Annotated in this window: 61 protein-coding genes (1 of these 61 cut by a window edge); 35 read left to right on the forward strand and 26 right to left on the reverse strand. The window is 61.7% G+C overall.

The window, feature by feature from the left end:
• The 13 genes from P9L99_13305 to P9L99_13365 form a co-directional block, all read right to left on the reverse strand.
• Positions 1-762, reverse strand: a 762-nt coding sequence (locus tag P9L99_13305) for a hypothetical protein (protein ID MDP8224335.1), incomplete at its 3' end; no start/stop codon positions are given.
• A gap of 13 nt (positions 763-775) precedes the next feature.
• Positions 776-1,522 (reverse strand): hypothetical protein, encoded by a 747-nt coding sequence (locus P9L99_13310; GenBank protein ID MDP8224336.1) that lies wholly within the window; start codon positions 1,520-1,522, stop codon positions 776-778.
• Positions 1,515-2,729, reverse strand: coding sequence for a phage protease (locus P9L99_13315; GenBank protein ID MDP8224337.1), 1,215 nt, complete (start codon positions 2,727-2,729; stop codon positions 1,515-1,517). Before P9L99_13315 ends, P9L99_13310 begins: the two co-directional genes overlap by 8 nt.
• Positions 2,726-5,125 carry a DUF935 family protein gene (locus tag P9L99_13320; GenBank protein MDP8224338.1) on the reverse strand — a complete coding sequence of 800 codons (2,400 nt, stop codon included), beginning with the start codon at positions 5,123-5,125 and terminating at the stop codon, positions 2,726-2,728. Before P9L99_13320 ends, P9L99_13315 begins: the two co-directional genes overlap by 4 nt.
• On the reverse strand, positions 5,113-6,600 hold the full coding sequence (locus P9L99_13325; protein MDP8224339.1) for a terminase family protein: 1,488 nt from the start codon (positions 6,598-6,600) through the stop codon (positions 5,113-5,115). The genes P9L99_13320 and P9L99_13325 overlap by 13 nt, the downstream gene beginning before the upstream one ends.
• Positions 6,597-7,235 carry a DUF3486 family protein gene (locus P9L99_13330; protein MDP8224340.1) on the reverse strand — a complete coding sequence of 213 codons (639 nt, stop codon included), beginning with the start codon at positions 7,233-7,235 and terminating at the stop codon, positions 6,597-6,599. Before P9L99_13330 ends, P9L99_13325 begins: the two co-directional genes overlap by 4 nt.
• Positions 7,235-7,546: a hypothetical protein gene (locus P9L99_13335; GenBank protein MDP8224341.1), complete on the reverse strand. Its 312-nt coding sequence runs from the start codon at positions 7,544-7,546 to the stop codon at positions 7,235-7,237. Before P9L99_13335 ends, P9L99_13330 begins: the two co-directional genes overlap by 1 nt.
• Entirely contained in the window at positions 7,546-7,923 is a 378-nt protein-coding gene (locus P9L99_13340; GenBank protein ID MDP8224342.1) for a hypothetical protein, read from the reverse strand. The genes P9L99_13335 and P9L99_13340 overlap by 1 nt, the downstream gene beginning before the upstream one ends.
• Positions 7,923-8,192 (reverse strand): hypothetical protein, encoded by a 270-nt coding sequence (locus tag P9L99_13345; GenBank protein ID MDP8224343.1) that lies wholly within the window; start codon positions 8,190-8,192, stop codon positions 7,923-7,925. Before P9L99_13345 ends, P9L99_13340 begins: the two co-directional genes overlap by 1 nt.
• Positions 8,189-8,482, reverse strand: a complete 294-nt coding sequence (locus P9L99_13350; GenBank protein MDP8224344.1) for a hypothetical protein — start codon at positions 8,480-8,482, stop codon at positions 8,189-8,191. The genes P9L99_13345 and P9L99_13350 overlap by 4 nt, the downstream gene beginning before the upstream one ends.
• 286 nt (positions 8,483-8,768) lie before the next feature.
• Entirely contained in the window at positions 8,769-9,302 is a 534-nt protein-coding gene (locus P9L99_13355; protein ID MDP8224345.1) for a hypothetical protein, read from the reverse strand.
• A gap of 14 nt (positions 9,303-9,316) precedes the next feature.
• Positions 9,317-9,652, reverse strand: a complete 336-nt coding sequence (locus P9L99_13360; protein ID MDP8224346.1) for an SHOCT domain-containing protein — start codon at positions 9,650-9,652, stop codon at positions 9,317-9,319.
• Between the two features lie 12 nt (positions 9,653-9,664).
• Positions 9,665-10,198, reverse strand: a complete 534-nt coding sequence (locus P9L99_13365) for a S24 family peptidase (protein ID MDP8224347.1) — start codon at positions 10,196-10,198, stop codon at positions 9,665-9,667.
• Positions 10,199-10,621: 423 nt separating this feature from the next.
• On the opposite strand from P9L99_13365, the gene P9L99_13370 reads away from it, so the two are divergent.
• The 14 genes from P9L99_13370 to P9L99_13435 all read left to right on the forward strand — a co-directional run bounded on the left by P9L99_13370 (position 10,622) and on the right by P9L99_13435 (position 19,645).
• Positions 10,622-11,065, forward strand: a complete 444-nt coding sequence (locus P9L99_13370; GenBank protein MDP8224348.1) for a hypothetical protein — start codon at positions 10,622-10,624, stop codon at positions 11,063-11,065.
• On the forward strand, positions 11,065-11,325 hold the full coding sequence (locus P9L99_13375) for a hypothetical protein (GenBank protein MDP8224349.1): 261 nt from the start codon (positions 11,065-11,067) through the stop codon (positions 11,323-11,325). The genes P9L99_13370 and P9L99_13375 overlap by 1 nt, the downstream gene beginning before the upstream one ends.
• 46 nt (positions 11,326-11,371) lie before the next feature.
• On the forward strand, positions 11,372-13,540 hold the full coding sequence (locus P9L99_13380; protein MDP8224350.1) for a transposase: 2,169 nt from the start codon (positions 11,372-11,374) through the stop codon (positions 13,538-13,540).
• Positions 13,527-14,525 carry an ATP-binding protein gene (locus tag P9L99_13385; protein MDP8224351.1) on the forward strand — a complete coding sequence of 333 codons (999 nt, stop codon included), beginning with the start codon at positions 13,527-13,529 and terminating at the stop codon, positions 14,523-14,525. The genes P9L99_13380 and P9L99_13385 overlap by 14 nt, the downstream gene beginning before the upstream one ends.
• The gene (locus P9L99_13390; protein MDP8224352.1) at positions 14,525-14,734 is read left to right on the forward strand and encodes a hypothetical protein; all 210 of its coding nucleotides are present in this window, start codon (positions 14,525-14,527) and stop codon (positions 14,732-14,734) included. Before P9L99_13385 ends, P9L99_13390 begins: the two co-directional genes overlap by 1 nt.
• A 145-nt stretch (positions 14,735-14,879) precedes the next feature.
• Entirely contained in the window at positions 14,880-15,107 is a 228-nt protein-coding gene (locus tag P9L99_13395; GenBank protein MDP8224353.1) for a hypothetical protein, read from the forward strand.
• The gene (locus P9L99_13400; GenBank protein ID MDP8224354.1) at positions 15,094-15,627 is read left to right on the forward strand and encodes a host-nuclease inhibitor Gam family protein; all 534 of its coding nucleotides are present in this window, start codon (positions 15,094-15,096) and stop codon (positions 15,625-15,627) included. Before P9L99_13395 ends, P9L99_13400 begins: the two co-directional genes overlap by 14 nt.
• A gap of 15 nt (positions 15,628-15,642) precedes the next feature.
• Complete coding sequence (locus P9L99_13405) at positions 15,643-15,993, forward strand: hypothetical protein (GenBank protein ID MDP8224355.1); 351 nt, start codon at positions 15,643-15,645, stop codon at positions 15,991-15,993.
• Between the two features lie 135 nt (positions 15,994-16,128).
• Positions 16,129-16,512, forward strand: a complete 384-nt coding sequence (locus P9L99_13410; protein MDP8224356.1) for a hypothetical protein — start codon at positions 16,129-16,131, stop codon at positions 16,510-16,512.
• Entirely contained in the window at positions 16,509-17,201 is a 693-nt protein-coding gene (locus tag P9L99_13415) for a DUF2786 domain-containing protein (protein MDP8224357.1), read from the forward strand. Before P9L99_13410 ends, P9L99_13415 begins: the two co-directional genes overlap by 4 nt.
• A gap of 212 nt (positions 17,202-17,413) precedes the next feature.
• Positions 17,414-18,070, forward strand: a complete 657-nt coding sequence (locus P9L99_13420) for a hypothetical protein (protein MDP8224358.1) — start codon at positions 17,414-17,416, stop codon at positions 18,068-18,070.
• Positions 18,067-18,756 carry a hypothetical protein gene (locus P9L99_13425; GenBank protein ID MDP8224359.1) on the forward strand — a complete coding sequence of 230 codons (690 nt, stop codon included), beginning with the start codon at positions 18,067-18,069 and terminating at the stop codon, positions 18,754-18,756. Before P9L99_13420 ends, P9L99_13425 begins: the two co-directional genes overlap by 4 nt.
• The gene (locus P9L99_13430) at positions 18,753-19,037 is read left to right on the forward strand and encodes a helix-turn-helix domain-containing protein (protein MDP8224360.1); all 285 of its coding nucleotides are present in this window, start codon (positions 18,753-18,755) and stop codon (positions 19,035-19,037) included. Before P9L99_13425 ends, P9L99_13430 begins: the two co-directional genes overlap by 4 nt.
• Positions 19,038-19,111: 74 nt before the next feature.
• On the forward strand, positions 19,112-19,645 hold the full coding sequence (locus P9L99_13435) for a hypothetical protein (protein MDP8224361.1): 534 nt from the start codon (positions 19,112-19,114) through the stop codon (positions 19,643-19,645).
• 548 nt (positions 19,646-20,193) lie between these two features.
• On the opposite strand, the gene P9L99_13440 is transcribed toward P9L99_13435, so the two are convergent.
• From P9L99_13440 to P9L99_13465, 6 genes are all read right to left on the reverse strand, one after another.
• Positions 20,194-21,513, reverse strand: coding sequence for a hypothetical protein (locus tag P9L99_13440; GenBank protein ID MDP8224362.1), 1,320 nt, complete (start codon positions 21,511-21,513; stop codon positions 20,194-20,196).
• A 107-nt stretch (positions 21,514-21,620) separates the two neighbouring features.
• Complete coding sequence (locus P9L99_13445) at positions 21,621-22,661, reverse strand: GntG family PLP-dependent aldolase (GenBank protein MDP8224363.1); 1,041 nt, start codon at positions 22,659-22,661, stop codon at positions 21,621-21,623.
• 16 nt (positions 22,662-22,677) lie between these two features.
• Entirely contained in the window at positions 22,678-24,237 is a 1,560-nt protein-coding gene (locus P9L99_13450; protein MDP8224364.1) for a sigma 54-interacting transcriptional regulator, read from the reverse strand.
• 114 nt (positions 24,238-24,351) lie between these two features.
• Positions 24,352-25,101 (reverse strand): CPBP family intramembrane metalloprotease, encoded by a 750-nt coding sequence (locus P9L99_13455; GenBank protein MDP8224365.1) that lies wholly within the window; start codon positions 25,099-25,101, stop codon positions 24,352-24,354.
• Positions 25,098-26,405, reverse strand: coding sequence for a C25 family cysteine peptidase (locus P9L99_13460; GenBank protein ID MDP8224366.1), 1,308 nt, complete (start codon positions 26,403-26,405; stop codon positions 25,098-25,100). Before P9L99_13460 ends, P9L99_13455 begins: the two co-directional genes overlap by 4 nt.
• Positions 26,392-26,853 carry a hypothetical protein gene (locus P9L99_13465; protein ID MDP8224367.1) on the reverse strand — a complete coding sequence of 154 codons (462 nt, stop codon included), beginning with the start codon at positions 26,851-26,853 and terminating at the stop codon, positions 26,392-26,394. The genes P9L99_13460 and P9L99_13465 overlap by 14 nt, the downstream gene beginning before the upstream one ends.
• A gap of 211 nt (positions 26,854-27,064) precedes the next feature.
• Between P9L99_13465 and P9L99_13470 the strand changes: the two genes are divergently transcribed.
• The 8 genes from P9L99_13470 (at position 27,065) to P9L99_13505 (ending at position 34,449) form a co-directional block, all read left to right on the forward strand.
• The gene (locus P9L99_13470; GenBank protein ID MDP8224368.1) at positions 27,065-28,009 is read left to right on the forward strand and encodes an ATP-binding cassette domain-containing protein; all 945 of its coding nucleotides are present in this window, start codon (positions 27,065-27,067) and stop codon (positions 28,007-28,009) included.
• Positions 28,002-28,769: an ABC transporter permease subunit gene (locus P9L99_13475; GenBank protein ID MDP8224369.1), complete on the forward strand. Its 768-nt coding sequence runs from the start codon at positions 28,002-28,004 to the stop codon at positions 28,767-28,769. Before P9L99_13470 ends, P9L99_13475 begins: the two co-directional genes overlap by 8 nt.
• 3 nt (positions 28,770-28,772) lie before the next feature.
• Positions 28,773-30,395, forward strand: coding sequence for a Gldg family protein (locus P9L99_13480; protein MDP8224370.1), 1,623 nt, complete (start codon positions 28,773-28,775; stop codon positions 30,393-30,395).
• Positions 30,392-31,924: a DUF4340 domain-containing protein gene (locus P9L99_13485; GenBank protein ID MDP8224371.1), complete on the forward strand. Its 1,533-nt coding sequence runs from the start codon at positions 30,392-30,394 to the stop codon at positions 31,922-31,924. Before P9L99_13480 ends, P9L99_13485 begins: the two co-directional genes overlap by 4 nt.
• A gap of 81 nt (positions 31,925-32,005) precedes the next feature.
• Positions 32,006-32,233 (forward strand): DNA-directed RNA polymerase subunit omega, encoded by a 228-nt coding sequence (rpoZ, locus tag P9L99_13490; GenBank protein MDP8224372.1) that lies wholly within the window; start codon positions 32,006-32,008, stop codon positions 32,231-32,233.
• Between the two features lie 18 nt (positions 32,234-32,251).
• Entirely contained in the window at positions 32,252-32,458 is a 207-nt protein-coding gene (locus P9L99_13495) for a hypothetical protein (GenBank protein MDP8224373.1), read from the forward strand.
• A gap of 44 nt (positions 32,459-32,502) precedes the next feature.
• Positions 32,503-33,627: a molecular chaperone DnaJ gene (gene dnaJ, locus P9L99_13500; protein ID MDP8224374.1), complete on the forward strand. Its 1,125-nt coding sequence runs from the start codon at positions 32,503-32,505 to the stop codon at positions 33,625-33,627.
• A gap of 150 nt (positions 33,628-33,777) precedes the next feature.
• Positions 33,778-34,449, forward strand: coding sequence for a flagellar brake protein (locus P9L99_13505; protein MDP8224375.1), 672 nt, complete (start codon positions 33,778-33,780; stop codon positions 34,447-34,449).
• Positions 34,450-34,470: 21 nt separating this feature from the next.
• Here the strand turns inward: P9L99_13505 and P9L99_13510 are convergent, their stop codons facing one another.
• From P9L99_13510 to P9L99_13530, 5 genes are all read right to left on the reverse strand, one after another.
• Positions 34,471-35,859 carry a metallophosphoesterase family protein gene (locus P9L99_13510; protein ID MDP8224376.1) on the reverse strand — a complete coding sequence of 463 codons (1,389 nt, stop codon included), beginning with the start codon at positions 35,857-35,859 and terminating at the stop codon, positions 34,471-34,473.
• 61 nt (positions 35,860-35,920) lie between these two features.
• The gene (locus P9L99_13515) at positions 35,921-36,745 is read right to left on the reverse strand and encodes a hypothetical protein (protein MDP8224377.1); all 825 of its coding nucleotides are present in this window, start codon (positions 36,743-36,745) and stop codon (positions 35,921-35,923) included.
• Between the two features lie 48 nt (positions 36,746-36,793).
• Positions 36,794-37,579 (reverse strand): phosphatase PAP2 family protein, encoded by a 786-nt coding sequence (locus P9L99_13520; GenBank protein ID MDP8224378.1) that lies wholly within the window; start codon positions 37,577-37,579, stop codon positions 36,794-36,796.
• Complete coding sequence (locus P9L99_13525) at positions 37,576-37,860, reverse strand: hypothetical protein (protein MDP8224379.1); 285 nt, start codon at positions 37,858-37,860, stop codon at positions 37,576-37,578. The genes P9L99_13520 and P9L99_13525 overlap by 4 nt, the downstream gene beginning before the upstream one ends.
• A gap of 88 nt (positions 37,861-37,948) precedes the next feature.
• The gene (locus P9L99_13530) at positions 37,949-40,627 is read right to left on the reverse strand and encodes a DnaJ domain-containing protein (protein ID MDP8224380.1); all 2,679 of its coding nucleotides are present in this window, start codon (positions 40,625-40,627) and stop codon (positions 37,949-37,951) included.
• Positions 40,628-40,764: 137 nt separating this feature from the next.
• Here P9L99_13530 and P9L99_13535 point away from each other — a divergent pair, with 137 nt between their 5' ends.
• Complete coding sequence (locus P9L99_13535; GenBank protein ID MDP8224381.1) at positions 40,765-41,397, forward strand: tetratricopeptide repeat protein; 633 nt, start codon at positions 40,765-40,767, stop codon at positions 41,395-41,397.
• Here P9L99_13535 and P9L99_13540 read toward each other — a convergent pair.
• A complete protein-coding gene (locus P9L99_13540; protein MDP8224382.1) occupies positions 41,394-42,362 on the reverse strand; it encodes a hypothetical protein in 969 nt (322 codons plus the stop codon). The genes P9L99_13535 and P9L99_13540 overlap by 4 nt on opposite strands.
• A gap of 256 nt (positions 42,363-42,618) precedes the next feature.
• On the opposite strand from P9L99_13540, the gene P9L99_13545 reads away from it, so the two are divergent.
• From P9L99_13545 to P9L99_13600, 12 genes are all read left to right on the forward strand, one after another.
• Entirely contained in the window at positions 42,619-43,248 is a 630-nt protein-coding gene (locus tag P9L99_13545) for a pyroglutamyl-peptidase I (GenBank protein ID MDP8224383.1), read from the forward strand.
• Positions 43,245-43,790 carry a methylated-DNA--[protein]-cysteine S-methyltransferase gene (locus P9L99_13550; protein ID MDP8224384.1) on the forward strand — a complete coding sequence of 182 codons (546 nt, stop codon included), beginning with the start codon at positions 43,245-43,247 and terminating at the stop codon, positions 43,788-43,790. The genes P9L99_13545 and P9L99_13550 overlap by 4 nt, the downstream gene beginning before the upstream one ends.
• A 40-nt stretch (positions 43,791-43,830) precedes the next feature.
• A complete protein-coding gene (locus P9L99_13555) occupies positions 43,831-44,673 on the forward strand; it encodes a sugar phosphate isomerase/epimerase family protein (GenBank protein MDP8224385.1) in 843 nt (280 codons plus the stop codon).
• On the forward strand, positions 44,670-45,737 hold the full coding sequence (locus P9L99_13560; protein MDP8224386.1) for a phosphotransferase: 1,068 nt from the start codon (positions 44,670-44,672) through the stop codon (positions 45,735-45,737). Before P9L99_13555 ends, P9L99_13560 begins: the two co-directional genes overlap by 4 nt.
• Positions 45,734-46,729 carry an NDP-sugar synthase gene (locus P9L99_13565; GenBank protein ID MDP8224387.1) on the forward strand — a complete coding sequence of 332 codons (996 nt, stop codon included), beginning with the start codon at positions 45,734-45,736 and terminating at the stop codon, positions 46,727-46,729. The genes P9L99_13560 and P9L99_13565 overlap by 4 nt, the downstream gene beginning before the upstream one ends.
• Positions 46,730-46,812: 83 nt before the next feature.
• On the forward strand, positions 46,813-47,700 hold the full coding sequence (locus tag P9L99_13570; protein ID MDP8224388.1) for an SGNH/GDSL hydrolase family protein: 888 nt from the start codon (positions 46,813-46,815) through the stop codon (positions 47,698-47,700).
• A gap of 76 nt (positions 47,701-47,776) precedes the next feature.
• Positions 47,777-48,343 carry a hypothetical protein gene (locus P9L99_13575; GenBank protein ID MDP8224389.1) on the forward strand — a complete coding sequence of 189 codons (567 nt, stop codon included), beginning with the start codon at positions 47,777-47,779 and terminating at the stop codon, positions 48,341-48,343.
• 3 nt (positions 48,344-48,346) lie between these two features.
• A complete protein-coding gene (locus P9L99_13580; protein MDP8224390.1) occupies positions 48,347-49,132 on the forward strand; it encodes an ABC transporter permease in 786 nt (261 codons plus the stop codon).
• A gap of 9 nt (positions 49,133-49,141) precedes the next feature.
• Complete coding sequence (locus P9L99_13585) at positions 49,142-49,894, forward strand: ATP-binding cassette domain-containing protein (protein MDP8224391.1); 753 nt, start codon at positions 49,142-49,144, stop codon at positions 49,892-49,894.
• An 8-nt stretch (positions 49,895-49,902) separates the two neighbouring features.
• A complete protein-coding gene (locus P9L99_13590) occupies positions 49,903-51,045 on the forward strand; it encodes an MlaD family protein (GenBank protein MDP8224392.1) in 1,143 nt (380 codons plus the stop codon).
• Entirely contained in the window at positions 51,032-52,750 is a 1,719-nt protein-coding gene (locus tag P9L99_13595; protein ID MDP8224393.1) for a hypothetical protein, read from the forward strand. Before P9L99_13590 ends, P9L99_13595 begins: the two co-directional genes overlap by 14 nt.
• A 612-nt stretch (positions 52,751-53,362) precedes the next feature.
• Positions 53,363-55,150 carry a PKD domain-containing protein gene (locus tag P9L99_13600; GenBank protein ID MDP8224394.1) on the forward strand — a complete coding sequence of 596 codons (1,788 nt, stop codon included), beginning with the start codon at positions 53,363-53,365 and terminating at the stop codon, positions 55,148-55,150.
• Between the two features lie 36 nt (positions 55,151-55,186).
• Here P9L99_13600 and gspE read toward each other — a convergent pair whose 3' ends face one another.
• Positions 55,187-56,497 carry the 3' portion of a type II secretion system ATPase GspE gene (gspE, locus tag P9L99_13605; protein ID MDP8224395.1) on the reverse strand. The gene runs 396 nt beyond the window's last position, so 1,311 of the gene's 1,707 nt are visible here — the last part of the coding sequence; its start codon lies off the right edge, out of view — the gene reads right to left on this strand; the stop codon is at positions 55,187-55,189.

Consider the following 56,497-nt stretch of genomic DNA (forward strand, 5'->3'; position numbering starts at 1 on the left):
CAGCGTGTCATCGGCGACGATCGCGCCGCCGTCGGAATAGATCACGCCGTCGATCTCAACGAGCCCTTCGATGTAGGCGTCCTCGCCGTCAATGGTCTGGCCCGGCGTGCCGTTGCCGACGGTCAAGTTGCCGACCAGGACATTGAATTCGCTGGTTGCGCTGGCCGCCGTGCATTCCAAGTTGTCGTCGGTAACTTCGTCATAGACACAAGACCAGTCCGACCCCGCGCCAAGCGCCAACGCCACGTCGTCGCCGACGATTGCGCCGCCGTCGGAATAGATCACGCCGTCGATCTCGACGAGGCCCTCGATGTAGGCGTCCTCGCCGTCGATCGTTTGATCGGCGGTCCCATTACCAACGGTCAGGTTGCCGACGAGAATGTTGAACTCGCCGGTCGCGGCTGCGGCCGTGCATTCCAAGTTGTCGTCGCCCGCCTCATCGTAGAGGCAGCTCCAATCGGGGCCCGCGCCCCAGACCAGGGCCGTGTCGTCGGCGAGCGTAAACCCGCCATCGAAAGCAAGCGCGCCGTCGAATTCGACGACGTCCTCAAAGATGGTCGAGCCAGTAATTCGCAACTGGTCGGTCCCATCCTCATCAAACTCCAGGCTGGCATCGCTGCCGGTGCCGAAATACAGTTTGTAGTCGTCCGTTAATTGCAGATTGCCGAGAATGATCTCGAGCGTATCCGTCTGCTGCACGCCGGCGTATGACGCCGCCGCGACGAGCAGAACGGCCAAAACGATCAGAATTTTGCGTGTCATCGTTTCCCCTCCCTTAGCCGATCGCCCGGAAGAGCTCGCGCCAATTGCTCGTCCCGCCGATGTATGCGATCATGTCGGCGCTACCGAGTTCGGCCGAGATCCCGCCTTGATGATTCGTGTTGATGTCATGCGCAACGGTGACCTTGTTTGCGTCACTCGTGCCGATGACGAAGATGATTCGCCCCAAATCCGGGGCGGGAAAATCGGCCGTGAGCGTTACGTCGCCGTCGCCGATCACCGGGAAATGGGCCAAGCCCGGTTTGAAAACCAAGGCCGTCGCCGCTGCGAGTGTCTGCACCGCCGCGCCGAGGTTTTTGTCGCGCAGGTTTTGCAACCCGAGTGAGCGCCCGGCGAGAACCCAGCAGCCCCCGGCGTCGACGCTCATCAGCTCGCCGATCTCCGGCCCGTCTTCCGGGTTGATCGATGCGGTGTGGTTGTCGCTGGCAAAGACCTTTTGTCCGATGTAGGCGGCCGTCGGCGGCGTGCCCGCATCCAGGTCGAGATAGACTTGTTTGTCGAATTCGTACCGTGCGGATTTAGCGGCCGCGTCGCCCGCGCTGTTGTCGTAATCGCTGCCCGCGGGCGGCGCAACGACTACGCCGACGCAGGCGGCGGCGTTGGCCGAGGCCGGGTCGTGGTAGCCGTTGGAATCGATCAAACACAGCAGGCCCATGTACGCCGTGGTGGCGGCAGCGATTCCTACCGCTGACACGTTCGCCTCGCGGCGCTTCGTGTTACGTTCCGCGCTGAGATCAGCCATTTTCGTACTCCTTCTCTTGTTTCCGAACGTCGTCCGGATCGAGCCCCATCTGCTCGCAGCACTGGGTGAACGCCGCGTCGTCGGCGAAGCCGCCGGCGCCATCCGGGCGTTCACCGTTTTCGGCAATGCCCGCCGCGAGCGGACCGGTCGGCACGAGGCCGCCGATTACCGCGCGGGCTTTGTCGCGCATGGTTTCGTTGTCGCTAAAAAGCAGCGCGCCGAAATCGTCTTTCGCTTTCGGTGAGATGCGCCCGTCGGCGCAGGCGGCGGCGAGTAGTTTCTCGTCGTCGATCTGCTGCCGCACCTGTTTGGCAATCGCCGAGGTGTCGACGCTTGCGGCGGATTCGGACGCCGCGCGCATCTGCATGATTTTGCCGCTCGCGTCTTCCACGCTCAGGGCGGATTCGCCCAGCGCTTTGGCGACCTCTTCGGGGACCTGCGGCGCAAGCTTGGCCGTCAACGCCTGGATGGCGTCGGCCATTTTCACCTCGTCGCCCTCGAGGCCCGCCGCTTTGGCGAGTTCGGGCGGCGCGAGGGCTGCCTTTTTATCGGCGGCCTCGATCTTTTTCGATTCGGCTTCGAAGGCCGCAGCGATCACGTCGTCGCCGGCGTTGTCGGCCAGCGTGACGCCACGCGCCTTCAGCCACTTTTTCATTTTGTCCAGCATCGCATTGCTCCTTTCGCTGCTGGTGTTGCCTGCTCCGACGTCGCCGGCTTGCGTGTCGGAGAAAAACGCCTTGATTCCATCGAGACGGGGATGGTTCGTCACCGCGGCATCGAATACCTCCGGCCCGGCTTCCCCCGTTTTTTTGTGTGGTTTTTTGAACGCGACCGTGGGCGAGAGGTAGCGGTATTTGCCGGCGGCCAAGTCCGCCGCGCCCGCCGCCGTCCATAGCTCGACGTGGCCCCAGATGCCGTCGTCGCGCAGTTCGAAGCGGTCCAGGTAGCACTCGATCGTGTCGTCGTAATCCGGGTTGTTGCGCGCCAGGTGCGAACAGTGTTCGCGATCGACGGCGAGGCGGGTTTCGTACTCGCTTAATCGAGCGAGGATTTGGCCGACGATCTCCGGCGTAAAGTTTATTTTTTCACGCGTCGGCGCGTAATGCCACTCGCCGTAGGGCACCAAATGCAGCCAGGTAGGCAGCGCGCCGTCGTGGATTTTCGGCAGCTCAATTACGCGCGAGACGAATTCGAATGTCGCGGTCATGCGTCACCTCCGGGCAACCCTTGCCAGGCGCGGTTTTCAAAAGTGGCTGAGATCGACGGCATCGGCACCAACGCGGCGTCGGTGATCGAGCCGGCCGGAGGACGGCGGCGGCTGCGCGCGACGCAGCGGCAGCCCCAGTCGAGGGGAGGCGCCAACACCTTCCACGCCGGCGAGTCGGCGGGCAGGCATACGTTCTTCAACGCCGCGTGACTCGGTCGCGCGTCGCGCCGCGGCACGAGCTGCAGCCACGGCAGAAAGCGCATCACGCCCGGCGAGGTTTGCGTCGCGAAGCGCCCGGCGCCATACGCCGTCGAGGCGTTCTGCCGGAAGATCGTGCGCAGGTGGTGCGGGTTCGGCGCGGTCAACCCCGCGTCGGTGAACGCCTGGCGGATCCGCTTTTTCGTTTCCGCTTCGCTTAAGCCGTCCTGCAACGCCTCGCCGATCGCGTCGCGCGACGCGGCCAGCACCCGCTCGTTTTCCAGGCGCGCAATCGAGAACGCGCTGCGCCGCGCCGTGGCGGAAAGCTCTGCAAACTTCGAGGCGGAGACCGCCGTCGTTTTCTGCCAGTACGCGACCGCCGCTTTCGGCGTGACTTTTTTCCAGTCTGACTTGATCGCTCCGTCCGGCAATTCGAGCGAGACATAGTGGAACTTTCGCGGCTCCGCGAAGTGGCTGCGGGCGCCGCCACCGCATAGCGAGTCGATCATCTGCCCGGCGAGGAACGAGGCGGCCGGGAACTCGTCGCCGGCGTCGGAATCTTCGAGGCCCTCCAGCCACACGTGCTGCGCCGCTTGCAGGCTGAAGGCAATAATCGGCCGCGCCAGCGCGTCGGCGAAATCGTCTTCGAAGTCGTCGGCGAGGTCGCCGAGTAATTCGATTGCGCCGGTCGCCCCGTGCTTCGCGACGAGGGCGCCGATTGCGGCGGCGCGGCGGTCGTAAACGGCCGCTAACTCGCCAATAAACGGCGTTTCAAAGGCCTTGCGCTGCGCGTCTTCTTCGGCCCGCAGGCCCTCGACAAACGTGTCGGCAAACTGCCGGCGGTCGGCCGCTTCGGCATCGAAGCCGTCGTCATCATCGTCGTCATCCGGCGCTTGGCCTTTCGGCGGCGGCGGCGGCGCGGCCTTCGGCGCGGCGGTCGCGGGGCCGACAACATCGTCGCCGTCTTCCGGTTTGCCCCGCCCATATTCTTCGTAAAGCTCTTCGGTCCGCAGGGTCATGCCGAGGCCGACGAGCTTCTCGTCGACCGCCAGCCGTGCCGCCATCTCGCGCACGTTGCGGTTGACAAACGCGAACTTCGGATAACCCTGCCGCGGGCCGTGCAGAAACCCGACGAGACGCTGGATCCACGCCGAGAGCGCGCCGGCCAGGCCCCGCGCGTGGCTGCGCGCCTTCTCGTTAAGCTGGTCGTCGTGTACGTCGCCGAGGCTGCGGGCGCCCCTGTCCCCCGCCTCCTGCGTCAGTGTGCCGCCGAGGAATAACTGGTCGAGGTAGGTGTCGATCCGTTTGATCATCCGCTCGTAGGCGTCGGTGCTGCCCTTGGCGACTTCCTTGAAGTCGATCGCCATGCCTTGCGGAATGACGGCGCCGGCATCCGTCGCGATGTCGATCACCGCGCGCACCAAAGTGGCAAACTCTTCGCTGTTCTCGTCGACCTCGGGCGGGTATGAGCCGAGCCGGAACGGTTGCCCGTAGGTCTCGAGAAACCCGACCCAGTCTTTCAGCGAATAGGATTTGATCAGCGCCAGCCACAGCACGGTCCACAGCAGGCCGCCCGTGATCACGGAGCCCTTATGCCGCCGCTCCCACGTGATCAGCTTGCCCGCCGGTACCGATAGCCAGTTGCTGTTTTCGTCGCGATATTCCCACTCGCCCGTGCGCGATGCGTCGGGCCGCAACGCCCACTGCTCGATGCCGCGGCAACCCGTCACCACGAGTTCGTTGCCGACCATCTCCGCCGTCGGCTCGACGGCCGCGAATCCGCTGAGAATCGCGTCGGCCAGTTCGCTCAGCAGGTCATCCTCGAGGTTCGGGATGTTGTCAAAAAGTTTCTCAATCTCTTCGGCGTCGGCCTCGCCATTCGGATCGTGCTCGCTCGGTACGATTTGCCAGTCCATGCCGGCGATGCGCTCAAGGAGTTTGTCGAAGTTGGCGTGTACGCGGCCGTCGATGAGCCAGTAATGCTCGGCGGCGGCGATCAGCTTGCCGTACGCTTCCCACGCGCTCTCGCCTTTGCCGAGCGCCTCGGCCATCGTCGCGCCGAGATCCGCCGGCTCCATGTCGAACGCGTCGCTGATGCGGTCGCGCGATTGCACGGTGACGACCCGCCGGGCGGCGTGCCGCGGCGTCAACCCCTCCAGAGGCTTACCGCGCGAGTCGAATAGCTTCACCGCGCCCATAGCCCCGCCAATCTGCCGCCGCCGCGTTTACGAGGCCCTGGGGGCGTTTGCGCGGCCGCGTCGACTTCGTTTGTCTCTTTTGTCCGGCCGCGGAAAAACCCGCCAAGCGGCCGCGTCGCGACGGTCGTGTAGGCAATTTTGATCGCCGGCAGCAATGCTGCGCGGCTGGCCAAGGCCGCCGCCCAGAACGCGTCGGCGTGGCCCGTCTCGTCCGTCCGCCCGGCGTCAAAGCGGAAGTGCCCGCCGGTGCCCGGCATACGTTTGATGGAGTGAAACGAGGCGCGCACCATGCGGTCGGCCGGCAGCATGAACGCGCGGTCTTCGAGCGATCGCTTCAGGCGCACGGCCAGGTCCTCTTTCTCGGCAACCGTGAACGTAACCGGGATGATCTTTGCGCCGAACTTCCGCTGCAGGTTCTCGGCCAGCATCATGCCCAGGCCCGTCTCGTCGATCGCCATGCGGCCGACGCGGCGGGCGGTCTCGCCGCAAATAATCTCCTGCTCGGCGAAGGGCGTGTTTTTGAGCACCGTGATTTGCCGCGTGGCCAACCGCCCGTCGCCGGTTTTCTCGACAACCCAAATCACGGTCTGGTCGTGGCGCCGCCCGACGTCGACGCCGGCGAACGAATCGGCGGAGATATCCGCCAGCGGCGTGTCCGTCGTGGCCTGGTCGCTTTCGGCGTGATTGAGCAGTTCGTGGGGGATAAACGCCGTGCCCTCGTCGAGGAACACGCATTCGAATTCCTGCGAGAACATCTCGTCATCGGCCATCGCGTCGCGCAGCGCCTCGATGTCGGGCTGCAAGTGGATCCCGCGCGCCGCAACCTCGTAAATGTCGACGCGGTGCTTGCTATACCCGCTGCCGCGATCGCTCCACATTTCGTAGGCCGGCCCGCCCTTGCCGTAGGGCGTGAAAACGGCGCGGATTTTGTAGCCGCGGGTGATGACCGGCACGAGTGCCGCTTTGATCTCCCGCGCGTGGCGGTGGATGGCAAACTCGTCCAGAAACACGTTGCCCGACAGGCCGCGGGCCGTGTCGGCGTTCGCCGGCAGGCCGATGATTTTCGACCCGTTACGAAAGCGGATCGTGCGAATCGTCACCTTCGCGGCGATCGACTCGCAGTAAACCTCTTCTTCTTCGAAAGGCCGCCCGTCGAACTGTTCGATCGCGGCGTCGAAGGCCTCCACGTGCATCGCGCATTTTTCGATCAGCTCGTCCGATTGCCGCTGCCCACGCGACAGGTCGATCCACACCGTCCCCGGCGTCTCCGCGCACTCCGCAACCTGGTCGTAGGTTTCGGCAAACGAATAGCCGCTTTGGCGGCACTTGAGCGCCATCTTAAAACGGCTCTTGTCGCTTACCCAGTCGACTTGCCACGGATCCAGAATCGGCGGGTTCGCCGCGTCAAACTCCGGGCGGTACCAGTCCGACGGGCCGGGAATATAAAACGGGTCTCGGCGCGGCGCGAGGATCATGCCGCCTCCGTCTTTTGGCCGTAGATTTGGCGGATCTTCGAAACCGCCCGGCGCAGCGAGTCGGCGTCGTCGGGGCGGGCGCCCGCCAGCGCTTGTTCGGCGGCCAGGCGCTTCCGCTCTTCTTCGCTGCGCTGCTTCGCCAGTTCGCGCTCGAGCCGTTCTTGTTCGAAGCGGTGTTTCTCCAATTGCGCTTCGAGTTCCCGCTCGCGAATGGCCAGCCGATGCCGCTGGTTTTGCACGCGCATCAGCGCGGCTTTGGCGTGCAATAGTTGCGACGGGTCGACGCTGGACGCGGCCTGTTCGTTGGCCATAAACGCCCCGTCGAGGACGTTCAGGATCACCTGCTCCATCGCTTCGGCGCTGTTGGCCTTCGCCGCTTTGGCGACCTGTCGGGCGAGCCTCATGGAGAAGTTCGTGCGGCGCTCGGCCTCTTCCAATTCGCGCTTGACGACGGCGTTGTAATACCGGCTGAGCGTGCCGGTGCTGAGGCGGTATCGGCCCTCGCTTTCCTTGTAGAGCCAATCCATTATTTGCTCGTACGTGTACCGCGGCTTCGGGCTGCGCAGCATCGCGCGCACCTTGGCGCGAAACTTTTCAGGCAGGTTGTCGATCGAACTGTTCCGTCTCCGAGCCACTACATCACCCACACGTCCGGATCGGTCGTCTCGCCGGTCACGAGCTTGTATCCCCACGTTGTTATGTTGTGCTGGAAAACCTCACGGCCGGCTGGGCCCGCGCCCGCGATCGGTTTGGATTCGAGGTACCTTTTTTCGCGAAGGAAATTGATCTCGCGCACGAGTTCGTCGTCGGGCGGCAGGCACTGCACCGTGTGCAGGAAGCGCTTCAACGATGACTCCGGCAGCCAGCGAGGGTCTACATTGAAAAGCGCGCGCAGGATGTAACCGCGCAGGGTCCGGCGATCGTCTGGCGTGAGCATGTTGAGCATCATTGCCCTCCGGTTGATTGCGTGAGCAGCCGGTCGAGTTTTTCACTCACCGCGCCAATCAAATCGGTGTGGTTGCGCAGTTCGCGCAGGTCGATTTCTATTGCACCGATGTGCTGTGCCTGCAGCGCAGCGCGTTGGTCGACCTGGCTGATCGCCAGTTCCAATGTTTCCAAACCGCTCGCCAGCGTGTAGCGTTGATCGGCCTGATCGTTAACCAGGCGCGCCAACGCCTCGGCCGTTGTTTCCTGCGCCGTGGCCATACGATTCCCGATGCGTTCGCCGATCTTGACCACGCGATACGCGATGATCATGGCGGCCAAACCCAGCACGGCGGTGACGCCCAAATCGGCAAACGGCTCGAGCCACGCCCACGGCATCAGTCCGCTCCGCCGGGGTCGCCGTCATCGAACACGGGATCGGGCGTGTGGCCGCGGTCGGGTTCGTTTTCGGCGTCGGGATAAAAAACGGTGTCGTCATCGGCGAACGTGTCGTCGCCGGCGATCAGACCGACCAGCGTCGGCACGATTGCCTCAAAAGGCAGCGGCACGCCGGCCAGCTTGGCTGCGATGACCACGACGAGCGCGGCGGCAAACCACACGCGCTTGCGTCGGTACCACGGACGCCGGTGCGCCTGGCCGGGCTTCACGCCTTTTTCTCCGACAGAAACGCGGCCAAGCCGATCAGCAATTGGCCGAGGCCTTCGAGCAGGTCATCGACGCCGTGCTCCGGATCGGCGACGATTTCGCCGATGCCGGCGAGCGCGTCGGCGATGCCGACTAAGAGCGCCTTGAGCTTCGGGTCGTCCAGGCCGAAGCCGATCACCTTGATCAGCCCGGCAAGTTTCACGAGCAAGTCTTTCGCCTCTTCCGGCGTCAACCGGCCGTCGGCGAAAACACTGATCGCGGTCTGGATCATGTCGATAAGTTTTTGCAGCATGGTTCTTGCTCCGCTGGAAAATACGGCGGGGACGGCCCCCTGTGAGCCGCCCCCGCCTCCGTCCCGCAACAACTCAAACAGGAGGTCAGGAGTGTTTAGTGAAGCATGGTTTACGGAGGGCGTGTGTCGCCATTGTCGCCATTGTCGCCATTGTCGCCATTGGCGTCACTCTCTTTGCAGGCCTATGATTCTAAAGGGAAAGGGGGGCGCAAAATCGGGCGGGAATTGTAAATAATCGTGTTTTTATTGTGGTCGGCCCCGCTTTTTCCGCGACGCGGAACCGCGTTCAATCAATCGTGCGGCACCAGTAGTCGGCCTCGTCCGGCACGCATTCCAGCACGTCTTCGCGAGTGATCGACGCCTCGTAGCAGCCGGCCGCCGCTTGATACCGGTCGCCGGAACATTCGTACCAATCGGCCTTCCAGTCGTCGCAGCCCAGATCGCGGCCGCAGCTTTCGATCCCGTAGTGGTGGGCGGCGTGCTGCCCAAACGAGCAGGCGTAGTATTCGGCGATGATGGACCATTCCGCCTCAGCGTCCGGCGCTTCCCCGCACGCGTCGCGAACGGCGTCATGCTGGTACCAGTGGTTCTCGTACTCGCATTCTATCCACACCGCGCCGCAACTCGGCGGCGTCGTATCGTCGTCGCCGGCGGTATCGTCGTCGGCGGCGGTATCGTCGTCGTCGTTGTCATCGTTGTCGTCGTCGTCGTCATCGTTGCCGCTTGCCGCGTCGTCGTCGTCATCATCGCCCGCCGCGCCGCACGCGAACACGATCGCGAGAATCGCCAGTAGGGCGAAGAGGTATAGCGTCGCTTTCATTTTTTCACCCCTTCTTATAGGCCAAGCAACTGTCGTTTCTTGGCCTCGTAATCCTCGACGGTAATAAGGTCGTCGTCCAGCAGTTGCTTGATGTCGGCCAGCTCTTGTTTGGCCACGCCCGCTGGTGGGGTCTTGGCCGGCGCCGTGCGCGCGGCCAACTGCTTGCTGCGTTTGGATAGGTAGAGTGGAAAGCAGACGATCCACAAAAACAGGCACGACAACACCCAGGCCACCGCTCCGTTGTTGCCGGAATACGGCTTGTCGGTCACGGTAATCTTATTTGCTTTCGCGTCGAATCCAACCCAAATCGTCGTGCCGAAAACGATGACCGCAATTAAATAACCAATCATTGCACCCTCTCGTCAGTTTGCTTTGCTCCACCACCATACGACCTTTCCGACGATTGCGTCAACTATTTCCTCGTCGCTAAAAACAAACAGTTCCGACGAGGCGGCGTTGTCGGGCCGGCCGATCCATTCGCGGCGATCAGTCAGCACGAGGCGTTTGATCGTCACGCCGCCGTCGTGTCGCAGCGCTACGATTTTGTCGCGCAGTTTTTGCGGCAGGCGCTGGCGCATATCGATGGCGACGAGGCCGCCGTCCTGAATCGTCGGCGTCATCGAGTCGCCGCGCACGCGAACGCACACGGTCGACTCCGGATGCGGGCACCATTCCGAATTGTAAATCGACGGGACCCAGTCTTCCACTTCCGCCTCGCACACCTCGGCGGGCGTGCCCGCTGCCGCCTCGCCGCTGATCACCGGCAGCGGATAAAACGTGGTCGGGTCCAGCCGCTCGCCGCGCGTACGCGTAGGGGTGACGAGCTTTATTTCGGGCAACGCGACAGGCGTTTTTAATTCTTCCGGAGCCCGTAACATCATTTGGCGCTTGAACATCGGGCCGATTCCGCGCTGCAGCCATTCAATGCTGATCCCCCATAAGTACTCCAACGCCAAGAGTAAATGCCACGACGGCCGCGCACCACCGCGCTCCAACTTTGATATGTGTGCATGGCTGACGTCTAACTCTTCCGCCATTTTGGATTGAGAAAGTTCTAGCAATTCGCGCGCTTGCCTCAATCGGCTACCGTCTTGTAACTCAGTTGTTTTTTCTCTTGACATATGTAACTCACTTACATATCATTGTTCTCGTTACGATGTACGAGGCCATAATGAATCATTCTACGATGCATTACAATCAAACAGGCTCGGCGGTTCGTGACTGGCATTCTCGATGCCGCGGTTATTTTTTTGTTTTCTCGGCCACGCCGAATCCGATGACGACACGGACACTTTACCGCCCCCCCCAGGCGTGGCGCAATGTCTAAATCGCGGAAAACCCCGACAACCCGCGATAGCGCCTTCCAACTCAATCTCGACTTCGCCCCCGAACGCGGCGCGCTGGCCGACGCCCTCGACGACGCCGCGACCGAAGTTTCGCGGATGGTCCGCCGCGGGCCGTTTTCGCCCGACCAGATCGTCGACCAGCTCCTGTATTTGGTCGGCCGCAAAATCACAAAGACGACCTGGAGCGCCTGGACCGCCGCCACCAACGCCAACCGGATGCCGGCCGACGTGATGGTCGCGGTGTGCACGATCCATAACAATTTTTCCCCGCTCGACACCCTGTTGGCGCCCGCCGGCCGCTCCGTCGCAACGGTGCAAGACCGCGCCGCGGCGGAAATCGGCCGCATCCAAATCGAGCGCGGCGAGCTCGCCCAACGCGAGGCGGCCGCGCGCCGCCTTTTAAAAGGAGGTAAGTGATGAGTGAGACACGAACGAACAAGCGGGAAGTCCGGAAGCTGACGCTGCCCCGTCAGCATCGGGAAATGTTGCTTCAACAGTTCGAGAGAGGTCTCGATTTTACTCCGCCCGAAATCGCCTGTCTTTTAGGTCACATTTTGGCAACCGATGAATACGTCGACGCGCTGATCCTAATTTCTGCTGAGCAGGTTGAACGTGCCAAAAAGCTCAGCGACGAACTCGTGATCTTGCGCGCGCGCCTTGCCGCTGTGGCGGGTTAACGATGGCCCTCGTCACACACAGCGACATCATCGTGGGGTCGATGCTATGACCACGCGCCGCGAGCAGCCCGCCTGTACGGAAAAGTCACAAGCAACGTGTGATGGCCTTCGTACAGCAACACGTGCGGGCGGGCTGCTCACGGCACGCGAATCCGATCTCACCTGGCTCGCCATCGCCGACGCGGCCCCGCTGCTCGGCTGCTCGCGCCGGCACCTCTACCGGCGACTCGCCGAGTTCACCACGCGCGAAATGCCCCGCGGCAACGGTAGCGCGGTTTGCCAGGTCGCCCTCGAATCGCTGCCGGCCGACGCGCAGGCGCGGTACTACCAAATCGAAACCGTCGCGCCACTCACCAGCGTCGAGCAAGATCCCCGCGTCCGCGACATCGAAGCGCGGGCCGCTACGCCCGAATGGGCGAGGGGAAAGGCCGACGAGAAGCTGGCCGCGATCGCCGCCGTCCGGGAATTCCGCGCCGAGCACACTGGGCTCGGCAAAATTGTGGCAATCAAAAAATTCTGCAGCGGCCAGCCGTACCACTGGCAAACCCTCAATCGTTGGCTCGCCGCCTACGCGGCCCACGGCTACCAAGGGATCGTGGACGGCTACGGCAACCGCGCCGGCGACAGCCTGCTGACCGCGGCGGATCGCAAGGTGCTGCACGAGGTTTACGTCCTGGCCGGCGGCAGCAAGGCGCACGCATTTGAACGCCTGGCTAAATTGTGCCGGCGTGACGGGCGCGAGGTTCCCAGCACGTCAACCGTCAACCGCGTGCTCGGCCATTTCGACGTGGCGCGGGCGCGGGCGTATCACGCCGGGCCCGATTCTTTCAACGCCGATTACGAGCCGCATTCGCGCCTCGATTACGAATCGCTGCGACCACTCGACTGGTCGTCGGGTGACCACCATCGCATCGATTGCTTCGTTCGCGTGGTTCGAAAGCGGGATCCGCAAACCGGGCGGCCGGTCAAGTGGGCGCTGGTGCGGCCGTGGTTGACGGCGTTTCTCGATGACAAATCGAAGCGGTTCATCGGCTGGCACATCGTGGCCGACCAGGCGCCGAATCACCTCACGATTCACCAGGCGTTTTATACGATGGTCACCGAATGCGGCGTGCCCCGGCGGGTCAAATTCGACAACGGCAAAGACTTTCTGCACCGGCACTTTATTGGCGGCACCGATCACCAAAAGTTCCGGCGCAAGCGCCGCGGCGTAAAGGGCGACGTCTCCGAATTGCCCGGCGTGATGGTCACCCTCGGCGTGAAGTTCACGGCGGTGCGGAAATACCACGGCGCTTCAAAGCGAATTGAACGCGCCTTTAAGGAAGTGGTCGGCGACTGGGCGAAAAAGTGGCCGACGTATTGCGGGAAAGATGCGGCGTCGGTTCCGGAGAAGTCGGAGCGGGCGCGCAAGCAGGCGATGCGGGAACTGGTCGAAACGGGAACGACCCGCCTAGTGCCGACCCTCGACGAGCTCGTCGTCGACTTCGCCGACTGGGTCGACTTCACGTATCACCAAACGCCGCAGCATGGCCACGGCATGAACGGCCGCACGCCGATGCAGGTTTGGAACGACGAGGTTCACGATAAGCCGGTCACGAAGCTAACCGCCACGCAGGTGCACTACTTGCTGATGAAGCGGAAGCGCGCGGTCGCCCGCGACGGCATCGAATTTCACGAGGCGAATTACTGGGCCGACGAAATCGCCGGCGACGTGCGGCGCGAGGTCATCATCGCGTGGGACCCGGCGGATCTGTCGAAGCTCTACGTCAGCCACGTTGACGGAACGCCGCTTTGCATCGCCCGTCGCGACAAGCGCAGTTCGCAGTTCCGCGACGACGGCCAGCACCGCGAAATGCGCCGGCGGCGCAAGCTCGTGAAATCGAAGGCGCGGGAACTCGAGGGCGCGCGGCGCAGCCTGGCCGAGCAAGAGATCGCGCTGCGCGAACACCGCGACGACGCAAGGGTCGAGGATCCGGACGAACCGGAAAGCCCGCGGCAAATCAAGCCTCTGTTCGGCGCTGCCGCCGATGCAATTTCTTTTTTCGAAACGTATGAACAACGCGCGGCCGTCCCTGATGTACCGGCCTCGCCGCCGCCTGCCAACCTAGTTGGCGACGCGTTCAAATCCGTCCGCAAACCCGCGCTCGCGCCGGAACCGCACCTGGTGTGGGACGACTTCTACCACCCAAAGGAGGAAGACGATGACAACGAATAACGTCGTCGCAATGACCCAAAGCGATGTTGTGGAGGCCGCCCAACAACGGGCGCGCGAATGGCTCGAGGACGATTCGAAGCGCAGCCAGGGCGACCTGGCTACGGGGACCGGCCGCAGCCGCGCCTGCATCAGCCGGTGGATCGTTGCCAAATATGACGGCGACAATGCCGCCGTCTCGCAGGACGTCCTGCAGTTCATCGATCGCCACACGCGCGAATCACAGGCGAGCGTTGTTTTGAAGCCGGTCGATACGCCGACGTTCAAGGCGACGACGGTTGCGCTGGAAATGGCCATGTATGGAAAGCGCCTCGGCGTCATTTTTGGCGAGCCGGGTTGCGGCAAGACCTTCGCCGCCGAACAGTTCGTGAAGCGCGATCCGAAAGGCTGCCTGCTCGTCATGTGCCGGTATGGGCTCGGCACACCGAAAGGCTTTCTCGCCGAACTCATCCGAATTCTCGAAGGCCGCGACGAAGAAATCTACCGGCAGCCGTCGCGCATGGCGCGGCAGGTCATCGCGCACTTTACGCGGCGACCGCGCTTTCTGATTGTGAACGACGGCCAGATTCTTCGGTTCCCTGTCTTCGAACTTTTGACGGCCCTGATCGAGCAATGCCACATCGGCGTCGCTGTCATCGGCCACACGGTGATGAAAGACAACATCACGGCGGGGAAGCGGTTTGATTCGGAAACCTTCGACCGGGTTGCCGACTTTGCCTCGTTCACCCGCGTGTCACACCGCGGCGTCCCGCGCGTGATCGAACAGGTTGACATCGACGAGATTCGCGGCGTGGTACGGCAGATCCTGCCGCGCGCGACGAAAGACGCGATCAAGTTCTTTGCCGACACCACCGTGTTTCCGTCGATGCGAAGTGTGGTCAACACCGCCGTGGATGCCCGCGGCCTGTTGGCCCGCAAAAAAGGGCAGTCGTGCGACGCGGCCTTTATCGCCCAGGTTTTGCGCCTGCGACGGCCGGAGGGTTTCTGATGGACGCCTGCGCGACGTGCCTTAACTGGAACGACCCGGACGGCGCCTGCGGCGTTTGCGTCGAGAACCGGTCGCCGCACGCCGGCCGCGTCACGCGCTGGTACCAAACCTGCAACCGCTACCTGCGCGACGAACCGCCGCCCCCGCGCGTGCTCGCCGAGCTGCTCAAAGACGAGGAGGAGTTGTCATGCGCTTTTCAACCCTCTTGACCGCAACCGCGGCGGCCGGAATCTTCGCCGACATCTGCCTTATGCTTAGCCGCGCGCCGCTCTCCCCGTTGTGGTCCTGGCTCGGCTTCGCACACATCGCGTTCTGTTTCACCATCATTGCGTTCGGCGCGACGGGGAAACGCGCATGAACGTACCGATCGAAGACATCATCCGTTCCATCGCTCTGTTGAAAATGTCTGCGGAAAAAGCGGCGAGCCGGCCGTTGCGGATGGCGTGCCTGCTGCATGCCGACAAACTCCGCGAGCTCATCACATCAGAACTTCGCCCGGACCTAACCGCCCACGCGATCTCGCAACGACAAGCGGCGCTCGTAAGCCAAATCAAACAGGAGGAATATCATGCCCCGCAATGAACCCGTCGACCTGCCGGCGGACCCCAAAGACTGGACCGAGGCGCACCTCGACGAGGCCCTGCGCCGAATCACCTATTACGAGATCGCGAACGCGCGGGACAGGTTAAAATACGATGACCGCATGGCGAAAGCGAAGGCCGACTATGACCTGGTCGCCAAAGACCGGCGGGCCGCGATCAAATTGCTCATCGCAGATTTGAAGAAGGCCGCGACGCGGCTGCGCAAAAACTGGCGCGGTAAAACCCTGCAAATTGCGTGGGGGCGGCTCTGGTTCCACTTAAAACCGCGCAAGTTGCGCTTGGCCAGGGGCTGCTCGACCGAAGAGGCGATCCTCGCCCTCGAGGAGCTGGGCGTGGAAAACGCCGTGCGTGTGGAAAAATCCGTCAACCTCGAGGTCCTCGAGCGCTGCCAGGCGGACGTAATCAAAGCCGCCGGCTTCGAGTGGACCAAGCCCCGCGAGCAATTCGAGTACAAAACGAAACTTACTCTCGACGTCGAACAGGCGGGCGGGAAACCATAGAAAGGAGATCGAGTAATGCCGTTATTACGTCCCGACAACGCCACGATGGAGGCCATCCTGCAGCGCGCGATCCAAGAGCAAGACGCCGACCTCGGAATCAATTTGTTGAATCAAGAGCTCGACCGGCTCGAGCGCCGCGCCCGCGTCATGGTCGGCAAAAAGGGGCCGTTCACCTACGGGAACGGCAACAAGATCAAGGTGACGATCGAAATCGACGCGTCGCCCGCGGCCGCCTCCAAGTTGGCGTACATGGACGACGACGTCTGCTTTTTCGGCGTCAACACCGACATTGAAGAGCACCTCGACGCCCAACACGAGTTGGGGGGCGAGCCCGGCAAAGAGGGCGCGAAGTCGCTCGGCGCTTGACCGACTCTTCACGGTGCGGCCCGTACGCGGACCGCGCCGTGAGCGGTCGGCCACGGAAAACAACAACGTGGTCGAGATTTGGCGTTCAACACCCACAGCGCAACTGTTGGTCGGCCGCTCAACAAGGAGGCGATCGTGCCCGAGCGTAACAGTCAAATCGCAATGACCCTGACCACGACCTACGCGGCCGAGGAATCTGCTGTGTTTGCACACGTGCGCCAGCGTAGGGGCAGAGATCACGCGATCACGCGCGCGGCCCTAGTTACCGCAACCGGACTAAACGACAGAGCTGTCCGCGCCGCGATCGCCTCCTTGATTCAAATCCACGGTTGTCCGATCGGCAGTTCGCCGCGCGGCGGCTACTACTGGATTGTCGCGCCGGACGAATTACAGGCCGAAGCGGCAAAGCTGGTTCACTACGGCACGGCAATTTTTCGCCGCCTGCGAGCACTCGTCGGCAGTCGCCGCGCCCGCGAACTGCTCGGCCAGACCGGCCTGTTTGGGAATCGCCATCGATGAATCGTGAACAAGTCATGGATCGCGTGAAGAAGCTGCTCGCCTTGGGCAAATCGTGTGAGCCGTACGAGGCCGCCCTGGCGATGGAGAAGGCGCGCGCGTTGATGCGTCGTCACGAAATCGAGGACGGCGACCTAAATGACGACGGCGTGGTTCGCGAGGACATGACCGATTCTTTCGGCCGCCTGCCACAGTGGTTGATGATCCTGTCCAGCGCAATCGCCCAGCACTATGACTGCCGCGCCATTCACTACCGACAACAAGCGTCGGGGAAAACGACGGTCTGGATCGTCGGCGCGGCGGGCGATGTGGAGTTCGCGAAATACGCGCTCGGGGTCGTGGCGCGACAACTTAAATCCAGCCTGGCCGAGTTCAAAAAGCAGTCTCGACGCAAGTTGAAACGCTGGCAAGCAAACGACTACCGCCTTGGTTACGCCTACGGCGTCGCCGCGACCTTGGGTGAGTTGAAGTCGGGCGCGGTGACCGACCAAGAGGCGGGCCTGGTACTGAGCAAACAGGCCGCTGCGCAACAATACATCGACGAGAACATGGACTGTACGAAGCACAAAGTGTCGACGGTGGCGGCGACCTCGGAGGCGGGCAGCGCCGGGTTCGCGGACGGCCGCGACGTAACCATCCAGGAAGCAATGCACGGCCCACAAGGCGGCCGGCGGCTGTTCGGAGAAGTGTAAATGAAGCATCCGACACTCACAATAAAACCGCCGGGGGCGATGAAGAAACCGGCCGGCCGCTGCGCGCCTTTCACGACGAGCGCGACTTGTTCGCGGTCCTCGGCCTGGATTACATCGAGCCGGAGTTTCGCGATAACCCTCTACCCAGGAGCGCAGTGATATGAAACTCGACCGCCGAGGGTTGTGGGCGGCGCCGAAAACGGAGAAGGCACATGCCGATTAAACGCTACCGTTGCGAACGCCTTAGCCTGACCACGGGCGATCCGCGGCTTTGCGAAAAGCGCCGTGCTGCGCTCCTCGACGGCAATCGCGGCCCCCGATTCCCGATCTGCCAACGGTGTATCGACGAGCTCGTCGAGCTTGACGAACTCGATTTAGAACCCGCATCGGCGGTGCCCGCGCCGCCGGCCAAACCAACAACCAAACAGGAGGATGTACCAATGGGAAAGAAGAAGATGGAAAAACGACGTTGCCCGATCTGCGGTAAAGTGAAGGAAATCACCTCGGCCGGCTATTGCGCGGAATGCCGACGGGCGAAAGCCCGCGAGTACTACTACAAGAAGAAAGCGGCGGCAGAGACTGCGCCCGCGCCCGCACCGAAGGCGGCGCCAAAAGCCGCGCCCGCGCCCGTTCCAGAATTAAAGCGTGAAGCGGAAAAGGCGTCGCCGCTGACCACGGCCGCCGAAACGGCCGCACGGGCGCAAGCGCAGGCGCCGCCGTCGCTCACGTTGGTCGGCGAAGACGCCCTCGCTGTCGCGGCATTCGGCCGCGCGGCCGCCGCCGAACCGCAACACGCCGCGTATTATGCCCGAATGATCGGGAAGCGGATCATCGCCGCGATGGCCATGATGGAGCAGAGAGGCGCGTGAGCGCGGCGCCCGCCATAGACCGCGCCGCCTGGCAGCACAATAATCGCCGCCGCCGCGCGATGGTCGCCGAACTGTCGCGCGCGGCGGGTTTGCCCGTCGCCGAAATCGATGAGTGGTTAAAGCGTAAAGTAATCGCCGTTGCAACCGATGGTAAATCGTTGTCGTCAAAGGACCTCGACGATGGCGGATGGCGGGATCTGTTTCTCGCGCTAAATGAACGGTTGGCCGCCTACGGCGGGGGGCGTAATCCTTCCGCCGCGGTGGCCGACGCACCCCACCGAAAGGCGCAAGCGTGCCGCAGCCGAACGGTCGGCCGCAACGCTGCCTCGCTGCTCAGCAGTCGCCAGCGCTACGTCCTGGTCACCCTGGCGCAGCTCCTGTCGATGAGCGACGAGGCCTTAAAATCGTTTTGCCGCGAGCGGTTCGGGTTCGGCCTACCCGCCACGCGCGACCAGGCGAACAAAACGATCAACGCCTTAAAGCCGATGGCTATTCGCAAACACGATATTCCTGGGCGTGTGCGCCGCGCCCTGGACGAAGCGCGCCTCGAATCCGCCGACCGACTGTTCCTGGAAGATGTCGCGGCAGCGTTGCGGCGCGGGCGGCAAGGCGCGTCGGTCAAGATCGGCTCGTTGCCGGTCTTGCTGAAAATTTTCGCCCGCTATCGAATCGGAGGTGCCGCGTGAGTCTCCCTCGTAAAATCGACCCGTTGCTCGCCCGCCAGGTGGACAAGATCGTCGCCGACGTCGAGCGCGACTTACCCGCGAAGGCTTTCCTCGATACCGGCGAGGTGGCCGCCGGTCTCGACGTGTCAATCCGCACCGTCCAGCGAATGGTGCAAAACCGCTATCTACCATCGTTCCGTTCGCGTGGCCACCTCCTGATCCCGCGCTCTGCCGTCCTCGAATTCGTCCGCGCTAACTCCGCCCCGGCGTATCCGCGCCGCGCCCGAGATTACGATGAGTAGTGGTTGCTCAAATACACGTGGTTGCGCTACACTTAACCGTTGTCGCACCGACGGCAACGCAAGGGAGAATTTGGATGAAACGCGTATCGTTTGCTGAGCTGGCCGATCGTTTTGCGTTCTCGCCACCTTCGGACTCTAACGGGAAACCTGGCGAATGGTGCATCGTCAGATACTACATCAAACCGACTTTAGATGAGTTGCAGATGGGTGTCACTTCGAATGATCCTGATCGATTGGTTATGTGTGGCCCAATTTCTGCTTTAGGCCCAATTTCTGCTTTAGGCCCAAACCTCGACGATACCGGATTCCGTAACGGCCTCATCGGCCCCGATATCATGACCTTTGCTTCTAAAGCGGAAGCCGCCGCGACGGCGTGGAAAACCGGCGAGCATGACTGGGCCGAACACGTCGACTCTTTCTTATTAGAATTAATTCTGCACGGTAGCCTCGAACGACACGAGCCAATACAGCTTTACAAAGGGAACGACTTGCAAGCGTGGCGCGTTGCTTGGATCTTCGCCCTGGGTCTAGTTGCGACGGCCGGAGAAGCCTTTGCGCCGGCCGGGTCTTGGAAGATCGCCACCTTGGCGACGCCCCTGCTGGCCTAAAGAAAGCAGGCTGAATGCTTTTAACCGCGACTATTTTAAGTTATCCCCGCGCGCAGCACTTTCCGCAATCCGCGGAAAAAATCAGGCCGAAAACCGGCCGCGGCGATTCAAATTTTTCCACACTTCGCGGAATGCCGCCGGTGGAGGTTGTGACATCGCGGCGCTTCGGTGCGCCTGTTTATCGTTTGTTTTCGTCTAGTTATGCCCATGTCACAACGATGTCACAAGCACCCCGTTCTTCCATCGCCCGCCGCGCCCACCGCACGATGCCCGAACCGCCCGTTTTTACGCGCATAACCGCCCCCGGCCGCCACGTTCAAGCCCCTTTGAAACCCCGTCTAAACCGCGTCACAACCGCTTCTAACGCGCTCGTTTTATCAAACCAAACTCCGCGCCGCATAACTAGCTAACCGCCCGTCGTTACGCGCGTTTCCGCGTTTTTCCGGCTCTTTCCGCATTTATCACACCATACGACTCGGGGCAAAACCGCATACAAAAAAGGGCATGGTCTTCCATGCCCTTTCTACTTTAACAATGGCGTTGGTTTGTCAGACTTCCTCGCCGATCAAGTCCAGAATGATCTCGGCGATGTGTAGAATCTGAATCAGGGTTTGTTTCAGCCCGTCGGTTCCCGGGTCGTCATACACGGCGCCCAGGTCGACGTCCAGCATATCCCAATGCGGAATGAACGCCGGTAGGCCGGCCAGTTTGAGCAGCGGGTTCAAATACGACAAGTTGAACGGCTGCCGCGTCTCGGGGTCGATGTCGAACTCCGTGTCGTCCCACAGGCTGTTGCGCAAGGCGATGGCCATGTTCCGCAAACCGGCCGACAGCGCCATGCCTTCCTCGTCCAGCAGGTCCAGGCCGGGGAAGCGATAGCGTTCCCAGGAATCGAACATCTCGTTCTGGTTGCCGTCGTGGTAGCCGACGACATCTCCGCTTTGGTCGCCGCGCTCCGCTTCGATGGCCTCGAACATGAGGCCGAAGTTGTTCGCTGCGCTCGCCAGCATCAGCGCCGCTTCCTGCAGTTGCGGGATGTTCTCCTCGGGCAACGTGAGGAAACCGGCGTGCGAGGGGTCCTCCATCGCGGCCAGCAGCATGTCGACCGTTTCGCGCAGCGCCGGCAACAAGTCGTCAAAATCCAACTCGGTGATGGCGTAGAGAATCGTGATGTCCACGTCCAGCGAAATGGCGTCGAACTGGCCCAACACGCCCCACAGCAACTGCGGGATGACGTAACTGCCGTACAGTTCGGCGTCGTCGAATTGACCCGCCAACTCGGCCTGAAGAACGAAGTGCATGATCACCGGAATGGCGTCGTCTTGCTGAAAATGGTAGCCGTTGGCCAGGCAGATCTCGATGTACTCGGCCTGTTCCCGCGCATCGGTGTAAAACAAGCCGCCGAGCGCTTCGTCGATGAAGTTATCCAGAATGTTGTCGGGGTCGGCGCTGCCCTTGACCGGGCCGCCGTACGACAGCGAATCGATGTAGTCCCACAAGATGCTGATAATATCCAGCATGTGGACGTCGTGCCCCAACACGATGCCATAGTTCGCTTCGGGGTGCCGCGGCACCTGCTCGAGCGCGAGGCGGAAGTAGGTGTTGGCTACGTCCCCGTCGCCCAGCGCCAGCCAGCGCTTGCCCTCTTCGATCAGTTCGTTGACCGGCCACGGCGTATCGTCGTCGTCATCGCCGACCGTGTCGTCGTCGCCGACCGTGTCGTCGTCGCCGGCCGTGTCGTCGTCGTCGTCATCGACCGCGTCATCGTCGTCGACCGCGCCGTCGTCGTTGTCGTCATCGTCGTCGCCGCAGGCGACGACCGCCAAACACAATACCAGCAGCAAAATAATCAGCCGTAGTTGTCGCACGGTTTTCTCCCTCCGGGCAATCAAGACCCCTGATACTACACCGTCGTGGAAAAAAAACGAAGCTGGGTCACCAGCGCCCGAAACAAGGATTCGCCGCCGCGCCCGCCCTACTGCTCCAGCAGCCCGGCGAACACTTCCACCGCGCGATCGATACCGGCGCGATCGACATCCAGATGCGTAACGGCGCGTATCCGCCCGGGCGACATAGCGATCACGTGCACGTCGTATTCGGTGAGCAGCGCCTGCAGTTCCGGCCCGGTGAAGCGGCAGTCTTCGGTCAGGTCGATCATCACGATATTGGTGTCGGTCTCGCCGGGCCGCACGTTCAGGCCCGGCAGGCCGTTGAGCCCTTCGGCCAGGGCGCGGGCGTTGGCGTGGTCGTCGGCGAGCCGTGGAATGTGGTACTCGAGCGCGTACAAACCGGCCCCGGCCATCAGCCCGACCTGCCGCATGCCGCCGCCCAGCCGCTTGCGCGTCCACCGGGCCCGCGCGATGGTTTCCTCGTCGCCGGCCAACAGCGAGCCGATCGGCGCGCCCAACCCTTTCGACAAGCAGACGTTGATCGTATCCGCCCATTGGGTCCATTCGGTGACCGGAATGCCGCGGGCCACTGCGGCGTTCCAGATGCGCGCACCGTCCAAATGGATTCGCAGGCCGTGCTCGGCCGCCAACCGCCCCACCTCTGCCATGGTTTCGACCGGAAAAACCCGGCCGCCGGCGCGGTTGTGCGTGTTTTCCAGGCAAATCAAGCGGGTTTGCGGTGCGTGGATGTTGTCGGGCCGAATGCGCTTCTCAATCATCGGGGCGGTGATGATCCCGTGATGCCCCTCGATCGTGCACACCGACACGTGGGCGATGAACGCCGGGCCACCGCTTTCGTAAACGTACAAGTGCGCGCCGACGTCGCAAATGATTTCGTCGCCCGGCGCGGTTTGCACCTCGATGGCCGTTTGGTTGGACATCGTGCCGCTGGGGAAAAAAAGCGCCGCCTCTGTGCCCAGCATCGCAGCGGTTTTTTCTTCCAGCTTTTTCGTGGTGGGATCGTCGCCGAGCACGTCGTCGCCAACCTCGGCCTCGATCATCGCCTGCAACATATCGGGGCCGGGTTTGGTGACGGTATCGGACCGTAAGTCGACTCGTAGGCTCATCGGTTTCCTCTTTGAATCAATCGATTCCGTACTTCTTTATTTTTTCATAAAGCGTCGAGGCGGCAATCCCCAAGCGTTCGGCCGCTTCCCGCTTCGAGTACTCGGTGATAGCGCGGCGAATCAGTTCGGCCTCCGCCTCGGCCAGGGTCGGCAAATCGCCGCTCGCGGCGCGCGCCGGCCGCAGCAGCAGATCGCCCGCCGTAATCACGTCGCTGTCGCCCGCCAAAACCAGGGCGCGGCCCATCACGTTGGCCAGTTCGCGCACGTTGCCCGGCCAATCGTAGGCGGCCAGTGTCTTGTGCGCTTCGTCGTCGATCGTGGGCGCTTTGTCGAGTCCTTGGCGTGTCGCCTCCCGCTGCAGCAAATGACCGGCCAGCAGCGGAATATCCTCGCGCCGGACCCGCAGCGACGGTACGAGGATAGGCACCATGTCCAGACGGTAGTAGAGGTCTTCGCGAAACCGCCCTTCTTTCACTTCTTCGGCCAAGTCGCGGTGGGTCGCCGCCACAACGCGCACGTCGATGGTGATGTTTCGCTTCGCGCCCACCCGCCGCACTTCCCGCTCCTCGAGCACGCGCAGCAAATGGGCCTGAAGCCCCAAGGGCAGTTCGGCGATTTCGTCGAGGAACAAGGTGCCGCCGTCGGCCAGTTCGAACATACCCGGCCGGTCGGCGTTGGCGCCGGTGAACGCGCCTTTGACGTGTCCGAAAAGCTCGCTGGCCACCAGTTCCTTGACGATCGAGCCGCAATTGACCGCCACGAAGGGACCGTTGCGACGCCGGCCGTGGTTGTGCAGCGCCCGCGCCACCAGCTCCTTGCCGCAACCCGTCGGCCCCTGCACCAACACGGTCACGTCCACCGCCGCGACCTTGCGGACCAGCGAGAAAATGCGTCGCATCGCCTCGCTGCGTCCCACCATGCCGGCGAACAACGTCTCCGCCGCCGGCACGACGATCTCACTGTCGGTGGCGGCCTCGATGACCAGCGTGCTTTCTCCCAGGCGAATCGACGTTCCCGGCGGGACCGGGGCTTCGGTGACTTTCACGTCCTCAACCAGCACGCCGTTGCGACTTTCCAGGTCGTGCACGATCCAGCCGTCGGTTCCCAAACTCAAGCGCGCATGGCGGCCCGATACGAATTCATCGGTCAACACCACGTCGCAACCGCCGTGGCTGCCGATGACCAGCGCCCGCTCGCCCAACTCGACGCTACGCGGCGCGTCGGGCCCGCCGGTAACCAGCAGGCGGCTTTCGATCGTGGTCAGCGTGTCGCGCCCGGCGTCGAAACGCAGCGTTTTCGTGCGAGCGGCCTCGGCAGCCATGTCGCCTTCCTCATGGCTTCGGAGGCTGGGACGAAGCGCAAATCCTCCCATATACACCGGCTCTTCCGGAGCCACCTCTTCACGTTCGCCGCCTCGCTCCACCCACACCACGCGCCGCGACGGCGTTATCTTCACCGTATTTGTGATACCGGGAAGTTGCACTTCGGCGTCGGCGCCGCCGACTGACAAGCCCTCGGCAGGCAACCGAACACGCAATCGTTCGCGGCCTCGCTCTTCAATTTCCAGGAACCACATACGACCCTCCGGTTGGAACGGCCCGTCCTCCGCAGCCGCCGCGCCTCCACCCTGCCGTGCTGTAACAATACGGCTGTATCATAGCAAGCGCGCCTGGGTTGTCGAACCTCGCCGTTACGCCGCGCGACGCCGAACGTCACCACGGCGCACGCCGAACGGCGCCCACCAAAGCGCCAACAACAGGGCTCCCAATTGCACTGGAAGAGAAGAGAGAGGGTCATGCGACAACGCCGGCTCCAGTAGGCCCGGCCAAGGCAGGCCGCCGACGTGCAAGCCAAAAAAAGGACCGGCCAGGATGTTGAACGCGGCGTGAAACACCACGCATGCACCCAAACCGCTGCGCAAATACAGACCGCCCAGGGCCAGGCCGACCAAAAACGCGGCGAGCCCCGATCCGATCCCGGCCTGCAGGTGCCCGGCTCCAAATAGCGCCGCGCCGAACACCACCGCCGGGAAGAAGCCGAAGCGCCGGGCCAGCAGCGGTATCAACGCGCCGCGAAACAACGATTCTTCCGCGACCGCGATCACCAATGCCGCCAGTACCGCCGCCGGGAAAAAAGTGAGGGTATCGCCCACCGCTGGGCGCGTGCCGATCAGGGCCAGCATGGCCAGCAGCAAGCCGCCGGCCAGCGCCGCACTTTCGGTGATCGGCGTCAGGTCGCTACGTATCCGCGTCGCGCCCAAGGCTCGCATCGCCCACCACGCAACGGGCAGCGACATCAGTTGAACAGCGACGAAGAACAAATCGCCCGGCATGCCGCCGAGGGATCGGAAGGCTGTGACCGCCACGAGCAGGTAGGCCAGCACCGCCACGCCCGCTGATCCCGCTATGGCGAAGGTGGATGTTTCGCCGCGCCCGCTCATCGTTCCGCCGGCTCTTCGGCCCAGTACCGCAGCGCCGGGTCGCCCAGCAGCGTAAAGCCGAAAAAGTTCATCCAGAACAGGCCGACGTCGTAGAAGCCGTCGGGCTGGAAAAACAATTCCATGTACCGGCCCCGCGCCACCGCCAACGCCTCGGCCAGCGGCAGGTTGCCGTTGAGCGCGCGGTCGACCATCGTCAAAAACACCAAGCTGCCCTCGCCGAGCATTCCGGGATCCGTCGTCGTGGTCGAACCGACAAACGCCACCGCCCCGCTTCCCAGCAGCGACGCGCCCAGGTTGTCATACACGCTCAAATCGGCGTTGCGGCAACCGGAACTCATCATCACGCCGGGCGGATTGGCGGCGAAACTTTCCGCGTCGGTGTTGCACACAAACGGCTCGCCCGCGGACGCGCACGCCGCGTTGCCGTGACTGGCCCACACGGTCATGCCCGGCGGGTGCGAGGCCACGCGCTCCACGAAATTTTCGTGATCCAGCAAACCGTCGGGTTCAATAAAACCGCCCGCTTCATACATCCGCCAGCAGCCGTAACCGCCCGGGGCGACGATCCAATTCACCATCGCTTCCATGATGATCGCCGCATCGCCGGGAATGGAAATATTCCCCGCGGCCAGCAGCGTGTCCCATTTATGGTCGGCGTCCTCGAGAGCAAAGGCGACGCTCTGCTCGGCCACGGCGTGGACTCGTTCGGGCTCGTGGAAGGGCAAGCGGCCGACGAACATTTCCGGCACGTAGTCGTACACATCGTCTTCCCACTCGCCGTATCGCCCGTCGCCGTCGAAATCGAAATCGCCCGCCAGGTCGCCGTAGTAAACATCCGACAAGCCCGCGTACAAACCCGGCCAGGTCGGGTCGGGATCCATGTACACGGCGGGGATCGTCTGATGGTCGCCGACCAGCAGCACGTACTGGCGCCGGGCGGCGTCGTAGGCGCTTTGCAGGTACTCGCGGATCAGGCGGGCGCGCTCCTCGGCGTTGGTGGTGGGAGCGATTTCTTCCAACGACGCGCTCCACACGTTTTTGCCCATGACGGCGTGGTGCTCGGCCAGGGGTTCGGCGGCCTCGAGCAAGGCCTGCGGACCGATGAGAATGTAGTCCGTACCGCCCACCGGCGGCGGGGGCGATGTGTCATTGTCGTTGTCGTCGTCATCGATTGTGTCGTCGTCGTCATCGATAGCGTCGTGTTTTGTGTCGTCGTCATCGTTTCCGCCGGTGCCGCACGCCGCGCAGGCGAGGCAAAGAAGCGCGATCCACAGCCAGATCACGAGGCGTTTATTGCGGCTCATCGAAGGCCTCGTTCAGCAGATCCTCGGGCAGCGTGTCCGCTTCGGGGATCGGCACATCGCTGGGCCGCTCCATGCTTTCCAGGGCGTAGAGCAAATTCGGGGGGAACTTTTGGTGGGCCCGAATCGCCTTTCGCACGCGTTCGAGCATCTGCTCGACCTGCTCGCTTTGTTGCCGCGCCGCCCGCAAAGTCACGAGATATTTCTCGTAGGACCACCCGTGCCTTCCGGCGACGTCTTCCTGAATCGTCAGCGCGTATTGCAGTGCTTCCAAAGGCGTTTTCTGTTTTTCCATTTTCTCGGCGAAGACCGGTCGCTGATACTCGATGACGGTTTGTCGCAGGATCGTTTTCACGGTCGCCAACTCGCGCGGCGAAACACGATGTTCGCACGCAAAAAGCGCGGCGACGGCGGCCATCAGCAGCCCGAGAGTGATAAAACGTCTTCCCATGGGCCGAATTCTAGCACGCGTTGTGCGCTCCCGCAGCGTCTCTGCGGTAAAAATTCAATATTTCGTAGGGTTAGCGAGCCGCTTCGCTCTTGACAAGCCGCACCATGGTCTTTAACTTTCGCACGCTGTTTTGAGTCCATATGAATGAATTTTTGGGGAGTGGGTTCGCCACCTCTTAGAATAACAATCGCTCAATCGCTGGAGATTTTCGATGATTGAAGTGAAAAATCTGTACAAGAAATATGGCGATTTCGCGGCGGTCCGTGGCGTGGATTTCAAAGTGAAAAAAGGCCGGATTCTCGGCTTCTTGGGGCCCAACGGCGCCGGGAAGACGACCACGATGCGCATCATTACCGGCTACATGCCCGCGACCTCCGGTTCGGTCACCATCGGCACGCACGATATTTTCACGAAGCCGATGGAAGCCCGCCGCCACATGGGCTACCTGCCGGAAATCCCGCCGCTTTATCCCGACTTGACCGTCCGCCAATACCTTCGTTTCGTCGCCAAAATCAAGGGCGTGCCGCGGCGTGAGGTGGAAGCCAACGTCGACCGCGTGATCGACCAGTGCGGCGTTCGGGACTACGAGAACAAGCGGATCGCCGTGATGAGCAAAGGATACAAGCAGCGCGTCGGGCTGGCCCAGGCGCTGGTTTCCGACCCCGAGGTGCTCATCCTCGACGAACCCACGATCGGCCTGGACCCCAACCAGATCAAGGAGATCCGCGGGCTGATTCGCTCCCTGGCGGGCGACCACACGGTGATCCTCTCCACCCACATCCTGCCCGAAGTCACGATGACCTGCGACGACGTGGTGATCATCGACCAGGGGCGGGTCGTGGCGGCCGATACCCTGGAAAACCTTACGAAAACCGGCGGCGGACGCGCCCGCACCTACCTGCGCCTGGCCGAGCCGAACGAAAAAACCCGCCGCCTGCTGGAAGATACGCCGGGCGTGGCGAAGGTGGAACCGGGCGCTGAGTCGGGTGTGTTTCTCGTTACCGGCGAGCCCAATCTGGACCCCTCGCCGGACATCGCCCTGCTGGTCATGCAGCAAGGCTGGGGGCTTTTGGAAATGCGTCACGAGCGCCCGACGCTGGAAGAAATTTTCGCTCAACTGACCATCGGCGCCAGAGAGGGGGCGAGCCATGCGTAACATTCTCGCCATCGCCGGCAAAGAGCTCCGGCAGTTTTTCGGCGGCGCAGTGGCCTACGTGGTGATGACGGCCTTTTTCATGCTGACCGGCTTTTTCTTCTACGACATGATCATGTCCTACAACCGCTACATCGGTTACGCCCAAATGCAGCCGATGTACATGCAGCAACTCAACATCAACGACATGATCGTCACGCCGCTGTTTCAAAACATCAACGTGATCCTGCTGCTGATTGTGCCGCTGATCACGATGCGCCTGTTCGCCGAGGAGCGGAATCAAGGCACCGATGAACTGCTGCTGACCAGCCCGGTCAGTATCGGCCAAATCGTCACGGGCAAGCTGCTCTCGGCGCTTGCTTTTTACGCGCTGCTGCTCGTGATGACCTTCGTGTACCCCGCCATTCTGGCCAAATACGCGATGCCCGATCTGGGCAAGCTGATCACTGGATACGTCGGCCTGCTGCTGATGGGCGCGTGCTTCATCAGTTTCGGCTTGTTCGCCAGCACCCTCACGCGCAGCCAACTTGTGGCGGCGATCACCAGTTTCGCCGTGTTGCTCGTGTTTTGGATCCTCGGTTGGATCGCGGAATCGCAACCGGGCATTGTTGGCGAAGTGATGCGTTACCTGGCGATGACCGAACACTTTGAGCGTTTCGGCCAAGGCGTCATCGAGTTGTCCGACGTGACGTATTTCATCAGCTTCATTCTGTTCTTCTGGTTCCTGGCCACTCGCGCTGTGGAATCCACGAGGTGGAGGTAAACCATGAAGACTTTTGCCCGCATCTGGTTTTGGGAAGGCTTGGTGTTGGTGGTTTTCGCCGGCCTCAGCCTCTTGTTTCTGAATTTCGAAGCCGTTTACGAACTGCTTTTCCCGCTGGTCATGGGCGGTCTCGGATTGCTCGGATTGACGATCGCCTTGGTGATCCATGTCGCCAACTGGAGCAAGCACAAAGAGGATCAACTCGAACGCGAAAGCGGCACGATGTTGAAGTTCGGCACGAATGCCGTTGTTTACACCGTGGTGTTTCTCGGCATCCTCGTGTTCGCAAACGTCATCGTCGCCGGGCGGTCCAAGAAATTCGACCTCACCTCGGCCCATGTCAACACGCTTTCGGATCAGTCCGCCACGGTGCTGGAAAACATTCCGCCCGGCGGACAAATCGAGTTGGTCGGCTTCTTCAAAGCCGGGGAAAGCGCGCCTTTTGAAAAACTCGCCGAAAAGTACACCGATGTCAGCGACCGGGTCGTCTCGCAAGTCATCGACCCCGACCTGCACCCGGAGGCCGTCGCCCGCTACGCCATCACCGAACGCGGCGCCGTCGCGGTAACCTGCGACAGGCCCGAGCTGTCCGAACAGGAAAAGTTCGCCCAGCCCGCCTGCACCGGACAAACCAACGTGACGCTCGACATCACCGAGCAGGGATTGACCAGCGCCGTCATGAAAGTCAGCGCGCCGCAAGGTGGCGCGGTGTACTTTCTCGAAGGCCACGGCGAAGTGCCTCTGGACGGCAACGAGAAACGCGGCTTCGCGCTCATTAAAAAAAGGCTCGAAAACGAAAACCTGACCCTCAAACCCCTATTGCTGCTGACCGCCGGCGCCGTGCCGGCCGACGCGGGATTGGTCGTCGTGGCCGGGCCGACGAAGAAATTGCCCGAAAACGAAGTGCAGATTCTCAAGCAATACGCCGACGGCGGCGGTCGCTTGATCATCATGGCCGACCCGATGACCGAGACCGGCTTGGAAGGATTGCTGGCCGAGTACGGAATCTCGTTGATGGACAACGTCATCGTCGACCGGCAGGTGAAGCTCTTCGAAGGTTCGGTGCTGGGTCTTGATCCGGTCGTGCTGGATTACGGCGTCCACGAAATCACCAAGAAATTCGGCGAGAATCCCACGATCTTCCACGAGGCTCGTTCTTTGAAAATTGCCGCGCCGAAAGGCGTGATTGTTGAGCCCTTCCTGAGTTCCGGCACCCAGAGTTGGGGCGAGACCGATTTCGCGTTCTACGACAATGCCGACGATCAGCCGGTGTTGCGCGACGGCGAGGACACGCGCGGGCCGCTGGTGCTGGGCGCGACAGCCACGCGCAAGATCGGCGAAGGCGACGCGGCAAAAACCGCCAAGCTCGTAGTGATCGGCGACGCGGATTTCGCCGGTAATCTCTACGTCGCACAGGGCTTCAACGCCGACCTGTTCTTTAACGCCATCAATTGGGCGACGGGACAGGAGGCGTACATTTCGATTCGCGCCAACACCTTCGCGCCCGACGTGTTCACGCTGACGCAAAAAGATACGGCGCTGATCTTCTTCGCCTCGGTCTTTCTGCTTCCGCAGCTTGTGGTGATGTTCGGCATCGGTGTCGCCATCTTCCGGAGGCGCGAATGAACACGAAAAAAACGCTGATCCTGGCCATCGTGCTTGCGGCGTTGGCGATGTTCGTCTTCCTCTACGAACTGCCGCACCAGCGGGAAAAGGAACAGGTTGACACCGAAGGCGACAAAGTCGTCGACCTCGACTTCAAGGCCGTGCGCAAAATCACCTTCGAGCGCGCCGACAGCAAGCTGGTGTTCGAAAAGGCGCCCGAAGGCGAATCATGGCGGATGACCGAGCCCTTCCAGGATCAAACCGAGCAATGGAGCGTGCAGTCGCTGATCAGCGCCGTGCAGTACGCCCGCCCGGAGCGCAAAATCACCGACGTAGACGAAGAAGCGATTCGCCGCTTCGGCCTGGCCGAACCGCGCGCCGTGATCTCCTACGAGACCGGTGAAGTGGTCAAGCGCGTGCGCATCGGCGGGAAAAACGCCGTCGGCAACACGGCCTACGTCAAACCCGAGAGCGAGAGCGTCGTCTACCTGGTTTCCGAGAGCAGCCTTTCGGTTCTACAAAAAAGGCCGGACGACTTCCGCCGGACCGCGCTGTTGGCGCCGCCGGATGCCGAAAAGAAACTGCACCGTGTCACCTTGGCCGCCGCCGACGCACCGCCGATCACCCTGGTCGGCGAAAAACCCGCCGGCGAAGAAGATGACGATCTGGTGCTACCCTCCGATTTGACATGGCACCTGGATTCGCCGACCGGGCCCATCGCCGATCAGGAAGTCGTCAAAGGCATCCTGGACAGGGTGGCTGCGCTCAAAACCGGCGAATTCATCGACCAACCCGATGAAACAACACTCAGCGGCTTCGAAAAGCCGAGCCTCGTGGTCCGCGCCGCTTACGGCCGGGGTGAGAATGAAATCGAAATCGTGCTGGAAGTCGGCGCAAAAAAGGAAAAAGGCGCCGCCTTCTACGCTCGCGTAACCGATCGCGCCGCGGTGATGGCCGTCAACCAAAACGACTTGCAACCCTTCCGGGTGACGCGTCGCGGCCTGCGAGACCGCCGCTTGATCCCCGCTTTGGACAAAGAAAAGGTCGCGATGATTGACTTGCAAAGCCCCGGGGCATCGTTTAGAGTGTCGCGCTCCGCCGGGGGCTGGGCATTTGCCGATGAGCGCCCGGTGGATGCGGAGAAGATCGAGCAATTGCTCGAAAACGTCTTGGGTTGGCGGGCCGAAAGCCTGATCGACGACCGGCGTGTCCGCAAGTTGTCGCGCGCCGTGCGCGGCAGCGGTGTCAGCCACATCACCTTCTTGGGTGACGAGGCGCAGATCCTTGAAAGTATTCGCTTTTCCGATGTGGTTGTGCCGGGCGAAATCGCGCCGTTGCGCCGCTGGGAAAAGTCAAAAATGGAAGACGTGCCGGGCCTGGATGAGAAGCGTTTGATCGCTCTGGTGTCCGGCGGTTTCGAGGGCGCTGTATACCTTGTGAAACCCGAGTTGCTGGACGATCTTCCCCAGAGCATAGATGAGATTAAGAAGCCGGTTTCGGAGAAACCCCCGGTAAGCGGGGAGGACGCAACTCCCGACGCCGGTGACTGAAAACCGGATACACTGCCGTTCTTGTAAGAAGTGCTTATATTGTTCGTCGGCGCAACGGACGTCGATGAAAAGGAGGCCGCCATGGCTCGCGTAACTGTTGAAGATTGCATCGAACGAATTCCCAATCGCTTTGCGTTGGTGCTGGCTACTTCCTACCGCACGAAGCAATTGATGCGCGGCAGCCAATACCTCGGCGATACACCCACCGACAACAAGTTTGTGGTCAACGCTTTGCGTGAGATCGCCGCCAATAAAGTGCGCCTGGTTCAGTCGCTTGACGACATCGACCAGATTGCGGACGACATTTAGCCTCGGAGGAATGCAGCCATGACAACGATTTCGACCCCCGATCAGATTTTCGATGTGCGATTGGTAGAACGGCATATCGACACGGGGCTTACGACGAAAAAAGAATACGAGCAGTTTATGAAACAGCTTCCGGATGTGGCCGGCGAGTTCGAATACGTCCCCAAGGAAGCTATTTTTGACCTCGAAACCCCGGAAGACGAAAACGACATTGCGACCGAGGAATAGCTCGGAGTCGCTGGATTGTCCTGAACGATTAAAGGTATGGCGGTATGGTCCGTAAGGACTACTATGAAATACTTGGCGTAGCGCGAAACGCCAGCGACGCCGAAATCAAATCGGCCTACCGCAAAATCGCCCTCGCCAGCCACCCCGACCGAAATCCCGACGACCCCGAAGCCGAAAAACGATTCAAAGAAGCCAGCGAAGCCTACCAAGTACTCTCCGATCCCGAAAAACGGCGTATCTACGACACCTACGGCCACGACGGGCTGAAGGGACAGGGATACCAGGGATTCTCGAATTTCGAAGACATCTTCTCCTCGATGGGCGGCATCTTCGAGGAATTCTTCAACTTAGGCGGCAGCCGGCGGCGTAGCGGCCCGCGGCGCGGCACCGATTTGCGATACGATTTGGAACTCGATTTCGAGGAAGCCGTGTTCGGTGTCACCAAGGAAGTGGATATCGAACGCTACGCAACTTGCAAGCGCTGCCAGGGGTCGCGGATGGAACCGGACACCGAGGCCGTCTCCTGCCCCACCTGCGGCGGCGCCGGCCAAGTGCGGCGCAACCAAGGCTTTTTCACGTTGACTACGACCTGTCCCCACTGCCGCGGAGCGGGGAAAATCATCCAGCACCCCTGCCGCGAATGCAACGGCACCGGCAAGCAAATCGAGATGTCGCAAGTCTCGGTGAACATTCCCGCCGGCGTCGAAGACGGCAATCGGTTGCGGGTGGCCGGCAAAGGCGAAGGCGGCGAACGCGGCGGCCCGGTGGGCGATTTGTACATTTTCCTGCACGTATTGGAACACGAATTCTTCCAGCGTCGCGGCAACGACCTATTGGCCGAACTGCCGGTCAACTTTTGCCAAGCGTCTCTGGGCGCGGAAGTCGAAGTGCCAACCCTCGAGGGAAAAACGACGGTAAGGATTCCCAAAGGCACGCAAGTGGGTCAGTCGATCAAGATTTCGGGACAAGGCGTGCCTCACATACAGGGATACGGCCGGGGCGACTTGATCTTTTTTGTCAACGTGGCGATTCCCAAGAAGCTCAACAAACGCCAAGAAGAGCTGCTGCGGGAATTCATCGCGTGCTCGCCCGAGAACGGCCGCGCCGCGAAAAAAGGCAAACAGAAAGAAAGCTGGCTGGACCGCATCAGGGATATCGCGTTAGGTTAGCTTCGCAGTATAAACACCCAAACCGAATGTTCGCTATGCGAAAGCTTGACTTCGCTCACCTGTGATTTAGAATCGCCGTCGGGGAATACTGCATCGGCGTTCTCGCATCGCAACTATCGACGAACGATGAACCAGAAGGTTGGTGGGGCCATGGCCAAAACTTCAAGCGAAAAAACCGAATCTTTGATTTTCAACAAAGGGGAAGTCGCGCCGAACTTCCAGGTCGGTATTCCCGTGTTCATTGAATTGATTCAAAAAAAGCGGCGCCTTCGCGCGCAGGCTTTGGTTGTCGGTTGGTCCCCGAAGCAAGTGCTGATCACCACGTTACCGATGGATAATCGTATGCTGATTATCCCCACAGGTTCCGAATTGATCGTTCGCTACCTGCTGGAAGGCACGGTGTACGGTTTCATCACCCGCCTGCTGCACAAACAGCAAGGGCCCTTCGCCATGTGGTTGCTGGAATACCCCGAAGTCGTGGAAGTGAAAAACCTGCGGCGCAGCCCGCGAATCCCGCTGTACCTCAAAGTTCACACCGAAGATGGCGAAGAGTGGGACATGCTGGACGTCTCCCTTTTCGGCGCCGCCATGGCCACCGAAGAAAACCAGTTCCTCGGCGATGACGTGAGTTTGCGCTTCACGCTGCCCGACGGGTCCGAAATCGAGGACCTGTCCTGTAAAGTCGTCCGCGTGAATTACTCCGACCAGGAAAGCATCATCGGCGTGCAGTTCGACGAGAAAGATCTCGAAGCGCTAGCCAAAATTCGCGGTTACATCGAAGGTTGCCTACGCCGCCAGGAGTTGACCAAGGGCGGATCCTGATTCCTTAACCGTCCGGTTCGATCAGCCCCCGCACCCACCACTGTCGTCGTTATCATCGTCGTTGTCGTCGTCGTTGTTGTCATCATCGTCGTCGTCGTCGTCCGTCGGCGTCGCATCGTCGTCATCATCATCGCCGGGTGTCGTGTCATCGTCATCATCGTCGACGGGTGTCGTGTCATCGTCATCATCAACGGGCGTCGTGTCGTCGTCATCGTCATCGTCGACGGGCCACTGCGGCGGATCGGCGGTGTACGAGAACGTTTCGATCACGGTCCCATCGAGCCGAATGACCGTTAACGCGGTTTCGGTCGGCGTGACATCCACCACAATGTAGTGATTGGAGCGGTCGTGCATCTGGTAACCCGGCAGCGTCGGCGGCGCGGGGAAGGTCTGGAAATCATATAACGGCGCGCCGCCACCACCGGCAACGATGTGGTCGATGCCGTTCATGCGGTGCCGCGCGTAAAAATGGTCGTGCCCCTCGAAGGCCGCCACGGCTCCGTATTTCTTCATCAAGGGCTGCACATAAAGCTGCGCCACGATATGGCCCATGCGCCCATCCTTATAGGAAAAGGGCGGCTGGTGGAACGCGACGAAACAGAAGTTGAGGCTCGGATCGTCCTGAAATTCCTGCAGGCGTTGTTCGAACCAATCGTGCTGCAGCACGCCGGGCAGGACGAAGGTATACCAGTTCTCCAAATCCAGCACGATGAAGCGCACGTTGACGTAGTCGAACGAGTAAAAGGTCTCGAAGAAACCGTGGTTGGGCGTCTCGAACACGCGGCTGAACATGCCCAAACCGGTGACTCCCCATTCCTGGTCCATCTCGTGGTTGCCGATGACCGGAAGAAGCGCCGTTTGCGAGATCAAATCGCGCTCGGCGTCAAAGAAGTAATCCCACGCATCCAAATCGATGCCGCTGCTGACCATGTCCCCGGTGTTGATGTAGAAATCAACGCCCTCGTCGATCACCTTGTCCACCAACGCTTCATGCTCCAAATTCGGCGCCGAGGTCGACCCGCCGCGAGTGTCGCCCATCACCACGAAACGAAAGGGCACCAGTTCATCGGGCGCTGTGGAAAAGATGAAGTCTTCGGTCGTCTCCCCGCCCACTGTCACGCGGTAGTGGTAGGACGTATCCGCTTCGAGGCCGTCGATGGTGATCGCGTAGCTGTAACGCTCGTAGGTGTCGAATACGAAATGGTTGCCGTCGCCGACGAATTCCAGCCCGTAGTTTGTGTCCAGACCGACTTCCACCGTCGCCTCCAGGTCCTCGTCGGTCTCCAGGGCGATGACCATGCTCTCGGTCGAGGGGCTCTGCAAATAGGGGCCCTTGGTGATAGCCGCGCCGGCCGAGGCGGCAAACAGAATGATCAAGGCTGCGGTCAGGATGGCGGTGAAATGCTTCATTGTTTTTTCCTCTCCGTTTCTCTGAGGTCAGCCTAGGCATTATGACGGGGGCTGTAAAGCTCTAGTGCCAGGTTTCCGGCGACGGTTTGGCGGCGGGCGGTTCGTTTTCTTTCTCGGTCTCCTGCAGGGCTTGTTTTTTCGCTTCCAAGGCATTTTCGGCCGCTTCGCGCACCTCCGGGTGGATGTTGCCGTCGTAGGCGACGTCTTCCAATTCCTGCCGGTTGAGCATCGGCACCAGCGCCATGGCCAAATGCGGCGCGGTGTAGGGATTTCGCACCAAGGCCCGGCGCACTTCCGGCCGCGCGCGCCACTTGGCGGACCGATACACGATCTCCAGCACTTCGGGCCGGTTGGGACGTCGCGCGGTGATGGTCACGACCATTTTCTCGATCACTCGCGGATTTTTCAGCAATTGGCGAATGACCAGTGGATCGGGGTCGTAGCCGACCCGCGCCAACATGTTCGGGTCGCGGCTGCGCGCCGCGGCTTTTCGTTCGCCGACGGTCAAGTCCGGCAACCCATACTTGAGGAACGCCTCTTCGTCGCCCTCGGGGCTTTTCAACGGCCGCAGCGAGCGGAACAGGTTGCAGACGTTCAGATACCCCCGGCGCTTGGCCTCGTGGTAAATCCGCCCCACGCGAACCTTGCCCAGCTTCCGCAGTATCAACCCCGCGTCCAACCCGGAGGCGACCACGACGCGCGCCTCGCTGTCGCCCGCCAAGGCAATGCTCTGCATGCGATAGATCGCCTCGGCGATTTCCTCGTCCTCCATGACGCGAAATTTGGCGACCAGAAAATGCTTGCGCATCGCCGGATCGAGCACCTGCCCGGCAGTCTTCATCAAGCGGCGAATGTGTTTTTCGCTATCGGCGGCGCGGTCAGTCACCGAGGTCTCCTTTCCCATGGGAAAAGGTACCAACGGCGACGGCGGAGGTCAAAGCGAGGGGTCTTTTTTTTGCGGGGAGTCGCGGCGGTCCGGGTCGTAATCGGGGAGAACATCCCGCAGCTTTTCGTCCACTTTGCGCTCGATCAACGAGTCCAGACGCCTCTCCAAAACCTCGTCGATATAGTGGTCGATCGCCTGCGGCACGCGTCGCAGGTCGCGGGAGATAATATCCTGCACGCGCTGCTGGAAATAGGCGTAAAAGGTCATCAACGCCACGGCCCACCCGGCCAAAATGTCGGCGATGTAATGCTGTTTGACCATCAACGCGGAAAAGCCGATCAAGATCGTCACGCCCAATACGATCATGCCCCGGCGGCGATCAACGTGGTAGATCGTCAGCGCGGCCATCATCGACATCGCCGCGTGCATGCTCGGAAAACAATTGGCCGGCACATCCCCGGCGTACACCGTAGCCACCGCCCAGGTGGCGAAGTCGACCACCTCGAATTCGGCCCGGTTCATGATGACGGGAAAACCCCAGAAAATCAGATACGAGAACACCATCACGGTGATGTAGGACAGCGCGCAAACCCGAAAGAACTCTTTGCCGCGCACCAAAAAGAAGGGCAGCAAGAATACTGAATACAACGCCAAATAAGGGAAAATCATGAGGGGAACGAAGGGCACGTTTTCATCGGCGAAGGTGCTGAGAGAATACGCCTCGTTCGGATCGAAAAAGCTGCCGACCAGGTAGTAACCGCCCACCCACAGGCCGAATAACACCACCGCCCAGAAAGGCTCCTGATTGCGGCGTAGCCATTGGCGCCAACTCATCGCAGCCACGCTCGCCGGTACAACCAGATACGCCCAAGCGTCCAGGCAATCGGGAACACAGCCGAAACAAACACGACCTTCATCCAGGTCGGCGTCGGCACGGCCAGCAAGCCCTCCTCCAGCCACATGAAGTACAAGGCCGCGATTATGCCCATCAAATATTGGAAAATCGCGTAACGAATCGGCGCGGTAGTCCACGTGATTACCGTTCCGTCCGAATGATTTGACTTGCCTGGTTCGCGCATCCGCCCCATCTCACGGTTGGAGGATCGGATATACATTCCCGACGTTACTCGTACACTTCGCTACCGTCCCCGGCGACCTAGACTACAGCGCCGGCGGGAAAACGGCTCCGCTTTTGCGATAAGGTTAGGTGAACAATTTTTTCAAGGCGCGTTTAACGCCGCCTAAATCGATGTCTTTCTTAAACAGGTCGCCGACCCCGACCGTCTCGATTTCCGCGTCCAATTTCGCTCGCTCGCGCTCCCGTTCGGCCTGCAACCGCCGCAACTCGTTACGCGCGTCCTCGTTGCCCTTGTTGAAACGGTAAGCCATGGCGAACATCTGCCGCGCCTTATCCTTACTGCCGTAGCGCAGCATGATCTTGCCCAGGAAATAGTAAGCCTTGTCGCCCTTGGAGTTGATGCGCAGCGACCGCTCGACCGACTCCCGCGCCAACGTCGCGCGTTCCTTGGCATCGACTTTCGGGTCGTTAAACAGCGCCCAACCCAAATAAGCGTGGTACTCGGCTTCTTCCGGGAACAACTCGCAGGCTTCGGAGAAATGTTCCTGCGCGTCGTGAAAGTGGTTGCGGCGCAACGCGATCATGCCCTGATTGAACGCTCGCTCGGCGGCCAAAATCGTCGTGATGTGCCGCTCCTTTAGCTCCTGGCCCTCGCCGGTAAGCCGGCTGTCGTATTCGGCGCGTTTCTTCGGGCTCGACAATACCTCGTATGCTTCGGTAACCGCCTGAACCACCGCCTTGGCTTTCTCGCGCATGTCGGGACCCAGCTTGCTCGCCACCATGTCCGGGTGCAGGCGCTTGACCACCGCGTGATACACCATCTTCAAATCCAGCGGCTTCGCGTCCCGATCCACGTCTAATACTTCGTAATGATTGGCCCCTTCCAGCTTCAAATACTGTTCCATCGTGAAGGTGGCCAACTCGGGGTCGTCCGCGTCCGCGGCCGGCCCGCCGGTGCCGTCGATCGCCACCAATTCGCCCGCTTCGGCGGCCGGCAGCTTCGGCCCGCCGGTGCCCGGTTCGCCGTCGCCCTCTTCAAAAGCGCGCAGATCTTTCTCGATGTCCTCCAACCGTTCGGCCTCGGATATCGTCTCGAGGTCCCCGTCGTCCTCGAATGCGAAATCCAACTCGTCGGCGGGTTCGGGCGGAGCGGCGGATGGTTCGGGTGTCGGTTCGGGTTCCGGTTCGTCGTCGAACAGAATGAAATCGTCGTCGGCCGCCGGGGTCGTTTCCTCGAGCGGCAATTCGACTTCAATTTCGACCGACTCGTCGGCGGGAACGACTTCCTCGGCGCGGGCGCGGTCGTACATGCGCAGAATCAGCATGGCGAAAAGCAGCACGTAGGTCGGCCCGGCCTCCAGCGGCGAATCAGCCACCACCTCGGCGATCGTGCGGCGATCGTCGATCAGGGCGTAGACTTTCCACAGGTCTTCGTCCGCATCGAATTCGCGTTCGTCAAAGGGCATCGGTTCGTTGCGCACTACGACCTGCTCGAGCAATCCGGAAAACATCTCCGCCAACGAATCGCCGTCGTAGCTCTGCGCGATGCCGTCGTGAATCATCTGCGGCATGGGATTTTCGAATATCGTCAGGCTGTATTTGTCGAAGGGCGAGGCGTCGAAGTAATAGTCGCCGTCGAACCACTGAAACAGGCTCAGCAGCTTCTCGCGCATTTGCAGCCGCAACGCCTGATAAAGCTGCATCGGGTTGATCATTCCCATCTCAACCAACGCGCCGCCTTGCTTCTTCCCGTACGTGGCCATGTTGGCCAGCGAGAGCATCAAGTCGTCTTCGCTGATGATTCCCTGCCTCAGCAGAATTTGTCCGAGGCTCTCCTGCCGGCCTTCGCTCTCCACGTAGACCGCGCGGCCGCGGTCGAAATACACGTGCTTGTACGTGCCCTGGGAGTTCAGTTCCAGAATTCCCGTTTGGCGGGCGAAATATAGGTGCGCCATCAACTCCGGCACGCTGACGTCGGCCAGCTCGCCTTCATACGAAAACTCGTCGCTCGCCTCCGTGGCGCTGACCTTCGCGCGCGGTCGCTTCACCGGCGGGACCTCAGCCGGCGGCGCTTCGGGCGCAGCGGTTTCTTCCTCGTGCTCAGGTCGGCCCGCCGAATCTTCCAACTCGGCCAGCAGATCGGCCAGGGGATTATCCGATGCGGCGGTCGTTCGCTCGCTCTTTTCCGCCGTAATCTCTTCGTTGATCTGCGCCACTTTCGGGGAACGATCGACCAAGTCGATGTGCTCCAACTCGGCCATCGCCTTGTCGATCAGCGCATCCAAATCCGGTTCCTCGGGGGTCGCGTCGTCCGCCTCGCTGTGTACGGGCGCATCGTCGCCGAATTCCTCGTCGAGAAGTTCGGCCGGATCTTCCTCGACCGCCAAGTCCGGTTCGTCGACTTCGGGCGCGGGCCGCTTGGGCCGCGGCGGGGCGTCGGCGACGAGTTTTTCGATGTGGCGGACGATCTCGTCGATGTCGTGCGGCGCCTGAAAATACGCGTCGGCCTGCCATTGGCGTCGGGCCCGGTCGGCCATGTCGGTGCGCTTGAACAAACCGCTCAAAATAGCCACGGGCACTTCGGTGCCTTCGGGGTCGCTTTTAAGACGTTTGCACAGTTCGCCGCCCGACAATTTGGGAATCAGCAGGTTGATGATCACGGCATCGGGCTGCGTTTCGTGGAACAAGTCGAGCCCGGACAAGCCATCGGCAGCGGGCACGACATCAAAGCCCGCTTCACGGAACTTGGTCGCAAAGCGTCTCAATTCGCTGCGATTGTGGATGACGATTAGAACGGTGCTCACAAATAAAACCCTACCCTTCGGCCCTCCCCGGCGTCTCTCTGACGGTAAGAAGACGGACGAAGATTGTCAAGAAGTTTCGCGTATCTGCAGCCGCGCGGCAACTTGACAGCGCCCGCCCGCGCGCCCATTCTGCAAGTATGGTGAAGCAACGAGACAACGGCAAGAAGCCCCCGCAGTTCGACGATCTGCCCGTGCTCGAAAAGCCGCTGCCGGCCTCGCCGCTGGTGTGGCTGCGGCGCATCGTCGTGTGGTCGACCACCATCGCGCTACTCGCGTGGGCCTTTTCCTCTTGCTACAAAGTGCTGTCGCGCCGACCGGTCACCGAAGAAGAAATCAAGTCCGCCGAGGCCACTCACACGCTGCCCAAATCGACCGGTGAATACAAATATGAGGACGCGCGGCAGTTGTTCCTGGCGGGCCGGCGATTGTTACGCGCCGGGGACCTTTCGGGCTTGGAAACGATGCGCGAGGTGGTTCGGCTGTTCCCCAAATCCCCGCAGGCCTCGCAGGCCTTACTGGTGATTGCCACCACCGAACGGTATCAACTCGGGCAGCCGCAAAACGCCATGCGGACCTACAGCGATTTCCTTCGACGGCACCCGAATCACAAGGGCGCCGACCGCGCCGTGCGGGCCTTGGGTGACTTGGCTCGGGAACTAGATGTTCGGAATCCCGCCGACGGCCTGTTACGCACGGCGATCGCCAAAACGGACGAAGATTCCAAAGAGCGCGCCCGCCTCGAGAAACTCCGCAAGTCGATTCGCGATTAGGCGTCGGCCTGCTTTCTCCACAAACGCTCGATGTCCGAAACGACGTTTTCCTTAAGCTGCAGGCGTTCGTCTTTCGAACGCGCCGCGATTTTGCCGCCCGCCGCCGCCGGATGCCCGCCGCCCAGGTCGAGTTGTTCCATGATCTCGGCCATGTCGTGACCGGCTACCGCCTGCTTGATAAAAGGGTTGAGCGATATCGACAAGCGCAGGTCGTTGGTTTTGCGCCCGCCCTGCAACACCGGCATGATCTGCAGCACCGCCGCCGCCTCGGGGTAGACCGTGTACGCCAGGTTTTTGGAAAAGCGCGGTGCCACTTTCATGTCGGAAAAATCAAGCAGACAAATTTGGCCGCCGGCAATCAAACGCCCGGATTGCTTGATGGTTTCGCTGGCCCGGCGCGCGTGTTCCTGGCTGCGGTGGTACCGCTCGAGCACCGCGGGGTTGTCGGCGATCTCGTCCAGGGGCTGCGTTTGGATCATCTCGATCAGCCGCCACATGTAGCGCCGCGCCTGCTGCATATCCTCGCCGGAAAGAAAAATCGTGTTGTTGAGAATGTTCTCCGGCGTTTCGGCCAGCCAGTCGTCGATCGTCTCGTAGTCCATCGTATCGACGCGATCGGTCGCCTCCACCGTCTCGGCCATGAAGGGCGGAAACTCCACGCGGTCTTTCAAATGCTCGAAAATCACGCGCGCCGCCGACGGCGCATCGACCGCCGCCCCCTCGCCGACCGACCACTCCATCTCCGCGGCCTCTTCAATGTTGCTCGGGTGGTGATCGAACCAGGCGCGACATTCCACCGCCGGGTGCGGCAAATCGCAGACGATGTCCCGCTCGCCGATCTGGTTGCGCCGCAGGTTCTCCGGGCCCGTGAAAAAAACAAAATCAATGCCGGTCCAAAGACCGACGAGCGCTGCCGAGACAATACCGTCAAAGTCGCCGTGTGTTAAAATCTGCTCGCGCTGCATATCCACCGCCTTTCAAAACGAATGCCCCTTCTAACAAAAGGCCCCCAAACAAGAAAGCCCGGGCGGTCACCAAATGCGTCAATGGGACTCGTTTCGTGACCGGCGCGTCGCAAAAAAGCGTCGTTTCGGACTCAAATTAACGACCGATGGTGGCCGAATGCGTCCGATTTTGATGTTTTAGGGTCGTCTCCATTCCCGCCGCGTTGACCGAGCCGCCGCTCTTTGCTTTGATGGCGGATAACTTCGAGGGCTCATCATGGCGTCAACAAAGCAACTACTGGTCACCGGCTTCGGCCCCTTCGGCCACGTGCGACGCAACTCGTCGTGGGATCTGGCCCAGGGGGTCGACGGCCTCCGTGTCGGCAACGTGCGGGTCGTCGCCCGGCTGATCAAACCCGTCGTGTTCGACCGCTCGGCCGACCTGCTGCGCGAGCTTTTACGGCGCATCGAGCCCGACGCGGTGCTGTCGTTCGGAGTGGCGCCATCGAGGACCCCGCGGCTGGAACGTTACGCCCACAACCTGCGTGACGCCGCCGTCCCCGACAATGACGGCGTGCAGGAAAACGACGGGCGGCGCATCGATCCCTCATGGCCCGAGGCGCTGCGCAACACGCTGCCGTTGGAAGCGATACGCGACCGCTTGCGCGCCGCCGGTCATCGCCTGACGATCAGCAACAGCGCCGGGGGCTATGTTTGCAACGACGTCTATTTTGCGCTGCTGCAATGGCAGCAACAAAACGGGCGCCCGGCCGCCTTCGTGCACTGGCCCAACATGGAATTGGCCGACGGCCGCCGACGGCGCGACATCACGTGGGAACGCCTGGTCGCCACCCGGGACGCACTGGTCGAGGCGGTGGCCGCAACGCTTGCCGAGGAGGCGCGATGATTCGCAAGACGTGGAATGCCGAACACTATCATCACCTTCTGAAAAGCAAACTGGGCGAGATCGCGCTGATCTGGAGCGACGAATCGTTCCCCCGCGTGCTGGCGATTTTATTGCCGGGTGAGGAGCAGCGCCAGGCCGTTGCCGCCACGAGTCGCGGCCGCAAGCTCCCGCCGCTCGCCGCCCGGCTGGCCGATTACCTGGCGGGCAAGCCGGTGCGTTTCTCCCTGCGCGAGCTGGATTGGACCGGCATCAGCGAATTTCGCCGGGAGGTCATGCGAGCCTGCGTGGCGATTCGACGCGGTTCGGTCACGACCTACGGCAAACTGGCCGAGCAAGCGGGGCGAAAGAACGCGGCCCGCGCGGTGGGCGCGGCGATGGCCCGCAATCCGTTTCCGCTGGTGATACCCTGTCACCGGGTGGTGGCCTCGGACGGGCACCTGCACGGCTTCGGCGGCGGCATGGAAGCGCTGGCCTTGAAGCGCCGTCTGCTGGAGCACGAGGGGCACGTGATGCGCGACGAGTTCCACGCCATGCTACCTTGACGGTTGAACCGGGGGCCGGGGCTTGTTACAACGCCGGGCAATGGAACCTTCTATCAGCACACACCTATTCGTCTTCGATCGACTACGCCGCGAGCACCTGGCGCACGTCGCCGCGGCCGGTTTCGGCACGATCGAGTTGTGGGCCGCGGGGCATCATTTTCCGTACGAAGACGACGCGGCGGTCGCCGAGTTGCGCGGTTGGCTGGCCGACCTGCACCTGCGCGTGGGCAGCATCCATTTGCCGTTTTACGTCGATTTCGGCTCGCCGGATTTCCGCTTCATCAGTTTCGCCGCTCCCGACCAGGACGTGCGTGAGGTCATGACCGCCAAGACCAAGCGCCTGCTCGAAGTGGCCACGAGTCTCGGGTGCCGCTTTTTCGTGCTGCATCCGACCGCGACCTTCAAACGCGACGGCAGCAATCGGCGACGCCTGCACGCGGCACTGGATTGGCTCGTACCCGCCTGCGAAAAGCGCGGGCAGACCATCTTGCTGGAAAACATCATGATGCCCGAATCGCGCACGGCGCTGCTGGCTGACACCTGCCGGGCCTACGGCGAGGCGACGGGCATCTGCCTGGATACCGGCCACGCCCATATCGACGGCGGATTGCTGGTGGAACTGGCCGCCGCCGCGCCGCACCTGCGCGCCCTGCACGTCCACGACAATTTCGGCATCGACGACGATCACCTGCCGCCCGGCGAGGGCAACATCGACTGGCCCGCGACGCTTTCGACGTTGCGCATGAACGCGCCGCACGTGAACCTGTTTACCTTCGAACTGTCCGGCCCGTCCGGCGACACGCCCGACGCGACGGCCAAGCGACACGCGCGCCTGGAGAGCGTCAAGACATTTTGGCAAACCCACGCGGAGGATTTGGCATGACCGAGCAGGTAGCGACACTGGCGCGACGCGCCGTCAGCGAATTTGAACATGTGGCCCCCTACGACCTGGTCGTGCATCGCATGGGCGGCGACGCCTCCGACCGCAGCTACTACCGCGTAAGCTACGGCGCGTTCGGCCGGAAAAAAACGGCCGTGCTCATGAAGTTGGCCGACGCGGGGCCCTTCATCAAATCCGAAGAGGTGACGCTGTACCACGACGAAAGCGGCGAGCTGCCCTTCCTCAACATCCACCGCTTTCTGGAAAGCATCGGCCTGCCGGTGCCACAGGTGCTGCTCAGCAGCGTCGACGAACTCGGGGCGCTGCTCCTGGAAGACCTGGGCAACACGCTTCTGCTGGAGATTGCGCAAGGCAGCGACCACGAACGCACCGCGCGCCTGTACCGCCGGGCCATCGAGCAATTGGTGTATTTGCAGCTTGAAGGGACGCGTCAATTGGGCGAGCGCTGCGTCGCCGCCAAGCAGGCTTTCACGACCGAGTTGTTCCACTGGGAATTTCGCCATTTCCTCGAGTACGGCATCGAGGCGCGGCACGGCAAGTTGCCGGCGTCCGCCGAGCAAGAGATCGACACCCTGTTTCGGCAGTGGTCGGAACACCTGGCGGCGCTGCCGCGGGTGTTCGTACACCGCGATTACCACGCACGCAATCTGATGGTGGCGGGCGAGCGCCTGGTGGTCATCGATTTTCAAGACGCCCTGCTGGGCCCCGCGACCTACGACTTGGTTTCGCTGCTGCGCGACAGCTACATCGATTTGGGTTGGCCGCTGGTGGACGAATTGCTCGAGCACTACTTCGAAACCTGGGATAAGCGCGGCGGCGACACCCTGGATCGCGAGCGCTTCCGCACGAACTTGTGGGCCACGGCTATGCAACGCAACCTCAAGGTGGCCGGGCGTTTCGTTTTCATCGAGCGGGTGAAGCACAAATCCGGCTACGAGAAAGATATTCCGCGCACGCTGTCGTACCTGGCGGGTTATGTCGAGCGCGCGCCGGAGTTGCGGCCACTGGTCGATGCGTTGCGTCCCTACGTGCCGGAATTGGCGTGAGCGGCCCAGCCGCGATGGTGCTTGGCGCGGGCTTCGGTACGCGCCTGCAACCCCTAACCCACACCCTGGCCAAACCGGCGTGTCCCGTACTCGGCCGGCCGTTGATTGAGTTTACGCTTTCGCAACTGGCGCCGCTGAATCCGCGCACGGTCGTGGTCAATTTGCACCATTTGCCCGACACGCTGCGCGCCTGCTTGGACCCGGCCCCCTTCGGTCTGCCGATTCAAACCCTGTTCGAACCCGAAATACTCGGCACCGGCGGCGGGTTGAAGAACGCCCGCGACCGCCTCGCCGACGCCGACGTCGTGCTGTTGCTCAACGGCGACACGATTTGCGACGCCGACCTGGCCGCCCTGCTGGCCGCGCACCGCAAGAGCGACGCCCTGGCCACGCTGCTGCTGCTCGACGATCCCCGCACGGCCAAGTACGGCGCGGTGGAAGTCGACGACGGCAGCGCCATCGTCGATTTCGCCGAATTGCGCGGGCAACGTGGCGTACGCCGCGGTCTGTTCGTCGGCGCGCACGCCCTCTCGCCGCGTCTGTTCGACTTTTTGCCGAACGACGACGTTTTCTGCATCGTTCGCCACGCTTACGTCCCCTTGTTGGAAAGCCGCCCCGGCGCGGTCCGGGCGCATTTTGCCGGCGCGCGTTTTTTCGATCTGGGTACACCCTACGACTACCTGCTGGGGCAATGGGCGCTGCTGGACGACCCCGGCGGTTTCACCTTCGCGTTGAACGGCGTGCGTGAATCGTCCGCCCAGGTATGGAGCGAGAAGCCGCCGCGCGTCACACGCCCGCCGGTGTGGATCGCCCCCGACGCGCTTGTAGACGACGAGGCCGTTTTGGGGCCCTACGTGATCGTAGGCCACGGCGCGCACGTTGGTCCCGCCGCCCGTCTGCATCACTGCATCGTATGGCCCGGCGCGTCGGTCGATCGTGAACTGGACCAGGCGATCATCACACCGGCCGGCGAGCACGCGGTGGGTTACTGAGCGCAATTGAAAAGATCGCGTCCCTTTGCCATTCTGGCCCCATGACAAGCCAAGCAAGATCACGACTGCTTCGAGCGTTCGCCGTGTTGCTGGGATTGGTCGCCGCCGCGGCGCTGATCGAATTGGGATTGCGCCTGGCGTCGGTGACGATCACGGTGACCGTGCGCCCGCCTGACAACGAGGTGCAAACCCATTTCGACGATTTGATTGTCTGCGCGGGTGACAGCCACACGGCCGGGCAAGGCGCGCCACGCGGCCTGGGATACCCCGAACAGCTCGAGGCCTTGCTTAACGAATCACGGGGCGGACGTATCACGCGGGTGATTAACCTGGGGCTCGGCGGCCAGAACAGTTCCGAAGCCGCCGATAGCGTGCTCGCGTTTCTCGAACACACGCCGCGAGCGCCGGTTGCCATCATCTTCAACGCGGGTAAAAACAACGACCACAACCTGCGCCGGGCGCGCATCGCGCCGGAACTGGTGCACGAAGGTGATTATCGCGATTGGGCGCGCTATCTGCTTTCGGAAAGCCGGGCGTTTCGACTCAGCCAGATCACAGTGCGCCGGCTTGAAGGCCTGGCGCGCGAGGAGCGCAACACGGAAACGCTTGAATATGAGGACATGCTCTACGTGGACGGCCCGGGCGAAATCGCCATGATGCGGCGCTGGATTGAAATGGACCTGGACGCGCTGGCCGCGCGGACGTCGTGTCCGGTGGTGCTGCTCAATTACTGGACGCCGGTATCGTGGGTTGACGAAACTTTCGCCGCGGCGGCGACGCGGCCGCGCTTCCACTTCTGCGACGCCCGCGCTTTCGGCACCGACTTCTCTCTGGAATTCATCGCCACGGCGGACATCACCGAGAAGCACCTGGGCGGCCACCCGAACGAGCGCGGCTACGCGGTGTTGGCCGAGTTGGTCGGCAAGCTGCTGCGCGAGGAAATCCTGCCCGCTGCGGCGCCGGGAATTTAGTTTGACGTTAATCCGTGCCGTTAGGTATCTTGGAGTGAGATATCCGCCAGCGTACAACTCGAATGGGAGGGCCGCTATGCCATTTCGCGGTGCAGTCTGCGCATTGATCGCGCTGCTTCTGGTCGCCGGTCTACCGGCCTGCGGCGGCAAGGCAAGGCCGGTCATCGACCCCATGGAATCCGCCCGCGATGGCGTGCCCAGCCAAGTGATCGCCGCCGAAGGCGTGCGCTTCACGACGGGCGCCCTGCCCTTTGGCTGGCGCAAATTGCTGCGTGGCGAAGCGAAGGCCGGTTTTCTCAACGAAGTGCACGGCCAAGCGATTATGGTCAACGTCGTCTACGCGCCCAATCGCAATGCGGGTTTGGTCGCGTTGCGCAATCACCTGCTGTTCGACCTGGCCGAGCGCCGCATCCACGAGCACGAGATGATCGAGGTCGACCACCGGCAGGCGTTGTGGACGGTGGCCCGCGGGCGGCTCGACGGCGCCGCGGTGCAACTAGCGCTCGTCGTGGTGCGCATCGATGACTGGGTGTACGACTTCGCCTACGTAAGCACGCCGGAGAATTTCGACGTGTGCCTTGGCGATTTTCGCGGAATGCTTAACGGCTTCCATCAAAGCCGCGCCTACGATCAACCGGAGTAGTCCGTGAAAACCACTGACTTCCTACAACGCACCGGCCATAAGGTGGCAGACGCCATGGCGGGATTCGGCCGCGTCATCTCGCTAGGCGGCCAGACGATTGTGCAGTCGGTGAAACCGCCCTATGAGATCAGCGAGATTTTCCGGCAGGTCCAGCTATTGGGCGTCGAATCCATTTCGATCGCCCTGCTGACGGCCTTTTTCACGGGCATGGTGTTCGCGCTGCAATTCGCGGTGGGCTTGGACCGTTTCGGCGGCAAGGAATACGTGTCGGTGGTAACGGGTATCGCCTTTTTGCGCGAACTCGGGCCGGTGTTGTGCTCGGTCGTGGTGGGCAGCCGTGTGGGCTCGGGCATCGCGGCGGAGCTGGGCTCCATGGCGGTCACCGAGCAGATCGACGCCATCCGGGCCCTGGGCTCCAATCCGGTCAAGAAGCTGGTCGTGCCGCGCATGTGGGCCATGCTGATCGCCCTGCCCTCCCTGGCGATGCTGGCCGACGTCGTGGGCATCGCCGGCGGCATGGTGGTGGGCGTGACGGAAGTGGGGCTATCGGCCCAAACCTATCTGAGCGATACGATCGACGGCGTGGGAGTGGTCGACTTGATCACCGGTCTGATCAAAACTTATTTCTTCGCCGTGGGCATCGTGCTGATCGCGTGCCACAACGGCATGACGGCGTACGGTGGCACCGAAGGTGTCGGGCAGGCCACGACGAAGACGGTGGTGGGCGGATTGATTTACCTTTTTCTGGCGGACTTCTTCTTGACGCGCGCCATGATTCCGTTCGGGTAAGGGGAGCAGATGGCCAAAGGCGACACGCTGATCCGCTTCGAACACGTCGAAAAGTCTTTCGGCCCGAAGGTCATTTACGACGACCTCACCATCGACGTGAAGGAAGGCGAGAACCTGGTGATCATCGGCGGCTCGGGTACGGGCAAGTCGGTGCTGCTTAAGATTCTCATCGGCCTGTTGACGCCCGAGGCGGGCCACGTCTGGTTCGGCGACCGGGAAATCACCGCCATGGGCGAAGACGAACTGATCAAGGTGCGGGCCGACATCGCCTACGTGTTTCAACAGGCCGCGCTCTTTGATTCGATGACCGTGGCCGACAACATCGCCTATCCGCTGCGCGCCCATTTGAATCTGACCCACGACGAGTTGTGGGACAAAGTGCAACTCAACCTGGATCGCGTCGGCCTGCCGGGCTCGGCGCACCTGATGCCCTCGGAACTGTCGGGCGGCATGCGCAAACGCATCGGCCTGGCGCGGGCCATTGCGCTGGAGCCGCGGGTGATTCTCTGGGACGAGCCGACGACCGGCCTGGATCCGTCCAACACGCGGCGCATCAGCGAGTTGATTCTGAAAATGCAGGAAGACCTGAGCGTCACGAGCTTGGTGGTCACCCACGACATGAGTAGCGCCATGCTGGTCGCCGATCGCATCGCGCTGCTGCACGATTTGCGTATCCATCAGGTGATTGCGAAAGCGGATATCAAAAACGAGCCGGAGGGTTCGCTTATTCGAGATTTCATCGAAGGGAATCTCGACTTGTAGGAGGCGTTATGGCGCTGAGCAAATCGAACGAAATAAAAGTCGGCCTATTCGCCTTGATTACGTTGGGGGCGTTTCTTGCCTCGATCATCGTGCTGACCAGCAAGACGAGTCTGTTTCGCTCCACGATCACGCTGGAGACGAGTTTCAAAGACATCGCCGGATTGATCAACGGCAGCGAAGTGCGGCTGTCTGGCGTCACCGTGGGTTTCGTCAAGGACATCCGCTTCTCCCCCGAAGAGGGCGACCCGACGGTGTTCGTGGATTTCTCCATCGACGACCGCGGCATGGACCGCGTCAACAAAGACGGTGTGGCGACAATTTCCTCCCTGGGTCTGCTGGGTAAAAAGTACCTGGAGGTCGTGCCGGGCGACATCTCCGCAGGCCTGGTGGAGGACGGCGACTTCCTCAAGGGCATCGATCCGGCGTCGATGGCCGAGGCGTTGGACAAGGCGGGCGTCGTGCTCGACAACATCGGCGAGACTTCCGCGCACCTGAAAACGCTGTTCGCCTCCATCGCCGGCGAGGGCGACGCGCAGACGGAACTGTCGCGTACCATCGCCAACATTCGGCGCATCACCAGCGAGGTGGAGAGTGGCAAAGGCGTGCTGCACGAGTTGATTTACAGCCCGGCCAAGGCCGAGATTCTCAACGACCTGAAGGCGACGGTGGCCAATATCCGCACGATCAGCAAGCGCATCGAGGAAGGCCCCGGCAACGTGCATGAGATCATTTACGGCGAGCAGATCAAGGTGTTCCTGGACGACCTGCGGCAAACCAGCGAGGTGCTGCGGGCGGTGATCACCGACGTGCGCGACGAGAGCGGGGTCATCCACGGGCTGATTTACGACGAAGACAAAGCGCAAATGCTGGAAGACTTGAAGAAGTCGGCCGCCAACCTGGCCAAAATCAGCGAACGGATCGAACGCGGCGAAGGCACGCTGGGCGGGCTGCTGATCGACCCGACCATTTACGAAGATTTGAAGAAACTTACCGGCGAGGTCGAGCGCAACCGCGTCTTGAAGACCTATATTAGATACGTGGTACAAAAGCGTGAAGCGGATCTGGAGGAAAGCCTGGAACCGCCCAAAACGCCGGTGATCGAGCAACCCGAAGAAGACACGGACACGCCGCAAACGGATGAGCCAAACTAAGACGCCACAACCGGGATACGAACAACTCCTGCAACCGCGCTTGTTGTCGATCCACAACAGCTTCTATCGCGGCAAAACCGCCGACCGCCTAAAGGTGTATTTCTTCGGTGGGCTGACGGTGCTTTTCTGGATCGGCCTGCTCGTGGCGGGCATTTTCCTGATCGGCCGCCTCGCCGCCGAAGAGCCTTTCGGTTCGATCCTGGTGCACAAGCTGCTGGGTTTTCTGTTCATGATTTTCTTCGCGGTGCTGGTCTTCTCCAACATCGTGACGAGCCTCAGCAACCTGTTCCTGGCCGACGACCTGTACCTGCTGGTCAGCGCGCCGGTGAAGATCGACCGCCTCTTTCTCTCGCGCAGCCTGACCGCGGGCCTGCAATCGGGTTGGATGGTGATGCTTTTTGCCCTGCCCATTTGGCTCTCGGCGGGGATCGTGTTCAACAGCCCGATGTGGTTCTACCCGTGGATGGTCATGATCATGGCCATCTTCCTGCTGCTGCCCGCGGCGATCGGCTCGCTGGTGACGATGATACTCGTCCGCGCCTTTCCGGCCCGCAAAACCCAGGACATCCTGGTCATCCTCTCCATCGGCCTGGTGATCGCGTTCTACTTCCTCGTGCGCTTCATGCGGCCCGAGCAACTGTTCAATCCCGACCTCTTCCACGGTTTCGCCGAGTACTTCGCCACCTTGCAGGCGCCCGATTCGCCGCTGCTTCCCGCGGTGTGGGCCACCGAAGCGCTGTGGGCCGGGCTCAAGGGCACGATCGACGGCAACACCGTGCTGCTGACCGCCTACGGCTTGTTTTCCGGCCTCGGCGGATTGGCGGTCGCAGCCTGGCTGGCCGAGAAGTGGTATCTCGACGCCTTCAGCAAAGCGCAGGAGGGCCGCAAGGCGCGTTTGACGATTTCGATGTCGTCGAATCGTTTTTTCCACGCGCTCACGCTCTTCGTCCGGCCGCTGCGGCGAATGATCATCATCAAGGATTTGAAATCCTTCTTCCGCGAAACGACGCAGTGGACCCAACTGCTTCTGCTGCTGGCGCTGTGCGTGGTGTACCTGTTCAACTTCAAGGTGCTGCCGCTCGAGCGCTTCGGCCTGACCTTCTACCACCGCAGCCTGATTACCTTCGTGAACCTGGTGCTGGCGGGCTTCGTCCTTTCGGCGGTCAGCGTGCGCTTCGTGCTGCCGGCCATTTCCACCGAGGGACGCGCCTTTTGGATTCTGCGTGCTGCCCCGGTGCGCATGCGCGACGTGGTGCTGGCGAAGTTCGCGATGATGGCCCCGCCGATCGTCGTGATCGGGCAGTTGCTCGTGGTGATCAGCAACTACTTTTTGGGCACGCACACCTTCTTGATGGTCTACACATCGGTGCTGATGCTTTTCGTCTCGGTGGGCATCACGTCGATGGCCATCGGCGTCGGGGCGGTCATGCCCGCGTTCAACGAGCGCAACATTGCGCGCATGGCCACGGGTGCCAGTTCGATCGTCTACATGGTCTCTGCGATGTTTTTCATTCTTTTGATGGTCGCCCTCTCCTTTTACCCGGGCAAAAGCGCTCTGTTCGCGATCATCTCCAACCGCGCCTTGAACCAAACCGAGTGGATTCTCTCCGCCGCCGCTTCCTTCATTGCCCTATCCGCCTTCGTCACCGCCGTCTGGGTGCCGCTGCGCCTGGGCATCCGCGCCCTAGAAACCCGCGAAGGCTAAACCCCAGGCAGTGCCTGGACCGGACCTTGTCCGGGGAAAAACCCAGGGACATGGTCTTGTTACGTGTCCCGGTTTTCCAGGCTGAGCCTGGACCGGGATGGTTTCGTCTGGATCCCCGCCTGCGCGGGGATGACGGCGTTGACGAAAGAAGGATTGTCGGCACCACGGACGCCACCGCTTTTGCATCCTTTCGTCCCGTCATTCCCGCGTAGGCGGGAAACCAGGAAACAAATGGAAAAACCCAGGGACATGGTCTTGTTACGTGGGCTCGCCGCCTCTACGAGCTTCACACCAAACCGTAGGAATGCCGGGGTGCCATAGTCTCACCGCCGATGGCGGTGAGACTATGGCACCCTTCAATCAACATCTGCGGCCGGAATCCAAACACAGTCCCGTAGGGGCGCAATCTATACAATTTATCAGTCGAAACGCAATTGTCCCGCCGTGAAGGGGCGAACACAAACGTAACCCCCGGCGGCGATGAGTCTTTCCTCCCCAAGCCAGCGTGAATACCCCGTTGAATCGGCATCGCTCGGCGGTCGATAATAGGGCGCAACCGAAACAGGCGGTTTCGCCGCCGACATAAGAAAACCAAACGGGGAGGAGACCACCATGAAGCGCCGCCATCACGATGCCCACCGGACGCCGAAAAACATCTCACGTTACCGGAAGTGGACGATCCGGCTGATGATCGGCTGCCTGCTGGCGCTTTTCGCCGCCCCGGCGGCAGCGGATGTGGGCTCGTGGGAATTGCTGAATCAATACGGGATTACGTATAGCAACTCGGCGTTGGTGCGCTTGTCGGCGCCGAGCGCGGATTACCTCTATACCGCAAGCGTTCATCAGGATGGAGCGGAATCGGCCCAACTGATGCACCTTTCGACCGACGGTGGCTACACCTGGGATACGTTGGTGCGCGTGGTGGCCGACCCCGGCTTTTGCGGCATGTTCAAGTTCGTCCACATGATTCTCGACGTACAGTTCGTTAGCGAAACCTACGGCATCCGCGGCGGCTTCGGCGCCAAAGACGCCTGTTTCGACGCCCTGCCCGAACCGCTCTGCCTGGCCTGCATATTCCTCAACGGCACCGAAGCGCACGTGACCGAAGACGGCGGGGAAACCTGGCAGCCGGCCGTTCTTCACGACGCGCCGCTCAACGGCTCGATCAACGTGATCCACATGCTCGACGAAGCGGTGGGCTACGCCGGCGGGCAATACGGCACCTTCCTGGTCACATCCGACGGCGGTCGGAACTGGACGCACCTGGGCAATCCGGACACATCCTCGGACGAGTGGGAAGTCCGCGTGCACGACATTTTCTTCCTCGACGATCAAACCGGCTACATCGGCACCGGTTTTTACGACGACGACCTCGCGCCGCCGATCTTGACCGAGGCGACGCAGCCCCAGCAGGTCGTGGAGTGGGCGATTCACCGCACGCGCATGGAACGCGACGCGCGCTACCGCATGGCCTATGGGCTGGCTCATCCAGATAACGGCCCGAAGGGCGCGTACGGCAAAATCATGAAAACGACGGACGGTGGTCAAAGCTGGACGGTGCTGCACCAAGACGACGCCCGGGCGTTCTACAATGTCCTTTTCCTCGACGAGGATAACGGTTTCGCGATCGGCGAATCGTACAAAGGATTCGTTTCCCCCTTGTACGTGCTGCTGCGCACCCGCGACGGCGGCGCGACATGGCAGGAAGTGAACCTGCCGCCGTGGCAATCGATTTCGGGGTTAATCGACGAGTACTGGATGTATGACATCAATTTCGTGAGCGATCACCTGGGCTTCGTGATCGCCGACGGTCCATCGTTCCCGCTGGCGCGGACGATCGTGTTTTACACCGAGGACGGCGGTGACACGTGGCAGGTGGATCCCTTTAATGAAGGCACGTACGCTCCGCTCGACATCGAGTTCGTCGGACGTGACGCCTGGGTGGTCGGTCAGGCTTTCATGACGATGAAATACACGGGCATCAACACTGCGCCCGTGGCCGAGGCCGGGCCGGACCAGGAAGTGGAAGTCGGCGCGGTCGTGCAACTGGACGGCAGCGCCTCCTACGACCTGGAAGGCGATCCGCTGACCTACGCCTGGACGCAGGTCGGCGGCGAGTCGGCGGCGCTGGACGACCCTGCGGCTGTCGCGCCGGTGTTCACGGCCAGTCAGGTTGGGGAGTACGAGTTCGAATTAGTCGTCAGTGATTTCGAGTTCGCCGGCGAGCCCGACCGCGTGACGATCCTCGCCGTGGAAACGGCGGACGACGACACAACCCCCGGCGACGACGACACCGCGCCCGCCGATGATGACAGCGACGCGACGGACGACGATGATGACGCCGCGCCCGGCGCTTCGTCGAACGATGATGACGACGATACGGGCGCCTGCGGCTGCTGACCTGATTGCGTGATTTGAGGAGACGAACCGCTCCGGCTAGTCGAAATCGGCCTGGGTGACGCGCAGCACTTCTTCAATGGAAGTCATGCCAGCCAGCACTTTATCCGCACCGTCCATGCGCAGCGTGAGCATGCCGTCCTTTTCGACAGCCTGCTTTTTGATGGTCCCCGCGTCGACGTTTTGCAGCACCATTGCCCGCACGGGGGGGGTCACGCGCAGGATTTCGTAGATCGCGGTTCGGCCCAGGTACCCGGTGTTGAGGCACGCGTCGCAACCGACCGGCTCGAAGATGGGTCTGCCGTTGAGGTCTTCGGGCGCGACGCCGAGTTTCTTGAGTTGTATGGGTTTGGGTTCGACCGCTTTCTTGCAGTTATCGCAAAGCACGCGCACCAAGCGCTGAGCCATCACGCCGACCAGCGAACTGGAGACAAGGAAGGGCTCGACGCCCATGTCGACCAGGCGCGTCAAGGCGCTGGCCGAGTCGTTGGTGTGCAGGGTCGAGAACACCAAGTGGCCGGTGAGTGAGGCCTGCACGGCGATTTCCGCCGTCTCCAGGTCGCGGATCTCGCCGATGAGGATGATGTCGGGGTCTTGCCGCAAAAAGGCGCGCAAGCCGCCGGCGAAGGTCAGGTTGATTTTCGGGTTGACCTGCATCTGGCCGATGCCCCTGAGCTGGTATTCGATCGGGTCTTCGACGGTCAGGATGTTCACATCGGGCGTATTGCGGCGCACGAGGGCCGCGTACAGAGTCGTGGTTTTACCCGAGCCGGTGGGGCCGGTGACCAGCAGAATGCCGTGGGGCCGCTGAATGAGATCGAGAAGCTGGTCGAACTTCACGCCACCGAGGCCGAGGTCTTCCAGGTCGAGGCGCACCGAAGATTTATCCAGCAAGCGCATGACGACGCGCTCGCCGTGGGCGGTGGGGATGACGCTGGTACGGATATCGATATCGTTGCCCGCGATTTTGATGCGAATGCGTCCGTCTTGCGGCAGCCGTTTTTCGGCGATGTTGAGGTCCGCCATGATTTTGATACGGCTGGCGATCGAGGATTGGAAGCGCTTGGGCGGCTTCATCACTTCGTAGAGGACGCCGTCGATACGGAAGCGCACGACGATTTCCGATTCGAAGGGCTCGATGTGAATATCGCTGGCCCGCTCTTTCACCGCGCGGAACATCAGGTGGTTGACCAGGCGGATGATCGGCGCTTCTTCGTCTTCCACGTCGATCAGGTCGGGCGGTTCTTCGTAGATGTCGCCGTAGCCCTGCTCTTCCTCCAGGCTGCCCATGACCTCGTCGGTGGTGTCGCTCATCCGGTCGTAGGTCAGATTGATGGTATCGAAGATCAC

Origin of the sequence: Candidatus Lernaella stagnicola, from assembly GCA_030765525.1 — a bacterium.
In the GTDB taxonomy this organism is placed as follows: Bacteria; Lernaellota; Lernaellaia; order Lernaellales; family Lernaellaceae; genus Lernaella; species Lernaella stagnicola.

Excerpts from the sequence above, each read along its gene's own strand:
- P9L99_13310 (MDP8224336.1), bottom strand. The coding sequence starts at position 1,522 with ATGGCTGATCTCAGCGCGGAACGTAACACGAAGCGCCGCGAGGCGAAC.
- P9L99_13315 (MDP8224337.1), bottom strand. The coding sequence starts at position 2,729 with ATGACCGCGACATTCGAATTCGTCTCGCGCGTAATTGAGCTGCCGAAA.
- P9L99_13320 (MDP8224338.1), bottom strand. The coding sequence starts at position 5,125 with ATGGGCGCGGTGAAGCTATTCGACTCGCGCGGTAAGCCTCTGGAGGGG.
- P9L99_13325 (MDP8224339.1), bottom strand. The coding sequence starts at position 6,600 with ATGATCCTCGCGCCGCGCCGAGACCCGTTTTATATTCCCGGCCCGTCG.
- P9L99_13335 (MDP8224341.1), bottom strand. The coding sequence starts at position 7,546 with ATGCTCAACATGCTCACGCCAGACGATCGCCGGACCCTGCGCGGTTAC.
- P9L99_13340 (MDP8224342.1), bottom strand. The coding sequence starts at position 7,923 with ATGCCGTGGGCGTGGCTCGAGCCGTTTGCCGATTTGGGCGTCACCGCC.
- P9L99_13350 (MDP8224344.1), bottom strand. The coding sequence starts at position 8,482 with ATGCTGCAAAAACTTATCGACATGATCCAGACCGCGATCAGTGTTTTC.
- P9L99_13355 (MDP8224345.1), bottom strand. The coding sequence starts at position 9,302 with ATGAAAGCGACGCTATACCTCTTCGCCCTACTGGCGATTCTCGCGATC.
- P9L99_13360 (MDP8224346.1), bottom strand. The coding sequence starts at position 9,652 with ATGATTGGTTATTTAATTGCGGTCATCGTTTTCGGCACGACGATTTGG.
- P9L99_13365 (MDP8224347.1), bottom strand. The coding sequence starts at position 10,198 with ATGTTCAAGCGCCAAATGATGTTACGGGCTCCGGAAGAATTAAAAACG.
- P9L99_13370 (MDP8224348.1), top strand. The coding sequence starts at position 10,622 with ATGTCTAAATCGCGGAAAACCCCGACAACCCGCGATAGCGCCTTCCAA.
- P9L99_13375 (MDP8224349.1), top strand. The coding sequence starts at position 11,065 with ATGAGTGAGACACGAACGAACAAGCGGGAAGTCCGGAAGCTGACGCTG.
- P9L99_13380 (MDP8224350.1), top strand. The coding sequence starts at position 11,372 with ATGACCACGCGCCGCGAGCAGCCCGCCTGTACGGAAAAGTCACAAGCA.
- P9L99_13385 (MDP8224351.1), top strand. The coding sequence starts at position 13,527 with ATGACAACGAATAACGTCGTCGCAATGACCCAAAGCGATGTTGTGGAG.
- P9L99_13390 (MDP8224352.1), top strand. The coding sequence starts at position 14,525 with ATGGACGCCTGCGCGACGTGCCTTAACTGGAACGACCCGGACGGCGCC.
- P9L99_13395 (MDP8224353.1), top strand. The coding sequence starts at position 14,880 with ATGAACGTACCGATCGAAGACATCATCCGTTCCATCGCTCTGTTGAAA.
- P9L99_13400 (MDP8224354.1), top strand. The coding sequence starts at position 15,094 with ATGCCCCGCAATGAACCCGTCGACCTGCCGGCGGACCCCAAAGACTGG.
- P9L99_13405 (MDP8224355.1), top strand. The coding sequence starts at position 15,643 with ATGCCGTTATTACGTCCCGACAACGCCACGATGGAGGCCATCCTGCAG.
- P9L99_13415 (MDP8224357.1), top strand. The coding sequence starts at position 16,509 with ATGAATCGTGAACAAGTCATGGATCGCGTGAAGAAGCTGCTCGCCTTG.
- P9L99_13420 (MDP8224358.1), top strand. The coding sequence starts at position 17,414 with ATGCCGATTAAACGCTACCGTTGCGAACGCCTTAGCCTGACCACGGGC.
- P9L99_13435 (MDP8224361.1), top strand. The coding sequence starts at position 19,112 with ATGAAACGCGTATCGTTTGCTGAGCTGGCCGATCGTTTTGCGTTCTCG.
- P9L99_13445 (MDP8224363.1), bottom strand. The coding sequence starts at position 22,661 with ATGAGCCTACGAGTCGACTTACGGTCCGATACCGTCACCAAACCCGGC.
- P9L99_13450 (MDP8224364.1), bottom strand. The coding sequence starts at position 24,237 with ATGTGGTTCCTGGAAATTGAAGAGCGAGGCCGCGAACGATTGCGTGTT.
- P9L99_13455 (MDP8224365.1), bottom strand. The coding sequence starts at position 25,101 with ATGAGCGGGCGCGGCGAAACATCCACCTTCGCCATAGCGGGATCAGCG.
- P9L99_13460 (MDP8224366.1), bottom strand. The coding sequence starts at position 26,405 with ATGAGCCGCAATAAACGCCTCGTGATCTGGCTGTGGATCGCGCTTCTT.
- P9L99_13465 (MDP8224367.1), bottom strand. The coding sequence starts at position 26,853 with ATGGGAAGACGTTTTATCACTCTCGGGCTGCTGATGGCCGCCGTCGCC.
- P9L99_13470 (MDP8224368.1), top strand. The coding sequence starts at position 27,065 with ATGATTGAAGTGAAAAATCTGTACAAGAAATATGGCGATTTCGCGGCG.
- P9L99_13475 (MDP8224369.1), top strand. The coding sequence starts at position 28,002 with ATGCGTAACATTCTCGCCATCGCCGGCAAAGAGCTCCGGCAGTTTTTC.
- P9L99_13480 (MDP8224370.1), top strand. The coding sequence starts at position 28,773 with ATGAAGACTTTTGCCCGCATCTGGTTTTGGGAAGGCTTGGTGTTGGTG.
- P9L99_13485 (MDP8224371.1), top strand. The coding sequence starts at position 30,392 with ATGAACACGAAAAAAACGCTGATCCTGGCCATCGTGCTTGCGGCGTTG.
- rpoZ (MDP8224372.1), top strand. The coding sequence starts at position 32,006 with ATGGCTCGCGTAACTGTTGAAGATTGCATCGAACGAATTCCCAATCGC.
- P9L99_13495 (MDP8224373.1), top strand. The coding sequence starts at position 32,252 with ATGACAACGATTTCGACCCCCGATCAGATTTTCGATGTGCGATTGGTA.
- dnaJ (MDP8224374.1), top strand. The coding sequence starts at position 32,503 with ATGGTCCGTAAGGACTACTATGAAATACTTGGCGTAGCGCGAAACGCC.
- P9L99_13505 (MDP8224375.1), top strand. The coding sequence starts at position 33,778 with ATGGCCAAAACTTCAAGCGAAAAAACCGAATCTTTGATTTTCAACAAA.
- P9L99_13510 (MDP8224376.1), bottom strand. The coding sequence starts at position 35,859 with ATGAAGCATTTCACCGCCATCCTGACCGCAGCCTTGATCATTCTGTTT.
- P9L99_13520 (MDP8224378.1), bottom strand. The coding sequence starts at position 37,579 with ATGAGTTGGCGCCAATGGCTACGCCGCAATCAGGAGCCTTTCTGGGCG.
- P9L99_13525 (MDP8224379.1), bottom strand. The coding sequence starts at position 37,860 with ATGTATATCCGATCCTCCAACCGTGAGATGGGGCGGATGCGCGAACCA.
- P9L99_13535 (MDP8224381.1), top strand. The coding sequence starts at position 40,765 with ATGGTGAAGCAACGAGACAACGGCAAGAAGCCCCCGCAGTTCGACGAT.
- P9L99_13540 (MDP8224382.1), bottom strand. The coding sequence starts at position 42,362 with ATGCAGCGCGAGCAGATTTTAACACACGGCGACTTTGACGGTATTGTC.
- P9L99_13545 (MDP8224383.1), top strand. The coding sequence starts at position 42,619 with ATGGCGTCAACAAAGCAACTACTGGTCACCGGCTTCGGCCCCTTCGGC.
- P9L99_13550 (MDP8224384.1), top strand. The coding sequence starts at position 43,245 with ATGATTCGCAAGACGTGGAATGCCGAACACTATCATCACCTTCTGAAA.
- P9L99_13555 (MDP8224385.1), top strand. The coding sequence starts at position 43,831 with ATGGAACCTTCTATCAGCACACACCTATTCGTCTTCGATCGACTACGC.
- P9L99_13560 (MDP8224386.1), top strand. The coding sequence starts at position 44,670 with ATGACCGAGCAGGTAGCGACACTGGCGCGACGCGCCGTCAGCGAATTT.
- P9L99_13575 (MDP8224389.1), top strand. The coding sequence starts at position 47,777 with ATGCCATTTCGCGGTGCAGTCTGCGCATTGATCGCGCTGCTTCTGGTC.
- P9L99_13585 (MDP8224391.1), top strand. The coding sequence starts at position 49,142 with ATGGCCAAAGGCGACACGCTGATCCGCTTCGAACACGTCGAAAAGTCT.
- P9L99_13590 (MDP8224392.1), top strand. The coding sequence starts at position 49,903 with ATGGCGCTGAGCAAATCGAACGAAATAAAAGTCGGCCTATTCGCCTTG.
- P9L99_13595 (MDP8224393.1), top strand. The coding sequence starts at position 51,032 with ATGAGCCAAACTAAGACGCCACAACCGGGATACGAACAACTCCTGCAA.
- P9L99_13600 (MDP8224394.1), top strand. The coding sequence starts at position 53,363 with ATGAAGCGCCGCCATCACGATGCCCACCGGACGCCGAAAAACATCTCA.